The sequence below is a fragment of the Streptomyces sp. NBC_00631 genome (assembly GCF_045206895.1).
GTDB lineage: Bacteria > Actinomycetota > Actinomycetes > Streptomycetales > Streptomycetaceae > Streptomyces.
The window spans coordinates 10,833,586-10,891,256 of the sequence record NZ_CP107734.1 but is presented as its reverse complement, the minus strand read 5'-3'; the positions used below and the strand labels follow the sequence as shown (position 1 = coordinate 10,891,256).

Sequence of the window (57,671 nt, the reverse complement as noted above, 5' to 3'; positions counted from 1 at the left end):
GTCGGCCGTGAGTGAGGTGACCGCGGGTGAGAACTGGTAGTCGTTCAGGTCGCCCAGGACGACCAGGTCGGCCTTCGGGTCCGCCTTCTCCAGTGACTCGATGAAGTCCCGCTCCACCAGGGCCTGTCGGTTGCGCTGTGCCTCCGAGCCGCGCACCGGCGGCTGGAAGCGGCTGTCGATCGCCTGGTCGCCGCCCTTGCTGTTGAAGTGGTTGGCGATGACGAAGAGCGTCTTGCCGCGGAACGTGAACTCGCCGGCGAGGGGCTTGCGCGAGGAGGTCCACGCGTCGTCCGTCGGCGCGATCCGGCCCGGGGACGCGGTCAGGTGGGTGTCGGCGCCCGTACCGGTCACCCCGACGGCCGTCGAGGAGTCGCCGCCCGGACGGTCGGTGAACTGCACACGGTCGGGGTTGAACAGGAACGCCTGGCGGATGTTGCCGCCCGGCTGGCCGCCGTCCTTGTCGTTGACGGGGTCGATCTGCCGCCACTGGTAGCGCGGGCCGCCGGCCGCGGCGATCGCGTCGACCAGCTTGCCCAGCGTCTTGTCGGCGGCGACCGTACCGTCGTCGGTGGCGCCGCTGTTGTCCTGGATTTCTTCCAGGGCGACGATGTCGGGTGAACGGAGGTTGGTCACCAGGCCCTTGGCGAGCGCGTCGAACTTCGACTGCGCGTTGTCCGGCGCCAGGTTCTCCACGTTGTACGTGGCGACGCTCACCTGCGAGGGGCTCTGCTTCGCCGTGACCTCGGGCTTGATGTCGCCGGTGTGGACGGTGCCGATGGCGCGGGCCTGGACCGCGTACGTGCCCGCGAACTGGTTGTAGTCCAGCGGGCCCTCGGTGGTGCCTGCCAGCGTGTCGCCCACGTTCGCGACGGGGAACGCCTGCTGGGCGGTCGGGATGAGCGACTGGACCATGAGACGGCCGGAGTTGGGGTCGTCGTAGCCCTTGTACAGGGTGCCGCCCCGCTTGGTGGGGTTCTGGTCGGGCTGGACCGTCACCCACATCTCGGAGTACGAGTCCGTCGCGCCGACCACCCGGCTGCTGCCGATGCGGACGTTCATGCCCTCCAGCGACTCGTAGGTGTCGAGGGCGTACTCGTCCGGACGCAGCGGCAGGTTCTCGATGCTCGCGCCGCCCGCCTGCGGGGCGAACTGCTCGGGCACCGAGTGCTTGTCGAGGACGACCGGGGCCGGTACGGCGTTGCCGCTGGACACCACGGTCGCCGTGGCCTTGGTCAGCTCGGTGACGGACTGGATGCCGGTGTCCTGGCCGCCCGGGTAGTACTCCTGGACCGTTGCGTCGAGGGAGACGCTGTCGCCGACCTTCACGGTGGGCGTGGTCGAGCCGGTGAAGACGAAGATGCCCTCGCTGGTGCGCGGGTCCGCGTCGGGGTTCGGGTCCTGGACCCAGTAGCCCTGTGAGGAGCCGTACGCGCGGACGCCAGTGACGATGCCGGTGACACCGGAGACGGTCTTGCCGTTGAGCGGTGAGACGCGGGTGTCGCCCTGGATGTCGTGAATCTTCGCCGGGGTGGCCGGCGGGGTGGTGGGAGGCGGCGTGGTCGCCGGGTCGGTGGGAGTGGTGCCGCCGCCGGTGTCCCCGGTGTTCTGCGGGGACGGGTCGCCCGCGGTGAAGTCCGCGGCGTTGTCGTCGGTGTCGGCGAGGGAGGCCGCACGCGACACGGACGCGGTGTTGCTCGCGCCGGCCGCCGCGCCGTTGCCCTCGTGCACCACCGCGGTGCCGAAGCCGACCAGGTCCTTCACCCGCGAGTCCGCCTGGCAGTCGGCGGCGGTGAGGCAGGTCAGCGGGTCACTGCCGGTGACCAGGGCGATGGTGCCGTTGGTGCCCGACATGTTGATGGAGCCGGTGGCGTCGGGCGTCGGCAGGGCCTTGGTGCCGCCCGCGCCCGCGGCCTCCTGGACCAGGTAGCGGCCGCCGCCGGCGAGCGAGCCGGTGAGCGGGGTCGACTGCCACTTCGAGGAAGCGGTCGGCGCGCCCGGCAGGTACTGGACGCTGTAGCCGCTCAGGTCCACCGAGCCGCTGCCGGCGTTGGCCAGCTCGACGAAGTCGTTGGTGTACGTGGCGCCCGAGTTGCCGCCGCCTCCGTAGACCTCGGCGATCAGGGCCTCGTGCGAGGCGGCCATGGCGTTGATGCTCAGACCGGCCGTGGCGAGCACGACGGCGCCCGCTATGCCGTAGGGAAGGGCGCGCTTGCGTCTTGAGCGCTGCGGACGCGGCTCAGCGGCCTCGGATGAGGGGTGCGACACGGAGGATGTCTCCTTCATGCAGACGGCGTGAGGTGGGTACGTGAGCGTGCGGGGCCGCCCCGGCGTACGACCGGCCCAAGATACGCGCGTAGACAACACGACCGCAGCACTTCGGAGATGAACTCTGGGACACAAACGGAGGTCTGGGATTCCAGTTGGCGATCGTGATGTCGCCGGCCTTCAACGGGGGCGCCGCGCGGTCGACTTCGGCGGTTCCGGTCGGACGCGTTTCCGGGTGTCCCGACCCTACGGTCGGGACACCCGGAAACGCGCTTGCGCCGAAGGGCTCGGGCGGGGCTGCCGAGCACCCCGCCAATGCCTCAGCTCGGCAGTTTCCAGTTCTGGGCCGCCGTACCGTTGCAGGTGTATAGCTGGAGCTGGGTGCCGTTCGTGGTCGAGGAGTTGGGGTCGTCGAGGCACAGCTTCGACTCGGGGTTGACCAGCGACCCGCTTGCCCCGGCTGTCCACTGCTGAGCCCCGCTGCCGTTGCAGGTCCACAGCTGGATCAGCGTGCCGTTGGTGGTACCGCTGTGATCGGCGTCCAGGCATTTGCCGAGGGTCCGGATCGTTCCGTCGCCGGCGATGATCCAGTCCTGGGCGTACGTGTTGTCGCATCCCCAGATCTGGACGTGGGTGCCGTCGGCGGTGCCGGAAGACGCGTCGTCCACGCACAGGTCGGAGGCCACCGAGGAGGCGAGCGTACCGATCCGCGGCGAAGCCGGCGCCGTGGTGTCGCCCGCGTACGAGGGCGGGGCGGCGCCGGCCGCGGTCGCCCATGACGTGTTGGCGGCGGTGCCGAGCGTGAAGTCCAGCGTGCCGCCGGACGTGATGGCCGTGGTGGGAGCGTAGGCGTTGTTCCACGCCGTGCCGTTCCACGCCGCGGACTGGACGTAGGGGGCATTGTCGGCGGCGCCGTTGCCGTTGACCGTCAGGGTGCTGCCCGAGGGAAGGGTCACCACGGCCTGTGTGAACAGCGGCGATCCCAGGGCGAGATCGGAGGTTCCCGGCGTCTCGGGGAACATCCCGAGCGCCGACCACACGTACCAGGCGCTCATCGCGCCGAGGTCGTCGTTGCCGTCGGCGAGGCCGCCCGGGGTGTTCGACCAGATCTGGTCCTGGATGGCCCGCACCGTGCCCTGCGTCCTGTAGGGCTGTCCCGTGTAGTCGTACTCCCACGGCAGTTCGATGCTCGGTTCGTTGCCGACCCAGGCGTAGCCGCCCGCGCCGGTGTAGCTGCGCAGCACGGTGTCCAGGTAGTGGTTCATCGCGGTGTTGCCGCCCTTGGCGTGCGTCAGGCCGCCGATGTCGAACGGGACCATTCCGGTGTAGATCCACGAATCGGCCTCGACCATGTCGGTGCCGCTGGTGGGGTCGAAGCCACCGGTCCACGAGCCACTGGCGTTACGGGGTTCCACGAAACCGGAGGCCGGATTGACCACGTTGCGCCAGTCCTGTGCGCGGTTGGCGTACGTCTTCTGGTTCGCGGTGTCGCCCAGTGCCCCGGCCATCGCGGAGAGCGCGAAGTCGGCGGTGTCGTACTCCAGGGTGGTGGCGACCGGACCGTAGAAGTTGCAGCAGCCGTAGCTGCCGTCGTGCGGCATGTATCCCGGCGAGTTCAGGTAACCCAGGCCGGGCCGGTCGTTGTTGGCCGTGCTCGCCTGCCTGACCATGTCGGCCAGGGCGGTCGTGGCGTCGAAGGCGCGGGCGCCGAAGGCGTAGTAGTCGGCGAGGATGGCTGCCGCCGGGTCACCGACCATGACGTACGACTCGCCGTTGTTCTCGGACCACTTGGGGAAGACCCCGGCCTGCGCGTAGTCGTCGACCATCGACTGGGCGGTGTCGGAGGCGACCTGGGGAGCGACCAGGGCTTCGAGCTGGGCCTGCGAACGGTAGATGTCCCAGCCGGAGTAGTTCGCGTACACGGCGCTGTGGCCGGCGTCCACGGTGTGCGTCTTCCCGTCGAAGCCGTAGTACTGGCCGTTGGTGTCGCTGATCACGTTCGGGTGCAGCAGTGAATGGTAGAGCGCGGTGTAGAAGGTCTGCTGCTGCGCGGCCGTGCCGCCGGCGATCTGCACCTTGCCCAGTGCGCCGTTCCACGCGTTCTGCGCGGTGGTGCGGGTCGCGTCGAAGTCCCAGCCGGTGTTCTCCGCCGTCCGGTTGCCGACGGCGTTCGCGACCGACACGTAGGAGATCCCGACCTTGGCCTGTACGACCGGGTTGCTCGTGGTGTTGAAGGTGACGTAGCCGTTCGAGGCGGCGGCGGCTGGGGCGGCGCTGTCTTTGGTGGACGGCGTGGGCTTGGTGGCCTTGGTGGGCTTCGGGTTCGGTGTGCTGGGGTTCTTGCCGTGCAGCACCGGCCTGTTCGGCTTCTCGGCGGCGTTCTTCGACGCCCCGGCCGACGTTGGGGTGGAGGCGGTGGACGCCTTCACGGCCGAGCTGCCCTGCGAGGCGAACGGCTGGTCGAAGACCATGTCGAAGTAGACGGTGTACGTGTTCGCAGCCCCGCAGAAGTGGCCGCTGGTCACCTGACCGCTCACCTCGGTGCTCGACACCTTGGTGAACTGTGTCGAGGTGGCACCGTTCTGACTGCCCGTCAACTTGAAGATCAGGTTGGCCTGGCTGGACGAGGGGAAGGTGAAGCGCGCCATGCCGCTGCGCGTCGTGGTGGTCAGCTCGGTGGTCACCTGGTTGGCGAGCGCGACCTTGTACGATCCGGCGGACGCCGACTCGTTCGCGTGCGAGAACGCGTCCGTGGCGGCGGTGTTCACGGCACCCACCGTGGGCAGGACCGGTATGTCACCCGCCGCGCCGCAGCCGGGGCCTGCGATGTGGGTGAGGCTGAAGCCGGTGATCGACGAGTCGTTGTACTCGTAGCCCCCGCCGTCGGGACGCGAGGGTGTGTCCGGGCTCCACTGCACCATGCCGAAGGGGACGTCGGCCCCGGGGAAGTCGTCGGCCTGGTTCGACGTGCCGATGAACGGGTTCACCAGAGTCGCCGGCGCGGTGACGAGCGCGGCCTTCCCGGCCGCCCACGCGGGCGCGCACAGCCCGGCCGCGGCCAGCGCCGCGGCGGCGAGAAGACCGATCGCCACGGTTCCGGGAGGTCTCAACTTTCGTGTCATCACAGGGGGTTTCTCCTCTCTGAGACGAGGTGGACAACGTTGTCTCCGTGTCGGGCGCGCAACCCGGGGCGGTGAGCCGACTTACCGGATGTCTCGATGCCCATGGGGGGTGACAACGTTGTCCAACCATGAAGACGAGGGGCACGGGAGGAACTCCCGGCGAAGCTAGCTACAAGGCAGGGACATGTCAACGACTGGCGGGCTCTCTTGAACCCAAGTTGACGCCGGAGGCGGGCCCGTCTCGTGGTTGCGGGGCGGATCAACCTCGTTGGCCCGACTGCGCGTTGACAGTCGACGGGATCGGCGCGACGGTGAGGGTTCCTGCTGGGCCCCGAGAGTGGAGGTCGCCCCTTGGCCGGTTCGTCAGTACCTCGCTCGGACACCGATCTCGTCGAACGTGTACGCGCGCTGCAACCGCTCATCCGCTCGCACGCCTTGCGGGCGGAGCAGCAAGGGCGGGTGGCGGCCGAGGTCGTCGAGGCTCTCACCGGCGCCGGGATCCACCGTATGAACGTCCCTCGCCACTACGGGGGTTACGAGAGCTCGTTGCGGACTCAGGTCGACGCGCTGAGCGAGGTCTCCGCCGCCTGTGGGTCGGCCGGGTTCATGGCGTTGATCCAGGCCGGATGCGCGTTCATCGCGGCCCTGTTCCCCGACAAGGCCCAGGACGAGATCTTCGCCCATCCCGATGTACGGGTCGGTGGCACGCTCATCCCGGGCTCGAAAGCCGTCGCGGCGGACGGCGGTTATGTGGTGAGCGGAAACTCTCCCTTCGCGACCGGCTGTCAGGACGCCGACTGGCATCTGCTGACCGCGCTGGCCGACACCGGACAAGGGCCGCCGGAGATGCTGTGGCTGGCGATCCCCATGACCGATCTCAAGGTGCTGGACGACTGGAACGTCTCCGGTCTGGCCGGGAGCGGCAGCAACACCGTGGTCGCGCAGGACGTTCACGTGCCGGCCCATCGCGTGCTGCCGGTGGGGCCGTTGCTGGCGGGCGAGTTCCCTTCGCGGCGCAGCAGCGCCGACCCCTTCTACCGGATGCCGGTGCTGCTGCTGTTCTGCGCGTGGACGGCCGCGAACGCCCTCGGTCTGGCACGGGCGGCAGTGACGGGGTTCGGGGAGCGCATCCATCAGCGGGGCATCACGTACACCTTCTACGAGCGCCAGCACGAGGCCCCGGTGACGCATCTCCAGTTCGCCGAGGCCGCGATGAAGGTCTCCTCGGCGGAACTGCTCGCCGCCGACTTCGTGGGGCTGATCGAATCCAGGGCGGCCGAGGGAAAGCCGTACACGACGCAGGAACGGGCCCGGATCAGGGCGCAGTGCGGGTATCTGGCGCGGTTGTGCAAGGAGGCCGCCGACCTGATCGGGTCCGCTTCGGGCGCCTCGTCCCTGCACCGGGAGGTGCCCGTCCAACGGATCGTGCGGGACCTGAACGCCCTGAGCCTGCACTCGTTCGTCAACCCTGCCGCCAACCTGGAGCTGTACGGCAGGGTGCTGTCGGGGCTCGACGCCGGGACGCCGTTCCTCTAGTACTTCGTTCCGCGCTACCTCGACCTCCGGTTGCGCAAGCGGGTGGCCGGCGGGCCGGCGGCCAGAAGTGGCGCCACTCGCTGTTCCACCTCGCCGAGGACATCGGACTGTTTGTCCCGGGGCCGTCGCGAAATCGGGTAGCTGTTCGGACCCGGCTCTGCATACGTTCGGCCGCATGGCTGACGACTGTTTCGCGCATCCACGACTCGCCGCGATCTACGATCCGCTCGACCCCGACCGCAGCGACCTCAATGCATACCTGCAGATGGCAGACGAGTTCGAGGCTCAACGAGTACTGGACATCGGTTGCGGCACAGGGGTGTTCGCGCTCCTCCTGGCCGACCGTGGGATCGAGGTCGTAGGTGTGGATCCCGCCCAGGCGTCCATCGACGTCGCCCGGACCAAACCGGGAAGTGGACGAGTGCGCTGGATCTGTGGCGATGCGACGAACCTGCCACCGCTGAAGGTCGACCTTGCGACGATGACAGCGAACGTCGCCCAGGCCATCGCCGACCCGCAGACGTGGCAGAGGACCCTGCGAGGAGCCCACGAAGCACTGCGGCCTGGCGGGCGTCTGATCTTCGAGACGCGCGACCCGTCCAGACGCGCCTGGGAAGAGTGGACCCGCGAGAAGTCCTACCGCGTGACCAGGATTCCAGGCGTCGGCTCCGTCGAGACCTGGGGTCAGCTGATTGACGTGAGCAGGCCTCTGGTGACGTTCCGCTGGACCTACAGGTTCGCGGCGGACGGACAGGTGCTGACATCGGATTCGACGCTGCGCTTTCGCCGGCGGGACGAAGTCGAGCAGGACTTGGACGCGCACGGATACGTGGTGGATGGAGTTCGCGACGCGCCCGACCGCCCAGGAAAGGAGTTCGTCTTTCTGGCGCGACGTCCGTGACCTTCCGTGATCCATGCGGCTCGACCTTCGAAGGCGCAGGACACCGGTCCGTCAGCCGAGGACGTCTCGGGGGACCGCGCCCGTCGTGTGATGCCGCTGAGTTTTGAGATCGGGGGGGCGAACACTTCGAGGAGCGGATACTCCTGGCCGACCGGCACGCCCGGGTGCTCGCTCACGACCGCCGAGGCGGCCAGCCTCCCGGCCTGCGGGCGACGACAGGTCCAGTGCCACGACGGATGCTACGACCTGGTGAAGTGCGGGTCGGCCACAATGACCACACGGTCCGCGTCGACGTCGAAGCCGAGCACCGGCCGGCCGGAAGCAGTCTCCGGCGCGAACAGCACGGGCTTGCTCAGTCGACGTCCGATGGCGCGCAGGAAACCGCACAGCACGTTCAGTCGCGCCTGACCCTGGAGCTCCCGAAGGTCGACATCGAAGTCGATCGAGTCGGCCGCACAGGGGCGAAAGATCGCCAACACCCCGGGCACCGGCCAGACCTTCAACATCACGCCGGCCTCGACACCGCGAGCCAACATCACCCCGGCTCGTGGAAGCCGGAGCACGGCACCGTTTTCGGAGTACTCACAAGCCCAGCCCCGTGAGCGCGCCAAGTCCAACACCGCCTGCCAGTCATCGATCGAGGTGCCGGCAACACTCACGTCCGGCAGCGGGCCCATCACATCGGGGTCGAAGAAGTTCTTGACGTCATCCCACAACAGGTCAGGCACCGCGCCATCGTGCCCTCTCGCCATGCTGACCGCAGCACCTTTTCAGGAACCAAATGATCACTTCGGTGGTCGGGGCGCGCGGCCGCCGATGGACACGTACCGACAGCGACCTTGGAACCAGGGCATCGGGCCAGGCCGGCCGTGCACCGGCATGGCGCGCCATGTACGCCGGCACCGTTCGAATCCTGAGCTGGGCACACGCACAGAGGAATTTCGGACCCAGGCGCTCAAAGCGGCGGTGCCGCGCGCGGGCTGAGCGCCGGTCGCCTCGGTGGCTCCGCCGTAGTGGGTGCGTGCGGCTCACGGCTCCGGGTTCAGGCAGGACGGGAGGGGGCCCGTGACAGGCGGCGGGGCGGACAGGCAGGCGGCGGCACGTTCCGGGCCCAGGAACGGGGCGAGTACGGAGAAGGCCAGACCGGGCAGCAGTGCGGGCAGTTCGACGGTCCGCCCGGTGGCTATGCAGCGGTAGATCGCGGAGTACACACCGCCGACCACCGTGTCGACCAGCTCCTCTTCGGGGACGGGAAGCTCCAGGTCGGGGAGGTCGGTGAAGTAGTCCCGGAAGCGGGTCAGCAGGCGTTCGCGGGCCTCTCGGCCGGCGGGGCCGACCGCGTCGATCTCGACGATCGCCATCGCCGCGAACGCGGGCGCCTCGGCGAGGATCACGAGCAGTGCGCCCAGGCCGGCGCGCACCTGTCCCGGCCAGTCGCGAGCCTGGGCACGGGCTTCCTCCATCGCGGCGAAGACCAGGGAGGTGCCGTGGTGGTAGGCGGCGAGGAAGGCGTCCTCCTTCCCCCTGAAGAGCTCGTAGAAGACCGGCCTGGTCACGCCGGCCGCCTGGCAGATGTCGCTGACCCGGGTGCCGGCGTAGCCGACCTGGGCGACGGTACGGACGAACCCGTCCAGCAGCCGGTCCCGCTGGTTGGCGGCGACGGCCTCCGGCGAGGTACGGCGTGGACCCCGCCGCAGCGAGCGCTCAGGGTCGCGACCGGTGCGGGTACCGGGCAGCACCAGCGGAGGCGGCACCGACGAACCTGCTGCCATTCCCGGCCCCTTCTCACGACGTCACGTGCCATGCCTTGACGTTGAATACTCGTCAGGTTTACAACCTTCACAGGTTTTCTTCTCACGCGGACCTGCGGTGGACGACCTGCTGGAGCCGTCAGTGTCACGCACCCGCAAGGCGTCAACAAGTGCACCGGCGTCCCTGACGCCGGGTCAACCACCAGCAACACGCACCGGTCCGGCAGTCCGCCACCCGGGACCGCCATGCCAGGGCCGCCGTCCTTCTCCATGTCCGGGACGGCCGCCCCCTCCTCGCACCACCCGCACGCCCGAAAGAGGACTCCCCCATGCGCAGATTCGGCGTCTCCGCCTTAACCGTCACCGCCGCCCTGTCCGCCCTGACCCTCCTTCCGGCCGCCTCAGTCTCGGCGGCCGGCTCGGTGCTCACCTACGGCAGCGCCGGCGGCAACGCGGTCTCCGTGGGCGACGTACTCACCGCATCGCTGGCGAGCGGCACCAAGGCCTCCCTCGCCACGACCAGCGGCGGCACCACCGGCATCACCTGCACCGGCTCGTCGCTGTCCGCCACGGTGACGTCGAACCCCGCCGCCCCGGGCACCGCGACCGAGTCCGCGACCTCCCAGACCTTCAGCGGCTGCACCAGCAACGTCCTCGGCGTCACCGGTGTGCAGAGCGTCACCGTCAACAACCTGCCCTACACCACGTCCGCCGCCTCGGGCGGCGCCGTGACAGTGACCCCGGCTTCGGGCAGCACCATCCAGACCACGGTGGTCCTCTCCACTCTGCTGGGCACCGTCAACTGTGTCTACCGGGCGTCGGGTCTCTCCGCGGTGAGCTCGAACACCGCCCACAGCCTGACCTTCACCAACCAGGCCTTCACCAAGGCGTCCGGTTCGTCGCTGTGCGCGGCAAGCGGATACTTCACGGCCGCCTACGCGCCGGTCGTCGACAGCAGCGTCAGCGGCTCCCCTGCCGTGTACACCAACTGACCGCTGTCAGAGGGGACTGACGGCCGGCCCGAAGGTCCGGCCCGCCGCCCCGTGGCGGCGGGCCGCTTCCGGCTTGAGGACCTCGCCCACCCCGTCGACCGCGCGAGCTGAGGGAACGCGTCAAGAGCGAAAGGGGGACCGCGATGGCCAAGGACACGAAGCACGCGGACAATACGATGGTCGCGAAGAGCGCGGACTTGGCGGGCAGCGGCCACGGCGAGTTGCCGCCTTTCGTGATCAACCGAGGCCCGGGGCCATACGGTGGACGGTCCTCCTGACGAGCCGCGGTACCACGTGCGCGGCGCCGAGTCCGGCGCGGCGGCCGTCCGTAAGCCGTCCGTGCCGCGCACGAGACGGACCGGTGGCTGATGCAGACGTTCCTGCCCGACCCCGACCCCGACTTCCGGAAGACGGCGCCTCTGCTGGACCCGCGCCGACTGGGCAAGCCGCGCGTCGAGGCACTGCAGGTCCTCCGCGGCCTGACCGTCCCCGGCCACGGATGGCGCCGCCGCCCGGCCGTACGGATGTGGGGCGGACCTCAGCGGCCGTGCGCGCCGGCCGGCCCCTGCGCCTTCCATGCCGACTCCCGCAGCGGCGCGTCGCCGAGGATGTCGGCTGCCGTGCAGGCCAGAGCCTCCGTGGCCGCGAGAAGGACTTCCCGGGCACGTGCGGAGACCGCCGCGGCGGCGAACTCGGGGGTGTGGCCGGAGCCGCCCCCGTCCGCGATCGCCACGAACGGGTGAATGGCCGGAACCCGCCCGCTGACATTGCCGATGTCGGACGAGCCCAGGTACACGCCGGTCTCAGGCGGCGTCAGAGCGATGCCCGACCGCTCCAGGTGCGCCGCGAAGCGGTCGGAGAGCGGCCGGCTGTCGCGGAAGTGCTCGTAGCGGACCGTGGCCCGTTCGGCAGTGACGGTCGTGCCGGTGGCCCGGGCCACGCCGGTGGCGCAGGTGCGCAGCCGCTCGGCCAGGCTGCCCAGCGCCGTGGTCGTGGCGGCGCGGAGACCGAACAGGCCCTCCGCGTAGGCGGGACGAGGTTCGTGGCCGTGCCGCCCTGCGTCACGATGCCCTGGATGTGGGAGGCCTCCGGCAGTCGGCGGCCCAGCGCGGACAGCACGTTGAACAACTCGATGAGAGCCGCCAGGGCGTCGATGCCCTCCGTCGGGTTGCCCGTGGGGTGGGCGGCCCGCCCATGGAAGCCGACCCGGTACTGCTCCTGCGCCGTGAGAGGCGCCCGCACCCAGTCATGGACACCCGGATGGAACATGAGTGCGGCATCGACGTCGTCGAACACTCCCGCCGCGACCTCCAGGGCCTTCCCGCCGCCGCCTTCCTCGGCCGGGGTACCCACGGCCAGCACCGAGCCGGCTTCCCCGGGCAGGACGGCGCGGGCGGCGAGGGCGGCTCCCAGGCCGGCGGCGGCGATCAGGTTGTGGCCGCAGGCATGGCCCAGGCCGGGCAGGGCGTCGTACTCCAGCAGCAGTGCCACCGCCGGCCGGCTCTCCCCCACGCGTGCCACGAAAGCCGTGGGCATGCCTGCCGTGCCCGGCTGGACCTGGAAACCTGCCCGGTGCAGTTAGTTCCCCGCCGAGCAGTGCGGCAGCGCGCCGTTCGGCGACCGCGAGCTCTGGATCGGCGTGCAGCGTTGTCGCCACCCGCCAGAGGTCCTCGGCCCCGTCGGTGACTTCTTCACGGATGCGCCGGTACACGGCGTCACCCGCCTGCGACACATGTCCTCCCCGGTCCGCGGGACGCAGGCCGTCTTCCTCGGCGCCCCCGGACAGCCGGGTTTCACCGGATGCGCGGACGACACCCCGGCCCCGCCGCCAGCCGCTGCGGCGAAAGGCCCGGTACAGCCATCCCGCGCCGACGACGACGTCCGCCACCGCGTGCAGGACGCCGACCGGCCCGAGCCGTGCCATGGCCGGCTGGCCGGCTGGCCGGCGAGCCGTATCCGTGATCGCAGTCGATCCGCCGGCAGGCACCCGTCCGGGTCTGGTGGATCTCGCCCTCCATGCCCTCCTGGGTGCTTCCGTGAGCGCGTTCCATGCCCGTCCGCGTCCGACGTCACCGCCGTCCGGCTCGCCTCGGCGGGTCGGACGGCGCGGCGTTCCGCCCACTCGGCGGCGTGGGAAGGGCGCCGGAGGGTTACCCGGTGTCCATGCAGAGGCTTCGTATTCCATGGCGGACGGCACCCCGGGACGGCGGCGAGGACGCGGGACGCGGGACACTCACGCCCGGGGTACCGACCCCCGAGGAGGCGGGTCCTGGACCCGACGTCGAACGGCGCGCGCCGGACACGCCGACGAAACTCCCGAAGCGGGCCTGGGTCGCCGTCCTCAAGGGCGCCCTGCACGAGTTCAAGGACGATGAGCTGACCGATCGCGCGGCGGCGCTGACGTACTACGGAGTGCTGTCGCTGTTCCCGGCCCTGCTGGTGCTGGTCTCCCTGCTGGGCATCGCCGGCGGGTCGGCCATCGACGCGGTGCTGAGCAACCTCCGGCAGCTGGCGCCGGGGGCAGCCCGGGACATCATCACCCGGGCCGTGGAGCAGTTGCAGGGCAGGGCCGGTGCCGGGTCCGTCATGGCGGTCGTCGGCCTGGTGCTTGCGCTCTGGTCGGCCTCCGGCTACGTCGGGGCGTTCATCCGCGCCGCCAACACGGTGTACGACATGCCGGAGGGCCGCCCGCTGTGGAAGATCCTCCCCCTGCGCGTCCTGCTCACCGCTGCCCTCCTGGTGATGGCGGTGCTCAGCGCGCTGATCGTGGTCTTCACCGGCGGCATCGCCCGTCAGGCCGGCGCCGCGCTCGGGATCGGGGACGGCGCGCTGACGGTGTGGTCGATCGCCAAGTGGCCGGTCCTCGTACTCCTGGTCACGCTGATGATCGCCGTCCTGTACTGGGCCAGCCCGAACGCGAAGGTCAGGGGGTTCCGGTGGATCACTCCAGGCAGTTTCGTCGCCCTGCTGATCTGGCTGATCGCCTCCGCCGGGTTCGCGTTCTACGTGGCCGGCTTCGCCTCCTACAACAAGACCTACGGCACCATGGCCGGCGTCGTCGTGTTTCTCGTCTGGCTGTGGATCACCAACCTGGCCGTCCTGCTGGGCCTGGAGTTCGACGCCGAGACCGCCCGCCAGCGGGCCGTCGCGGGCGGTCTGCCACCCGAGGCGGAGCCCTACACGGAGCCCCGCTCCACCCGGACGTGGGACGAGGAGGACGTACGCCGGCTGGACGACGCATGACCCTCCTGCGGCACGCATGGCTGTCGCACGGCACGTATGCCTGTCGCACGGCGCGCATGGCTGTCGCACGGGACTCGGTGTCCTGAACCCGGCTGTCCGGGGTACTCGCGCTTTCATCGGACCGCCGGCGTGACAGGGCCGGTGGGCAGGAACGGAAATGGACGGGAGGTGAGCGCCGTGCCGAGTACGCAGCCGCCCCATGTCTCATCCGGCCGGAGCACGGACCGCTTGGATCAGGAGCCGGTGGGTGAACTGGTGCAGCGGGCCTCGCAGCAGCTGACCGAGCTGGTGCGCGGCGAGCTGAGGCTGGCGCAGGCGGAGTTCAAGGAGAAGGGCAAGCACTACGGCAAGGGAGGCGGCCTGTTCGGGGGCGCCGGTGTCGTCGGCTTCCTGATGCTCCAGGCGCTGGTGGCCAGTGCGATCGCCGCACTGTCCGTGGTGCTGCCGGTATGGGCGGCGGGGCTGATCATCACCGCGGTGCTCGGTGTGATCGCGGCGGTTCTGGCCAGGAGCGGAAAGAAGCAGGTCGGTCGGGCGGCGCCACCCACGCCCGAGCAGACGGTCGAGAACCTGAAGGCCGACGTGGCCACGATCAAGGAGAGTGTGCACCGATGACCCAGCCGCCCCACGACGAACCCACCGCGGCGAACCCCGCGGAACTGCGCGAACAGGTCGAGCGGACCCGTGCCGAGCTCGGGGAGACGGTCGAGGCCCTCGCGGCGAAGACCGATGTCAAGGCGCGTGCCCGGCAGAAGGGCGCCGAGGTCAAGGAGCAGGTTGCCGTGAAGGGCGGGCAGCTGAAGGAGCAAGCCACCCTCAGGGCGGGGGACCTGACAGCGAGGGCCGCAGACGTCGCCCACCAGGCCCAGGGACTGCTGCCCGAGCCCGTCAGGGACAGGACCGCGCAGGGGGCGCGGCTGGCGCAGGACAACCACAAGGTGCTGTTGGCGGTGGCGGGTGCGGCCGTCGTGGTGTGGGTGGCCTGCCGCCGCATGAAGGGGTGAGCCGGGTGAAGGCAGCGAAGATCGCTTACAGGCCGGTGGGGCTGGCTCTCGGCGTCGTCGGCGGCCTGACCGCGGGAGCGCTGTTCAAACAGACGTGGAAAGTGCTCGGTCACGACGCGGACGCCCCGGACGCCACAGACGAGGACCGGTCCTGGGGCGAGGTCCTGTTCGCCGCCATGGTCCAGGGCGCGATCTTCGCGGTGGTGAAGGCGGCCGTCGATCGCGGGGGCGCCACCGGTGTCCGCAGCCTGACCGGGACGTGGCCCGGCTGACGGGCCGCCCTGGTGTACCCGGCGGCAGGTGGGCGCGGGCGTCACCGGTCAGTCCGCCGGCCGCGTCCGGAGCCGAGGACCTGCTCGTGAGCGACGATACGTGCGCCACCTGGCAGCGGCACGGTGCAGCGCGAGGTGGGTGGTGACCTGCGGGCACAGCGCATCCGCGGGGACGAGCGGGGTGCCCGCCGACGTCGTGCACAGCGTGCCGCTGGTACTCGCCTTCGCCGTGGGACCTGTCCGGTGTCGGGCGACGGCCCGACGGACAGCGAGGCGAGCGGCAGGTTCACCGCCGCGCCAGGGGCGCCGTCTGGATGATTGCCGAGGTCGTCGCCGGCCCGGTCGGGCATACCGGCGGTGCCGCTCTCGTCCGTCAGGCGGCGCCCGGTGGTGGGTTCATGGCCCAGCGGATGGTGCGGGTGAGCAGGTGTCCGGCCGGGCGGACCGTGAGGTCCTCCACGACCGCGAGACGCGGCAGCCGCAGCAGTGTCCGCGCCCAGGAGGGCAGCAGCGTCACGGCGTTGGCGGCCAGGACGCCGTACAGGGGCCGGACCGGCAGGGGCAGCGGCGGTTCGAGGAGCAGGAAGCGTGCTGCGTCCCGGGCCTCGGGGGTGGCTCTGAGTTCGGGCCGGTAGGCCTCCAGCCGGGCGGTCAAGGCGCGGCGGTCGCGTGGCGGATCGTTCCCTCCCAGTGCCTCGGCCACCCGCGCGGTGTCTGCAACGTAGGCGTCGTACCCGGACCGGTCCAGCGAACGGGAACCGTAGCGCTCGTGGGCGCGCAGGAAGCACTCCGTCTCGGCCGCGTGCACCCAGCCGAGCAGCCGGGGATCGGCCGCGTGGTACGTCTCCCCCTCCGGGGTGGTCCCACGCACCTTCTCATGGATGCCCCGCACCTGCTCCACGGCCGCGCGAGCGTCGTCCGCCACACCGTAGGTGGTCACCGCCAGAAAGGCGCTGGTGCGTTGCAGCCGCCCCCAGGGGTCCCCGCGGTATCCGGAGTGCGCGGCGACGGCGGCCATCGCGAGTGGGTGCAGTGACTGGAGGAGGAGGGCGCCGAGTCCGCCGACGAACATCGACGCGTCGCCGTGGACGACGCGGATCGGACGCCCGGGAGCGAACCAGCGTGGGCCAGGGGTGTCGTGGATACGGGCGCGGACCGCCGCTCCGTCGGGGCCCGCCACCCGGCGGAAGAGCATCGCGCCCAGGGACGCACGGACATCCGGCACCACGGCTGGCCACCCTTCGTCGGCTCCTGCATGGTTCCACCGGCCGACAGGGCTGTCACGCCCGCCCCTGCCGGGGCTGGGCGGCTGAGAGGGCGGTACGCCGGTCTCCGGGCCTGTGAAGGGGTGTCGGTGGCCATGGCCGAGGCGTCACGGAAGGCAGCGTCCATGCGGCGCCGCACCCCCGTCGCCGCCACGGCCGCGGCGAAGGACCGGGTGAAGTGGCGCTCCGCACGGACACCGCCGCGCACGGCGGGCGGGCGTCGTCGCCGTGGCCGCGCCCGCGCATCCGGCCGCCTGGGCAAAACTACTGACGTGCCATCATATCCCGAACAGTTGCGTCGCGTTGTCGTGGCACACCGCGCGCAGCCAGTCCTCGCCCAGCCCCAGTCGTTCCAGTGCGCGCAACTGGTGCACGTACGGGTAGGGGATGTTGGGGAAGTCGGAGCCGAGCAGGACGCGGTCGCCGAGGGCGGCGATTCTGGGCAGGGCGCGGTGCGGGAACGGCATGAACCGTTCGGTGAAGTCGGTGAACGCCATCGTGGTGTCCAGCCGCACCTCCTCGTACTGTTCGGCCAGGGCCAGGAACTCCTCGTACTCGGGCATCCCCAGGTGCGCGATGATCAGCCGCAGTCGCGGATGGCGCGCGAGCACCCGGGCGATCGGGCCGGGGCCGGTGTGCTTGCCGGGTGCGGGGCCGGAGCCGCAGTGGATCACCACCGGGATCCCCGCGTCGGCCAGCAACCCCCAGGTACCGTCGAGGAGTTCACCGGCCGGGTCGTACGCGCCCACCTGGACGTGTGCCTTGAACACCCGGGCGCCCGTCTCGACGGCCTCGCGGACGTACGTCTCGACGCCGGGCTCGGGGAAGAAGGTCGCCGTGTGCAGACAGTCCGGGGTACGGCCGGCGAAGTCGGCGGCCCAGCCGTTCAGCCAGGTCGCCATGCCGGGCTTGTGCGGGTAGAGCATCGAGGTGAAGGCACGGACGCCGAACTCCCGGAGAATGGCGGCACGTTCCTCCTCCGCCTTCCGGTAGGTGATCGGCCACTCCAGGCCGCCGAGCAGCGGCCCGTTGGTGTCGAAGTACTCCCAGACCTTGTGCAGGACCCGCTCGGGCATGAAGTGCGTGTGGACGTCGACCAGGGCCGGAAGGCCGAGCCGCTCCTGGAAACGGCGGACCTCGGCGGCCTCCTCCCCCAGGGCCCCGTCGCTCGCGGGAGCGTGCCGGGCAGCGTCGGCCGATGCCGTTCGGTGATCGTTCATACCGCCCACGATCGGTGCCGGCTCGCTACGAGTCCAGCCCTTCCGGTCGCGCTCGGTCCTCAGGACAGGTAGCCCTCCACCTCTGACGCGGGACGGACGTTCGCCGCGCCGGGGTCCTGCCCCGCCTCCATCCTGGCCCGGCGCTGCCGGAGCAGGTCCCAGCACCGGTCGAGCTCGGTCTCCAGACGTGCCAGACGGGCATGCTCGGTCGGCTCGTCGATCTCCTGCCGTGCCAGACGATCACGCAGATCCTTCTCCTGGTTGATCATTTCCGTGATGTGACCGAGGATCTCCTTCTCGGCCTCGGACCCTGTCATGGCTGCCCCTCTCCGGACGACGGGATGGACGACGCGACGGACGGCGGTATCGACGGGAGCGTCCGTCCATCCGCGCCCCGCCCCCTCACCACCTTCTCTCACCCGGGCCTCGAACGCATCGGCCGGGGAGTGCCGGTTCCCGGCCCCTGCCAAAAGTCCCGCGCCCGCGCCCCTCGCCCCGGTGTACGGTAGCCCGCGGACCCCGGGGAAAGCGGTTGCTACAGGTCAGGGGCACGGACAGGGGAGGATCAACGCCGATGGCGTCGACGTCGGAACGGCCGCTCGACCACCGCTACAGGGGCGAACACCCGATCCGGACCCTCGCCTATCTGCTGCGCGCGGACCGCCGGAAGCTGGCGGCGGCGGTCGGCGTGTTCACCGTCAAGCACAGCCCCATCTGGCTGCTGCCCCTGATCACCGCGTCCGTCGTGGACACGGTCGTGCAGCACGGGCCCGTCTCCCGGATGTGGACGTCCGTCGCGGTGATCATGGCGATCCTGCTCGTCAACTATCCGCTGCACGTGCTGTACGTGCGGCTCCTCTACGGCAGTGTCCGCAGGATGGGCACCACGCTGCGCTCCGCGCTGTGCACGCGGATGCAGCAACTGTCCATCGGCTACCACTCCCGGGTCAGCGCGGGCGTGCTCCAGGCCAAGGTCGTACGGGATGTCGAGACCGTCGAGCAGATGGTCCAGCAGACCGCCGAGCAGGGGCTGGGCGCGCTGACCGTGCTGGCCGGAGGACTGGTCATCATCGGCGTGCGCACACCGGAGTTCCTGCCGGTCTTCCTGGTCGTGGTGCCGGCGGCTACGCTGCTCGTGGCCCGGCTGCGGGCGCGGCTGCGGACGCACAACGAGCACTTCCGGCACGAGGTGGAGACGCTGTCCTCGCGGGTGACCGAGATGACGCGGCTCATCCCGGTCACCCGCGCCCACGGCCTGGAGGGCAAGGCGCTGCGCCGGATGAACGGCACCCTGAACCGGCTGCTCACCTCCGGGATGCGCCTGGACCTGGTCAACGGCCGCTTCGGCTCGCTGGCCTGGGTGGTGCTCAACGTGATCGGCGTCGCCGTCCTGGCCGCCGCCGCGCTGGTGTCGTACTACGGCGTGTGGGGCGTCACGCCCGGCGACGTCGTCATGCTGAGCGCGTTCCTGACCACGCTCACCAACTCGACCACGACGCTGACGAGTCTGGCGCCGGTCATCACCAAGGGCCTGGAGTCGGTGCGTTCGGTGGGCGAGGTGCTCCAGGCTCCCGAACTGGAGGACAACGAGGGCCGGGAGGAGGTCACCGCCGTGCGTGGGGCGGTCACGTTCGAGCGGGTCGGCTTCGGCTACGAGGAGGGCGAGCGGCCGGCCGTGGCGGAGTTCAGCCTCGATGTCGTCCCGGGCGAGACGGTCGCTCTGGTGGGTGCCTCGGGGGCCGGCAAGTCCACCGTGCTCAACCTCGTCATCGGGTTCATCCGGCCCACCTCCGGCCGGCTGCTCCTGGACGGCAGCGACATGAGCGCCCTCGACCTGCGCACCTACCGGCGGTTCGTGTCGGTCGTGCCGCAGGAGTCGATCCTCTTCGACGGCACGGTCCGGGAGAACGTCGCCTACGGCATGGAGGACGAGGCCGACGAGGAGGCGGTGCGTGCCGCACTGCGGGACGCCAACGCACTGGAGTTCGTGGACCGGTTGCCGCACGGCCTGGACACCGTGGTCGGCGAGCGGGGCGCCCGGCTCTCCGGTGGCCAGCGTCAGCGCCTCGCCATCGCACGGGCGTTGATCCGCGACCCGCGCGTCCTGGTGCTGGACGAGGCCACTTCGGCGCTGGACACCCGCTCCGAGGCGCTGGTGCAGCAGGCGCTGGCCCGCCTGCTGCACGGCCGTACGACGTTCGTGGTCGCCCACCGGCTGTCCACCGTGAGCGGTGCCGACCGCATCGTGGTCATGGACGACGGGCGTATCCGTGAGATCGGTACACACGAGGACCTGCTCCGCCGCGGTGGCGCCTACGCTGCGCTGCACGGCGGGCAGGTGGCCTGACAACCCACTCCACGACGTCGCGCACGGTCCACCCGCCGGGCGCGGGGCTCCCTGGACCGATGCGGCCCGACGCGAGAACTTGTCACTGGTCGCGCAGCGGCAGGACACACCTCACGCCGGATGCCCCACCGGCCCTGCAATCTTCAGCAGCCTCCGGCACGTTGAATCGTTGTCATACCTCTTGACCTCAGTTCGCAGCCAGGATTACGGTTCCGGCGCCTGCCTGGATTGAAACGATTCAGTCAATGATGTGTCCGTAACCGCCCTTGGGACCACTTGGGGTTGAACCATGCTCGAATCCTCCTCTCGGCGCGGCGGGGCGACCCGCCGGTCGGTGCTCGCGGCCGGCCTGTCGGCCGGTGCTCTCGCCGCTCTCGGGCCGGCGACGGGCGCCTTCGCCGCGCCCGGTGGTGCCGTCGCCACCGGGGCCGTACCCGCCGCCGACTGGTTCGCCCGGCCCGCCGAGGCCGTTCGGCCGAAGTTCCGCTGGTGGTGGCCGGACGGGCTGGTCGATTTGGCCGAGATCGCGCGGGAGATCGACCAGATGGCCGACGCGGGGTTCGGCGAGGCCGAGATCGCTGCCGTCCACCACAGCATCTCCGACACCTCCGTACTGGACACCGCCCACCACGGCTGGGGCAGCCCCGCCTGGCGCGACGGGGTGAAGGCCGCGCTGCGCCAGGCGGCCCGGCGCGGACTGACCGTCGACCTCACCCTCGGCCCGAGCTGGCCGGTCGCCGTACCGGGTGTCACCCCCGACGACGACGCGGCGGTCAAGGAACTCGCCTACGGCAAGCTGACGTTGACGGGCGGCGCCGGGTACGACGGCCCGGTGCCCGCCTCGGTCTACGCGGCCGCCACCGGAGTCACCGTGCAGCAGCTGTTCGCGGTACAGGCCGCCAGGGTCAACACCGCCTACTCCAGCGGCAAGGCGACCGGCCTGGACGCCGACAGCGTCACCGACCTGACCGCGCTGGTGTCCGACGGCCGGCTCACCTGGACCCCGCCGGACTCGGCGACCTGGGTGATCCTGGCGTACTGGCAGCGTGGTTCGGGGCAGCAGCCCGAGGCGGGCCCGCACTCCTCCCCCGCCGCGTACGTCGTCGACCACTTCAGCGCGGCCGGCACCGCGGCCGTCACCCGGTACTGGGACCGCGAGATCCTCGACGCCGGCCTGCGCAGGCTGCTCGGATCGGCGGGCGGCGCCTTCTTCGAGGACTCCGTCGAGCTGGAGACCAAGGGCCTGCAGTGGACACCCGGACTGCCCGACGCGTTCCGCCGGCACACCGGACGCGACCTGCTGCCGTACCTGCCGGCCGTCGTGCTCGACAACGGCAACCAGGTCTTCGCCTTCGATGCCCGGCTCACCCAGGAGATCCGGCACGACTTCTGGGAGACCGTGTCGAACCTGTTCAACGAGCACCACCTCAGGGCGCTGCGGGACTGGGCGCACGGCCACGGCATGAAGCTGCGCTCGCAGCCGTACGGACTCCAGACCGACGCCATCGCCTCGGCGGCCGTCCTGGACATCCCCGAGGGCGAGTCGCTCGGCTTCAAGAACCTCGACGACTACCGCTGCCTCGCCGGCGGCCGGGACATGGCCGGCCACCGCATCCTGTCCTGCGAGGCGGGCGCGTACGCGGGCGGCGCCTACAACACCACCTGGGACAAGTTCCTGCGCACCATGGGCGGCGCGTACGCGGCGGGCGTCAACCAGACCGTGATCCACGGCTTCTCCTACGCGACGGCGCCGGGGGTCGCCTGGCCCGGGTTCGCGGCGTTCAGCCCCTACAACGGCACGGTGGGGTACGGAGAGTCGTGGGGGCCGCGCCAGCCCACCTGGCGGCATGTCCCGGACATCACCGGCTACCTCGGCCGGGTGCACCAGGTGCTCCAGTCCGGCACCGCCCGCGCCGACGTCGCCGTCTTCCGGCAGACCGGGTACAGCGCGACCGGTATCGGCGCGTCCTGGCTCACCTCGACCGGCGTCCCGCTCGGCTGGACCCACCAGTTCCTCAGCGGGCCACTGCTCGACCTGCCCTCGGCCAGGGTGTCCGGAAAGCGGCTCGCGCCGGACGGGCCCGCCTACAAGGCGCTGTTCCTCGAAGGCGACTTCTTCTACGGCTCCAATCCGACGCTGGCCGTCGCCGACGCCCGCAGGCTGCTCACCTTTGCCCGGGCCGGCCTGCCCACCGTGCTGTTCGGCGCCTTCGACCAGGCCCTCACCCCGGGCCTGCCGGACAACGGCGAGACCGACGAACTGCGTGCTCTGACGGCCCAGTTGCTGGCCCTTCCGAACGTCCGCCAGGTCGCCGACAAGACCCTGGTCGGCGCGGCCTTCGCGGACCTCGGCGTGACGCCCGACGTCGCCTACGGCGCGTCCTCGACCCTTCTGAACGCGCACCGGTCGACCGGCGACGCCGATTTCTACTACTTCTGCAACGGCAAGCACGCCGAGACGGTCAAGCCGCCGGTGGCCGCCGTGGACCACGACGTCACGGTGCACAGCACCGGGCGCTCCGGTTCCGGCACGGTGCCGTATCTGCTGGATCCCTGGACGGGGCTGATCACCCGGCTCGCCGAGTACACCCAGGACGGGGACGCGTTCACGTTCCGGGTGGCCCTTCAGCCCGGTGAGACGCTCGTCGTCGCGCTGGCGCGGCCGGCCGCGTTCGGGGACCGTACCGGGGCCCGTCCGCACGCGGTGGCGACCGAGGCGGACAGTGTGCTGTTCGCGGACGGGTCGCTGGCCGTGCGCGCCGCGACGGCGGGCACGTACGCCACCACCCTGTCGAACGGCCGCACGGTCAGCGCGCAGATCGCCGAGGTGCCCGCGCCGGTCACCCTCGACCAGTGGACCCTCACCGTCGATGACTGGCGGCCCGGCGCCGACGCCACCAGCACCGAGGTCGTCGACCACACTCTCGCGCTCGACGCGCTGCTGCCCTGGTCGCAGATCCCGGAGCTGGCGGACGTGGGCGGTGTCGGCCGCTACCGGACCACCGTCACACTGCCGAGGACCTGGCCCTCCTCGACGGGCGCCGTGCTACGGCTCGGCAGCGTCGGCGACACCTGCCGGGTCACCGTCAACGGCACCCGGGTCGGTCCCGTCGACCGCCTCAACCCCGAGGTGGACCTCGGCGGCCTGCTCCGCCCGGGCGCCAACACGGTCGAAGTGGAGGTCGCCACCCCGCTGTTCAACCGGCTGCGGGTCAGCAACCCCGCAGTGTTCGGGACGGCGACACGCCAGGCGTACGGTCTCGTCGGCCCGGTCCGGCTCGTCCCCTATGCCCAGCGGACGGTGGCCTGAACCGGGGCGGGCAAGCCGGCGTCCCGCGCCGGCGGACCGGTGCGGAACAGCGCGAAGGGCCCGTCCGCTTGCGGACGGGCCCTTTCACCGAGCGCCGGGCAGGCCTTGCACCTGCATCTCCCCACAGGAAGCGGGGCGTCTTTCCTTGGACCACCAACGCGACACCGGGCGCCGGGACTTCACGGCGACCAGCTCGTGACCAACAGTACCTCATCCGCTCGGCCTTTCATTCCGGCCCCTCATTCCGCATCTGCGGGTCGGCTGTGCCCTTTCGGGCGGTGACCCGCTCTCTGAATCGGCAGGGCAGGAGCCCTGTCGTCGGTGGTGTCGTGACCGTCCGGTCCCGCCGTCAGCACCAGGATCTGGTCCCCGGCACCCCATACGCGCCGTTCCGCGTTGTCGGGGCAGAGCAGGACGCCGTCGTGCGGGCGGGTCCGGTGCGGGTCGTGCGCGTGGTAGCCGATCGCACACTCGCCACGTCTGAGCGCCGCGGCGACCACCGTGGCGAACGCCGCCTCGTGACCGGGCAGTACGTAGTGGGCGGCCGGGCGCAGGGCGAGTGCTCCGCCGCGCGTGGCGAAGATCTCCTCGTAGACGGCGGCCAGTTCGGGGTGGTGCACGACCTGCGCCATGAGCAGGGCGGTGAGTTCACCCCGGACGACGGCGTGGGAGGCGGGGCCGAGCGGAGCGACGGTGCGGCTGCGGTGATCGCGCAGTTCGGCCACCACGGGCAGCACGCGGCCTGTCCGCTCCTCCCAGGAGCACAGGGTCAGCAGCGCCAAGAGGGTTCGCTCGTCGGGCTGTTCGGGCCCCGCCGCCCGGTCGGCACCCAGGGCGATGACACTGTCGTAGGCGGTGAGATCGAGGCCGTCCAGTGCCTCGGGGGCGGCCAGGTCGCGGGCGTGGTGGGTGATGGCCAGCGGCGCGTTCCGGGGACAGGGGGTGCTGGATCCTGCGGGATCGGCCGCCGTGTCGCTGACCACGTCGAGGACCGAGCCCGGCCGCGCGGTCCGGCGCAGGGTCTCCACGACGATCGGGGCGCGGCGGTTCCACCCGAGCAACAGCAGCCGTGCCGGCGCGTCCGGGAGGGGTGCGGGCGGTGCGAGGGCCGTGGCCTCGACTTGTGCCCGGCGGTCCGTGAGGGTGGTGGGGCGGTCGTCGTGGGCGACGGTGACCAGCCTGTCCCCCGGTGCCAGCACGGTGTGCGGCGCGGGCGTGAGCAGCGGCCGGCCGTCCGGGCGCAGCAGCCCGACGGCGCAGGACGTCTGCAGGCGCAGCGCCACCTCCTCGAAGGAGAGTCCCACCGCCTCCGGGACTTCGGCCACGTGGAACTCGGCTCCGGAGAAGTCGAGCAGGTCCCGCAGTGCCGTGGACATCCCGGGGCACCGCGCCGCCTGGACGAGGAGTCGTGCCGCCGTCCGGTCGGTCTCCAGGACGGTTCCGCGCGGTCCGGCGGCGAGCCGTGCGGCCGGCAGGTAGCGGTCGTCGTGCACGGCGGCGACGACACGCGGAGCGTTCGGTCCGTCGTCGGCGCCGAGCAGGGCACGTAGCGCCAGCAGGGTTCGTACGACCGTGAGATCGCCGTCGGAGTCGTCGGCGGGCAGCACCACCACCGCTCTGGCCGCACCCGGGGTGACCAGGGCCAGGGCGTCGGGGTCGGTGGGGGTGCCGGTGCGGCAGACAAGCCGGACGCGGTCGGTGCCTCCCAGGGCGGCCGTGAGCGCGGTGTCCATGTGGGCGGGGTCCCGGTCGGCGAGCACGGTGATGACATGCCGTCCGCCTGCGGACCGCTCGTCTCCGGCGCGACCGGCCCGGCCGGCGATCAGTTCGCGGACCACGGTGAAGATCTGGTCGGTCCAGCCCAGCACCACGTCGTGATCGCGTTCCAGGACCCGCGAACGGCCGCGCCGGAGTTCGGTGAGCCGGTCGCCGAGCCCGGTGGTGACGACTCCGACGAGCGTGGACACGCACAGCAGGGCGATGAGGCCGAGCAGGACCGACAGCAGCATCCGGGCCGGGGTGCCCGCCACCGCGCCGAGCCGGAGCGTCTGCGCGCTGGTGCGCCACACCTGGCTGAGCCGGCCGGAGAAGGAGCGCGGCGCGGCGGGGTCCGTCCACACCAGGAGGGTGCTGACGGGCACGACGACCGCCAGACAGCACACGGCGAGCCAGCCGAGCAGTGTTCCCGTGCTGCGGGCGAGCGTCCTGTCGAACAGGTACCGCGCCCGGTGCCGTAACGGGGTCCGCGCCTGCCCTCGTTCCATGTCTGCCCCCTCATGTCCGCATATGCCTCGGCAACTTGAGAGTGCCGGGTGCGCAGGGTGCGACACGCCGTCCGACCGGGACGTTCATCCTTTCGGGCAGCGGACCCGTCGGCCGACACCGCGCGGGGGGGACCGGGGGTCAGGTGGCGTCGGTGGACAGGCGCGGGTCGGCGGCGACGATGGCGCGCACCGTCTCGGTGACCAGCCGGCGGTCCAGGGGTGCGTCGGCGAAGGCCCGGTGCATCGGCCAGCCCTCGATGAGCGCGTCCAGGGCGCGCGACACTCCGGGCGTGAAGTGCAGGGCGAGGCTTTCCCTGCTGCGTTCGAGCCAGGTGCGGGTCGTTGCGGAGACCGCCTCGTTGTGGTTGGCGTAGGCGTACATCTCGAAGATGAGGGTCATGTCGCGTTCCGTGGCGTAGGCCGGGCCGCAGATCAGCTCGACGACGGCCGCCTCGGCCTGGGCCGTGGAGGCGGCGGACTGCAGTGTCCGCCGGTAGAGCCCGGACATGGTGTCCGACAGCCGGGCGAAGGCCTGGGCGAGCAGGTCGGCCATGCCGTCGAAGTAGTAGGTGAGCGAGCCCAGCGGGACCTCCGCCCGTGCCGCGATCTTCCGGTGGGTGGTTCTGTGCACGCCGCTCTCGGAGATCACGTCCAGGGCTGCATCGAGGATCCGCTCCTTGCGTCCGGGGTCGTTCGGGATCTCGCGTCGTGTGCCGCTCACGCCCTCAATGTGCCATGGGTTGCCCGCCCCGAAGTGTGTACAGACGTACAAACCAGTGTGTACGCTCGTACAGACTCGTGTACGGACCCAGTTGGAGCCACCGCCCATGCCCCTCGACCTCTCCCGGCGCCGCACCGCGGTCTTCGTGCTGTTCTTCGCGCCCGGGCTGACCATCTCCTCCTGGGTCACCCGCACCCCGGACGTGCGCGACCGGCTCGGCGCCTCCACGGCGCAGATGGGTCTGATCCTGTTCGGGCTCTCGGTCGGCTCCATGCTCGGCATCCTGTGCTCGGGCACGGTGGTGGCGCGCTGGGGTGCCCGGCTGGTCATCCTGGTCGGCACGTCGGCCGTCGCCGCCGGTGCCGCGGTGGTCGGGGTGGGGGCCGCCGTCGGTTCGGGGGCCTGTGTCGCGCTGGGCCTCGGGCTGTTCGGCCTCGGCATGGGCGGCGGCGAGGTGGCCCTCAACGTCGAGGGCGCCGAGGTGGAGCGGCTGCTCGGCCGCTCCACGCTCCCCGCCATGCACGGATTCTTCAGTCTGGGCACCGTGCTCGGGGCGGTCGCCGGCATGTGCCTGACCGCGGCCGACTTCCCGGTCCTCGTCCATCTGCTCGTCGTCGCCGCCTTGGTGCTGGGGGCGCTCGCCGTGGTCATCCGGCGTGTTCCCGCCGAAGTGGGCCGGCAGACCACTGTCGGGCGGCGCTCGGCCGACGCGCCGCGCGCCGCGGTGTGGAAGGATCCCGCGCTGCTGCTCATCGGCTGCGTCATCCTCGCGCTCGCCATGGCCGAGGGCACCGCGAACGACTGGCTGCCGCTGGTCATGGTGGACGGTCACGGGTTCGACGCCGCGCTGGGCTCGGCCGTGTACGCGGTGTTCGCAGCCGCCATGACCGTGGGACGCTTCGTCGGCGGACGGTTCGTCGACCGGTTCGGGCGGGCGGCGGCGCTGTGCGGGAGCGCGCTCGTCGGGGCGGCCGGCCTGGCCCTCGTGATTTTCGTCGACAACCAGGTGGTCGCGGCGGCGGCCGCCGTCCTGTGGGGCCTCGGCGCGTCGCTCGGGTTTCCCGTCGCGCTCTCCGCGGCGGGCGACTCCGGTGCCGACTCCGCGGCCCGCGTCGCGATCGCCGCGGTTGTCGGCTACGTCGCCTTCCTGGTGGGGCCGCCCTCCCTCGGTTACCTCGGTGACCACTTCGGGCTGCGGAACGCCCTGATCCTGGTGCTCGTGCTGGTGGTGGCGGCCGCCTTCGCCACCCCTGCCGCCCGCTCGCCCCGGCAGGCGGTCGACCCCGGACCGGCGGGCACCTGAGACCGGTGCCCGTCAGTCCGCCGGATGGGAGCCCGGGTGCCACCGAACGGCCGAGCGGCGGCACGGCCCGGTTACGACGCAGCGCGGTTCGAGATCGCCGTGGGCCCCATGCCGGGGGCGGTGCGGGCCGTCGGCGAGTGGCTCACGCTCACGTCACCCGTCAGGCGGTCCAGACCCGGTCTGCGTAGTCGAGGAAGTTGCGGCCGAGGATCTTCTCGATGCGCTCGGAGCGGTAGCCGCGCTTCTCCAGGAGACGGATCAGGTCGCGGAACTGGTCGACGCCGCGCAGGTCGACGACGAAGGGGTAGGTGTCGGCCCGTTCACCGGCCGCCCCGACGCCGGCCGCCTGCCGGGCGGCCACGTGTTCGGCGAGGGCGACGCGGTAGGCGTCGAGGTCGTCGACGGCGGTGACGGTGCCGTCGGTGCCGATGCCGACGTGGTCCTCTCCGCAGACGCCGACCGCGTGCACGATGTGGTCCACGACGTCGGCGGCGGTGGCCTGCCCGGTGAGGTTGAGGAAGGGCATGAAGTAGATCCCGACGAACCCGCCCCGGTCCGCGACCAGGCGGAGCTCTTCGTCGGTCTTGTTGCGCGGCAGGTCGGCCAGGGCACGGCAGCCGGTGTGGTTGACGGAGACGGGCTGCCGCGAGTGCCGGGCCGCGTCCAGGCAGGTGCGCTCACCACTGTGGGAGAGGTCGACCATCAGGTGATGGTCGTTGAGGACCTCGACGACCTGCTGGCCGAAGGGGGTCAGGCCGCGGTTGGCGGGGGCCATGGAGCCGTCGCCGAGGTGGTTGGCCTGGTTGTAGGTGAGTTGTACGACGCGCACGCCCGCGTCCGCGAAGGTCGCGACCCGGGTGTCGACGAGAGCGGGGTCCTCGCCGACGGCGACGGCGTTCTGGAAACCGTAGACGACCCCGATCCGCCGCTCACGGTGGGCGCGGTGGATGTCGGCGGTGGTGCGGACCTTGAGGAGGTCGGCAGGGTGCGCCTCGATGATCCGGTCCCAGACGGCGATCTCCTCAAGCGTGTGCTCGTACGGTGGCAGGTCGCCCATGGTGTAGCCGAGGGTGATGTTCACGGCGGTCAGGCCGCAGGCATGGGCGTCGGCGATCGCACGTGCGTCGACGGCGAGTTGGTCGCTGGACGGGTTGAGCTGGGTGGCGGCGGCCCGGGCGGCCGGGGCGTTGGGGTTGTCGAGCTGGCCCAGGGCGTTGACGATCACGGGGCGGCCGGCGGCGGTGTCGGTCACTGGGTGTCCTTCTCGAACTCGGCGCGGTCGAGTCGGCGTCCGCGTCTGACGGTGAACGTGATGGTGCGCAGATTGCCGATGTCGTGGAGGGGGTTCTCGTCCAGGACGGCGAAGTTGGCGAGCTTGCCCGGTTCGACGCTGCCCATGTCCGCCTCGGTGCCGGCGGCGCGGGCGCCGACGAGGGTGGCCGAGCGCAGGACGTCGGCGGCGGGGATGCCGCAGCGGCCGGCGAGGAAGGCGAGTTCGCCGTAGAGGGCGGGAAAGGGGTCGTCGGGGGCGGTCTCGTGGTCGGTGCCGGTGCAGACGTCGACTCCGGCGCGGTGCGCCTGGGCGGTGACGGCGGCGGCCAACTCGGCGTTGCGGGCGGCCCGTTCTGTGGACTCGGCGGTGTCGCCCCGGAGTTCGTCGCTGGTCCACATGGACGCGGTGGCGTCCAGGACCGTGCCGCGGCGGCGCATCTCGGCGAAGAGGGCGGCCAGTTCCGGGGCGTCGCCGGCGGCGAGCCGGTCGTGGTCGACCGGTGGTTTGGTCTTGTAGCTGCTCAGCGGCTCGGTGGGGTTCTCGAAGGCGAGCAGGGTGACGTGGGAGACGCTGTCGACGCCCGCGGCGACGACCTCGCCGGGCGCGGCCGGGAAGACGGTGGCGTGCGCCCAGACGGCGATGCCCTGGCGGTGTGCCTCGGCGGTGACGGCGGCGACGGTCGCGGCGTCCAGGTCGGCGTAGACCTTGATCGCGGCGGCGTGGGTGCCGCGGGCGAGGGCGACAGCGATCGTCAGGTCGGTGTCGGGGGTGACGGCCTGCATCCAGGGGACGGCGCCGGGTACCGCGCCGCGGGAGACCTCGTGGGTGCGGGGATCGTCGAAGAAGGAGGGCCCCGCCATGAGGGCGGCGTAGCGGATGTCGGGTCCTGGGATCTCGCCGACCAGGGTGGCCCTGGCGAGGTCGCCGATGTGGCGCAGGTCGTCGGCCATGTCACGGACGGCGGTCACGCCGCTGAACACCAGACGCCGGAGCACCGCTTCGGCGACGGGCCGGTCGGGCGGGGTGGCCAGGTGCTGGTGGGTGTCGACGAGGCCGGGGACGACGAACCGTCCGTCGAGGTCGACCTGGGGGGCGTCGGCGGCGTGCGGGGGCAGCGGGTCGCCGTCGCCGGTGACGGTGTGCAGGCGGGCGCCGTCGGTGACGATCGTGGTGTTCGGGCGGAGCGGGGCGCCGGTGCCGTCGAAGAGGGTGGCGCCGCGGTAGACCGTGACGGTTCCGGCGGGCGGAGCGGCCCAGGGGGTCGGGGCGCCTGGGGGCAGGTCGGTCATGGTCACCTTCGGTCCGCCGCTTTGTTACGCTGTATGTAACAGTTGTATCGTGTGTTGAAACGCAGGCAACTGTACTCTGCAGCCGGCGGACCGCCGCAAGGGCCCGTACCGGACAGGACGCACCGGGCCGCGGCGTCGCCGCACCGGGGACGAGAGGGAAGAACCGCCGTCATGCCCGACGCACCCGTCGCCCCGGGGCCACCCCGGTCGGCCGTGGACAAGGCCCTCGACCTCGTCGAGGCCGTCTCGCGCGCGCCGCACCCGGTGCGGCTGACCGAGCTCGCCGCCGAGGTCGGACTGTACCGCGCCACCGCGTACCGGATCCTGCTGGACCTGGTCCGGCGGGGCTGGGTACTGCGGGCCGGTGACCGTTATCTGCCGGGCGCCGCCGTGCTGCGGATGTCCGCGTCGGCCGCGGGCAACTCGCTGACCGCGCTGGCCCGTCCGGTGCTGGAGCGGTTGTCCGCGGCGACCTCGATGATGGTCAACCTCCAGGTGCTGGAGGAGGGTGGCGGCCGGGTGATCGACGTGGTCAGGCCCGAACGGCTCGCCATGATCAGTCACTTGCGGGGAGAGCTGCTGCCGGTAGGGCGGTTCGCCGGACCGCTGGCTCTGGTCGCCGCGCTCGAACCAGAGGCGCAGCAGCGGTGGTTGGGAAGGCTGTCCGAGGACGACGGCGCCGACATCGCGCGCGAGCTGGCCGAGGTGGCACGGACCGGTGTCGCCGTGGAGCACGGCCGTAACGACAAATTGGTGGCCTCCGTCAGCCGGGCGGTCGTGCCCGCCCCGGGGGCGCCGGTGTGCGCACTGACCGTCGTGGGGCCGGAGACCGAGCTCGACGGCCCGAAACTGGCCTTCTTGGGGCGGGAGTTGCGCGCGGCCGCCGACGAACTGGTGAGGGCGCTGACCGTCGACGGAGCGGAGGCGGGCCGGTGAGCGGTGTTCTGGTGCTGGACCGCCGGCAGACGGCCGCCGCGCTGGAGCCGGCCGGCCTGCTCGACGCGGTGGGCCGGGCGCTCGTCGCCGTCGCCCGTGGCGAGGTCTCCGTCCCGCCGCGGATCGCCGCCCTGACACCGGCCGGCCTGCTCGGTGCGATGCCCGGGTACGTCGCCGGGCTCGGGGCGGCCGCGAAGCTGGTGAGCGTCACCGCCGATCCGGAGCACCCCGGACGGAGTTTCCACCGAGGGCTCGTGGTGCTGTTCGACGAGCACGACGGGCGGGCTCTCGCGCTGGTGGACGCCGAGTCGCTGACCGGGGTCCGGACGGCGGCGTCCGCCACGCACAGCGCGTTGGCCCTGGCCGCCCGGCCCGGCCTCGGAAGGGTGGCGGTGGTGGGTACGGGGGCTCAGGCGCGGGCCCAGTTGGCACTGCTCGCCGCCGTCCGGCCGAAGGCGGAGGTCACCGTGGCCGGCCGTGACCCCCTGCGGGCGGCCGAGGCGGCCGCGCTGTTCCCGGGTGCGCGGGTCGCCACCGGCGTCGAGGACGCGGTACGCACGGCCGACGTGGTGTTCTGCTGCACCGGCGCCACCGCCCCGGTGATCCGCCGGGAGTGGCTCTCCCCCGGTGTCCATGTCTCCTCGGTCGGCGGATCACAGGGGCCCGAGCTGGATGCCGACACGGTCCGGGACGCCGTCCTGTTCGCCGAGTGGTCCGGCGCGGCCACCTCACCGCCGCCTGCGGGCGCCCACGAACTCCAGGACCTGTCCCCGGGGCGGCCCGTCACTCTCCTCGGCTCCGTCCTCGCCGGCGACCATCCGGGGCGGGCCGGTGACACCGAGGCCCTCACGGTCTTCAAGTCGACCGGGCACGCCGCCCTGGACGTCGCGGCCGTCCGGGTGGCCTACGACGCGGCACGGGCGCGGGGGTTGGGGGTGCGCGTGGACCTGTGACGGCCGGCGAGGCGATCGGCTCGGGCCGGGCACCAGTACCGGCGCTTGCGATCACCGGGATCGCCTGCTTCGCCAGGGCTCCTTGTTTCACCACACAGCTGGACACCGTGCGGTTCGGCAGCCTCGCAGGCCTCGCCGCAGTCATCACCGTCAGCGCCGCACTGTCGGGAATCCGAACGGGGCGAGTGCTTTTGAAGACTCCACGTGCGCAGGCCTTTGATGGTTCGCCGGTACCCGAGCGAGTCGCCTCCTCCCGCCTCGGCTCGCGAGTCGCCTACAGGACCGGCGGTTGTCGACCGAGAGGGCGGTCGGACCGAGGGCGTCGTGCTGCTCGACGGTGTGGCGATGGCCTCGTGGACGACGTCGCAGTCGCAGTCGCAGTCGCAGTCGCAGTCGCAGTCGCAGTCGCCGATTATAACCTCGGCCGGAGCCCTTCGAGCGCGCGATGAACCGGAGCCGCACCCCCGGTGTCCAGTCTCCCGAACAGCTCCTCGCCGAATGGGTTGGAGTCTGCGATATGGAACGGGCACTTGGCGCTCACGGGCCCGCGGCAGCAGAACCAAGGAGATACCACCCGACCAGGCCATGGGCGAGGTGGGCATCCTCCCCTACGCTCACGAAATGCGGTGGGCCACGATCATCGCAACAGCGCTAGGTGCCTTGTCGGCGTGCTCAGCTCAGTGACATCTGATCATTTGCGGTGGCGTCGGGATGCTTTCGACCGGAATCGCGAAAAACTCCAGGCCACCTGTGCAGAATTCCTCGACGTCTTCACACAGGCCGGCAATGCGATCAGTAACGCGGCCCATAGCGATGCGGACGCCCCTCACGTCCGAGCGCTGGCAGCTCGAAATGCACCAAGGGCCTCCGGTTTGTGCGAGAAGCAGTTCAGGGTCGAACTGAACGCCCCTCCTGACGTTCTATCGCCCACTCTGAGCTGCCGTGAGAACGCTCCTCGATCTGCGGGACCTTGTCGCAGACGGGGCCCGCCCTGGCACGCGTCCCGACGGGTCCGGTTGGAGCAACCTTCACGCGGCACGCGACGAATTGCGCGACATCATGCGTCACAGTCTCAAGATCTTGTGATGCCGCGGCACCTGACCTTGTCGGAGAGCGGCCAGCACGAGGGACCAGCAATCTTGAACCGGTCCGCCAATATCAGTGGCTTGAACGCACAGCCGTGCCGGTGGTGGCGAGGGCCAGCCGTCGCGGCCGCTGACTGAGCCTTTTCCAACCGGCTGTCTCATCGTCAGTCCGTCTGGATCGATTGGAAGTCATCACTGGAATCGGGGACTGGAGCGAACCAGCGCAGGTACGGGTCGGCCAGGCCGAGTAACTGATCATGGTGTTGATCGGCATCGCGTAGACTGGCTCCGACCAGGTACCTGGAATTGTGCTGAGCGAGGGGGCCGCGCAGAGCAGGGACGTCGAGTGTGGTGGTCGCCAGCAGGCCGGGGGCCTCTGCGAAGACCCATGCCACCGGGCGCCGGCGGGCGGCTTCTTGGAGCTGGGCGATGAAGGCGTTACGAGCCTGGCCGGTGAGGTAGCTGAGCAGCGAAGCGGTGAACACGACCACCGGCTCGCTGCCTGGCAACTCACTGAGTATCCGAGCGGTGTCCGTCATCGCATCGCCCGTCACCACGCTCGCCGCCGCAGTGGCAGACGCGAGGTCGATGGCGCCCCGCAGAGTCGCGAGTTCCTCGATCTGCTCAGGCCAGATGAACGCCTCCAGCCAGGCTCGGGCATCAGGATCGGACAAGTCGATCGGATGTCGGTCGATGCCGAGCCGCCGCGTGATCGTCGGCGGTGTCCGGAGGATGCCCGTGCCGGACGAGCACCGGACTTCGCAGGACACCACGACCGAGGAGGCGTGGGCTGGGCACGATGCTTCGCCGTCGAGGCGATAGTCGTAGCGGTCGAACAGCAGGTTGAGCCCGGCGCTGGCGCCGACTTCGACCAGGGCCACGGGACCCGGCCAATGGCGCTGGACGTGATCGATCCCGATGCGCAGGGCGACGCATCGGCGGATCTCGTTCGTCTGGGTGGATCGCTGCGACAGAAGGCGAGCCAGGTCGTCGTGATGCTGGCCGCAGAAGGCGGAGAACGCCGGCACCAACTGGTCGTCGACCGCTCGGTGTCCACCGTGGATCGGGTAGTAGGCAGCCAGATCCGAGTCTCGGCGTGAGGCGAGAAGCAAGTTCACCGCGGCGAACAGAAGGCTGGGGCGGCGCTGCTGATCCGGGACGTCTAAGAGAAGAGCAAGAAGGTTGTCGTCACCGGCGACGCCTTCGCTGAGGGTCTTGTACACCGGGGAGCGGCCCGCACCATGTGCCGCACTGAAGAACCGGAACAGCAGCCTGAGCCGTTCGGCTTCGGCTGCGCGGCCGAGCCGCTCATCTCGCGCCTCGGCCACAGCGTGCCCCTTCGCTGGCCGGGGACCTACTTCGTATGCGTCGGCAGAAGCGGCTCGCGCAACCCCGATCGTCATCGCTCAGTCCGCCTGCCGTCACAAGAGCGTTCTATCACCCCGGAGCACTCGCAAACGTGCGATCGAACCATATTGATAAGGACCTTCAACCAGCAGCCGACACACCGATCTCACCTGACGTGCTCATCGGCCCTCTTCCGGCGCTGACCGCCGGTCGGCGAGGCGATCCTGATCGGCGGCGTTACCGGTACGAGCCTCGGTGCGGTGACCCCGCGCCAGGTAGTCTCGGACGATCAACTCGACAGCGTCCTGCGGGCTCCTGGTACCGGCCAGCAACATGACCTCGATGGCCAGATCGCTGTCCAGGCTGATGGTGACCTTCGCCATGACACCCCCTCAAGTGTTCCCCCACGAAGCCTATCCAAGCGGCCGACGGTCGGCGATGGCAGAGCCGGCCGCACCTGGGAAATAGGACCGGCCAGAAACCCGGCCACGGCCAGCCGACACGTTGGCTCAAGCAGTGGCGCGGCCTGGCCCTGCGAACGGACAAGCTCGCCATCACCTACCAGGCCGCACTGGGCCTTGCCGCCACCGATTCGCGCGTGCTACGAGTCCTCGGTGAATGGGGCCATCCGCCCACCACAGAGAGGGCTTGTGGCGGCGCCGATGTCCTCGATGACTTGCCGTTCCACGGCGTCACGGATCCAGCACCCTTCCTGCGCTTCCTCGATGGCGGCTCCCCATCACTTCCACCCGCCGTCGAATCGGTCCGCGAATGTGTCCATGCATGCGGGCTTCCGTGCACGATGCCGCAAGCATTCAAGGGGGCGTCGATCAGCGGGCCGGCTCATCAAAGAGACAGGCCCTGGTAGGACTCCGTTAGGTCTGTCCGCGTGCCGTGTTCAGGGGCATGAGGACTGCGTGGACGCACGGCGGTGATCAGAGGTAGACGGACTGCAGTTGGAGGTATCCGGCAAGCCCCTCGGGGCCGAACTCGCGGCCCAGGCCACTGGCCTTGACGCCGCCGAACGGTGCGGCGGGGTCGGGGAGGTAGTGGTTGACGCCGATGGTGCCGGTCTGGATGCGGCGGGCGACGGCCGCGCCGCGCTCCGGGTCGGAGGTCCAGACGGTGCCGCCGAGACCGTAGTCGGAGTCGTTGGCGATGCTGACGGCGTGATCGACGTCGTCGTAGGCGATGACGGAGAGCACCGGCCCGAAGATCTCCTCCCGAGCGATGGTGTCCTTGTTGTCGACGCCGGCGAAGACGGTCGGCTGGAGGAACCAGCCCTTGTCCAGGCCCGCGGGTCGTCCGCCGCCCGTCGTGACGCGGCCTCCGTCATTGCGCCCCTTGGCGATGTACGACTCGACACGGTCGCGCTGGACTGCCGTGGCCATCGGACCGATCCGGGTGGTCTCCGAGAGCGCGTCGCCGATGGTGAGGGACTCGGCGAGCGCGGTGAAGGCGTCCACGACTTCGCCGTAACGGCTGCGCGGTGCGAGGACGCGGGTGCCGAGGAAGCAGGTCTGGCCGTTGTTGAGGAGGGTGGCGGAGAACAGGTCCTGGCCGATCTTCGCCAGGTCCAGGTCGGCGTCGTCCAAGACGATCGCCGCCGACTTACCGCCGAGTTCCAGGGTGACCGGGCGCAGCAGGCGTCCGCAGGTCTCGGCGATGGCGCGGCCCGCGGCGGTGGAGCCGGTGAAGGCCACCTTGTCCACCCCGGGATGGGCCACCAGGTAGGCGCCGACCTCCCGGCCCGCCGGGACGATATTGAGGACGCCCGCCGGCACTTCCGCCTCCTCCGCGGCCTCGGCCAGCAGGAAGGCGTCGAGCACGGTCTCCGGAGACGGCTTGAGGACGAGCGTGCAGCCGGCCGCCATCGCGGGCGCGATCTTGAGCATCGACAGGGTCTGCGGGAAGTTCCAGGGTGCGATGGCGGCCACCACCCCGACGGGGTTCTTGCGGACCTCCACCGATCCGCCGAGCAGCGCCGTGCGCGTCTCACTCGTCTCCAGGCCGCGAGCCAACTGCGCGTAGTAGCGCAGGATGGCGGTCGGGAAACCGGCCTCCAGCTGCCGCGAGACGATGACCGGCATGCCGTTCTGACTGCTGACACGCTCGACGAAACCGTCCGCGCGCCGGTCCATCGCGTCGGCCAGTCGCTCCATGACCCCGGCACGCCGGGCGGTTTCCCACCTCGCCCAGCCGCCGGGCTCGTCGAACGCGCACCGGGCGGCGGCCACGGCAGCGTCGATGTCCGCCTCGGCGCCCTCGGGCACCCGACCCAGCGGCTCCTCGGTGCTGGCGTTGACCGGCACGATCGTGCGGTCCGTACTGGGCGTCGCCCAGATCCCGCCCATGTAGAGGGTGTCGTAACGCAGGTCCATCGTCTGTCTCTTTCGCCGTGAAGGGATCCGCTCGGCCCGGCTCGCAGGGCGATGTGCAATGGGAGAACCCCACAATGGAGCGGGGCCGCGACGAGGGGACCGGGCTCGTCGTCCAAACATCCCGCGACCCGTTGTACGGCGGGTACAGAATTCCGCCGATCTCTCTTCGAGATGTTCCCAGGGGTTGACCTGCTGGTGACTCAGCCGACCAATAGTCGTAACGGCACGAACCGTCATGTCGCGGATTCGTGACCGTGCCACGCCGACGACTCACGGCAGGGAGAGGCACCATGTCCCGTACCGCACCACTGCAAGCCCAGGCGGTCGACTCGTTTGCCGACCCCGGCTGGTACGTCAACGGCTGGTACGCCGCGGCGCGCAGCGGGGAACTGGGGCCGCGGACGATCGCCCGGACGATCTGCGGCCACAACCTGGTGCTGTTCCGGTTGGAGAGCGGTTCAGCCACCGCACTGGCGGACGCCTGCTGGCACAAGCTCGCGCCGCTGTCGAAGGGCACCGTGCAAGGCGACACCCTCGTGTGCCCGTACCACGGGCTGCGTTACGACGGCCACGGACGCTGCGTGCACATGCCCGCGCAGGAGACGGTCCACCCGGGCGCCGCGGTCCGTTCGTTCCCGCTGGTGGAACGGTACGGCCTGTGTTGGGTGTGGATGGGCGACCCCTCACTCGCCGACCCGGCCGAAGTCCCCGACTACCACTGGAACAGCGACCCGGAGTACGTGAGCGGTGGCTCCTACATGCGCCTGGACTGCAATTACAAGCTCCTGATCGACAACCTCATGGACCTGACCCACGAGGAGTTCGTGCACTCCTCCAGCATCGGGAGCGAGGCGCTGTCCGTCGCCCCGTTCGATGTGACCCACGGCGAGCGCACCGCGACCGTGACCCGCTGGATGACCGGCATCGAGGCGCCCCCGTTCTGGACCGGGCAGCTACAGAGGAACGTGCCGGTCGACCGCTGGCAGATCGTCCGCTTCGAGGCGCCGTCCGTGGTGAGCATCAACGTCGGTGTCGCCCCCACGGGCACCGGCGCCCCCGAGGGCGACAGGTCCCAGGGCGTCGACGCCTACGTCCTGAACGCCATCACGCCCGAGACCGAGCACTCCACCCACTACTTCTGGGGCTACGCACGCAGTTACCGCATGGCGGAGGCGGAGCTGACCGAGCAGCTCGTCAAGGGCATCACGGGCATCTTCACCGAGGACAAGACCATCCTCGAAGCCCAGCAGCGGGCCATGTTCGACAACCCCGACAAGATCTTCTACAACCTCAACCTCGACGGCGGCGGCATGTGGGCCCGCCGCATCATCGACGCCCGCGTCGCCCACGAGAAGCGCGCCACGCAGCTGAACGGGACTGGCCAGGCATGAGCATCGCGATCTCTCTGGGCCCGGCCCGCGTCAGGAGCACCACGGCGGCCGCCGACGGCGTCGCGCTGATCGAGGTCGTGCCCGAGACCGGCACCGTCGCCCACCCGGCCGGTGCCCACCTGGTGGTGGAGGTCCTGGTCGGCGGCCGGCTGCAGATCCGCCGCTATTCCCTGGTCGGTGAGCACCCAGAGGACGGGGTCTACCGGATCGCGGTGCGTCTGCAGCCGGGCGGCCGTGGCGGCTCCGCGTACATGCACCAACTGGCCCCGGGCGCCGAGGTGCGGATCAGCCGGCCGGTCAGCGGCTTCGAACTCGCCTGGGGGCAGCCCGGGTACCTGCTGCTGGCCGGCGGCATAGGCATCACACCCCTGATCGGCATGGCCGAGGCGCTGCGCCGCCGGCACGTGCCGGTGCGGCTGGTGTACGCGGGCCGGTCGCGATCCGCGATGCCCTTCCTGAAGCCGCTGGTGGAACTGCTCGGTGACCACCTGAGCGTGGTCGCCGACGACGAGGGGACCGGCGCCGACCTGGCCGCGGAACTGGCCCGGCTGCCCGAGCAGGGCGCGGCCTACATGTGCGGTCCGCCAGGGTTCATGAACGCCGTACGGAGTGCCTGGGAGGACCAGGGGCGGCCGCCGGGGCTGCTGCGTTTCGAGTCCTTCGCCTCGGGGGGCGAGCACCCGGCGGAGGCGTTCACCATGGAGGTCGCCGAGACCGGGGCACGCGTCACCGTACCCGCGGACACCTCTGCGCTGGACGCCCTGCGCGAGGCCGGCGTAGAGATGATGTACGACTGCCGACGCGGGGAGTGCGGATTGTGCTCCGTGCGCGTGGTCCGCTGCGACGGCGCCCTCGACCACCGGGACGTCTTCCTCAGCGACCGCCAGAAGGCGGACGGCGAACGGATGTGCGTGTGCGTGTCCCGGGCCGTCGGCGGCGTTGTCACGGTCGACACCGGTATGCGGCCCGACCCTGACCGTCGTACGGCACGGGCGGTCACGCCGTGACAGGGTCGGCCGCCCGGCTTTCCCGGCGGTCCGCCCGCTACCCTTCCGCGTACGTGGGCGGCGTGCGCGACGAGCGCCCAACGAAGGGGTGCGGTGAGGTGGTACGCGGCACGGCGGGTGCGATCCCGGACGAGGCGGTGTTCGCCACGGGCGCCCTGCTGCGCACGGTCCAACAGGTCCACGACCGGCTCTGGCAGGAGTTGGTGCCCGGCGGGTACACCTCGCCGCAGTTCGCCGTGCTGCACCGGTTGCGGATGCGGCCGGGCATCGACCAGCGCACCCTCGGCGCGGCGCTGAGCCTGGACAAGGCCACCGTCGCGGAACTCTTGGCCCGGATGGACCGGGCGGGTCTGGTCGCCCGCGAGCGGGCCGCCGACGACGCGCGCCGCAACGCTCTGCGGCTCACCGGAGAAGGCAGGGCCGCGTTCCTGAACCTGGCCCCGTGGGCCGCCCAGGTGCAGCTGCGGCTGACCACGGCGCTGAGCCCGGACGAGACCGGCCGGTTCCTGCACCTGATGCGGACGGTCGCCGGTGTCGCGCCCGGCGCCTGGACCTCCACGGCACCCACGGTCATACTGATCGGCCTTCCCCCCGACCCCGCGCACATTCCCGGGCACCTGATCCGGGTCGCCCAGCAACAGCACACCCGGTACTGGACGGACGCCGTGGGAACACGGCTGACCTCTCCGCAGTACGGCGTGCTCTACCGGCTCGCCCGCGAACCGGACATCGACCAGACGACACTCGCAGAACGCGTGGCCCTGGCCAAGGCGCCCACCGGCGAGATCGTCAAACGCCTCATCGCCCGCGGCGAGGTGCGGCGCACAACCGACCCGCACGACGCTCGCCGCAAGCTGCTCGCCCTGACCAGCGACGGGCTCCAAGTGCTGTACGAAGTGATGCCCGCCGTTCTGGACGTCCAGCGCAGGCTGACGCACGATCTCACAGCGCACGAACGCGACGACCTGCTCGGCCTGCTGGGACGGATGTGCAGGGCGTAGCACCCTGAGCTGGAGTGGCCTGCGGCCACACTCGCTCAATTAGTCACTGCACGAACTTTCTGGTGTGCACCTTCGTTCTCCTGTACGAACCGCAAGACATAGAAAAAGGAGCGAAGATGGCGACACGTCGTTTCGACGCACCCGACGACGCCGTCCTGAACGCGTTGTACGAGGACCTCGCCGACAGGGACCTCCAGCCTCTGTGGGAGCTGAGCGGCCTGCTCACCCCGACCCCGGAAGCTCGCGCAGTTCCCTACCGCTGGCGCGGCAAGGTACTGCGCGAGCTGGGCGAGCGGGCCGGAGAGCTGGTCCCCGTCGACCGGGGCGGCGACCGCCGGGTGCTGTCACTGAGCAACCCGGGCCTCGACGGCACCCCCCGTGCCACCGCCACGCTGTGGGGCGCCGTGCAGTACCTGGGCCCCGGCGAGACAGCCCCCGCCCACCGCCACACACCTGCCGCGCTGCGCTTCGTACTGGACGGCGAAGGCGTGTGGACACTGGTGGACGGCGACCCGCTGCACATGTCCGCCGGAGACCTGATCCTCACTCCGAGTTGGACCTGGCACGAGCACCACAACCCCGGTGACACGCCGATGACCTGGTTCGACGCACTCGACCTGCCGCTCGTCGCGGCGCTGGACGCGGTGTTCTTCGAGCCGAGCGACCGGCGTGAGACCCCCTCGGCAACGCCGGAACGCTCCGCCTCGGAGCGCCGGTTCGGCGGCGGACCTGGCCTCCTGCCCGGTGGCACTGCAGCGCCCGCCCCCGCGCACTCCCCGCTGCTGAGGTACCGGTGGGCGGACACCGACCGCGCCCTCGGAGACCAACTCGCCGAGGCGGGATCCGAGGCCGAGCGGACCGGGCACGCCCACGTCCGTTTCGCCGACCCGACCAACGGGCGGGACGTGATGCCCACGATGCGCTGCGAGATGCACCGCTATCTGCCCGGGCACACCGCCGCGGCCGAGCGGCACACCGGTTCGGCACTGATGGCGGTCTTCCGCGGCGCGGGCGCCGTCGAGCTCGACGGCGCCCTGCACTCCCTCTCCCCCGGCGATCTGATCGCGATCCCGTCGTGGACGTCCGCACGTCTGCTCGCGGACGAGCCGCTGGACCTCTTCTCGGTCAGTGACGCCCCCGTCCTGGAGGCTCTGGCGCTGTACCGGGCCGAGACCGCTTCCGGCTGAGCCGCCCCCGCCCACGACGTCCCTCACCGCCCCAGCCAGGAGACCCCATGCGCATCGCCCGCTTCGACGACGACCGTGTCGGCGTCGTCGTCCACGACCGCATCCTCGATGTCACCGACCGGATCACCGCTCAGCTCGCCGCGTCCCCCTACCGGGCCCCCCACAGCCTCATCCGCCGGCTGATCACCCACTTCACCGCAGTACGGCCGCTGCTGGAGAAGCTGGTGGCCGAGATGGGCCCGGGCGGGGGCCGTCCGCTGGACGAGGTGCGGCTGCTGGCGCCGGTGACCGAACCGACGAAGATCGTCGCGGCTCCGGTGAACTATCGCGACCACCAGTCCGAGATGAACGAGGCGTCCCACATCAGCACGCTCGGCTTTTTCCTCAAGTCACCGGCCTCGATCCTCGATCCGGGCGGCACGGTCCGCCTCCCCTACACGGACCGGCGCTTCGACCACGAAGCGGAGTTCGCGCTCGTCGTCGGCCGCCGGGCCAGCCACATCACGCCGGAGGTGGCCCTGGACCACGTCTTCGGCTACACGGGGCTGATGGACATCACCATGCGCGGCGGGGAGGACCGTTCCACCCGTAAGTCCTTCGACACCTTCACCCCGCTGGGGCCGTGGATCGTCACTCCGGACGAGTTCGGCTCGCCCGAGGACGTGCATCTGGAGCTGACCGTCAACGGCGAGCTCCGGCAGAAGGCGAACACCCGGGACCTGATCTGGTCTGCGGCGCGCTTCCTCGCCTACGCCTCCACCGTCACCGTGCTGGAGCCCGGGGACGTGGTCACGACGGGCACTCCCGCCGGCGTCGCCCCGATCGAGGACGGCGACAGCGTCGCGCTGACGGTGGACCGCATCGGTCGCTTGCAGGTGGACGTGACCGCCGAGGGGGCCGTGCCCTGCCCGACGGGAGGGGCCGGCCACGGTCCCGTACCACCGTCCGCCCCGAGCGCAGCAAGTGACGCGTCACGCCTACCACTTAGGGAGACACCATGACCCAAACCGAGCGCACCGGGCTGCTCGTCATCGGCGGCGGCATCGGCGGCATGGCCACCGCGCTGGCCGTCGCACGCGCCGGACATCCGGTCCACTTGCTGGAACGCGCCCCCGTCTTCGCCGAGATCGGCGCAGGCCTCCAGGTCGGTCCCAACGCCGTCCGGGTCCTCATGAACCTGGGCCTGTATGAGCGCGTCGAGGAGGTGGCCGTCTTCCCCGAACGCGGCGTCTTCATGGACGCCCTCACCGGCGCGTTCCTGACCTCCCTCGACCTCGGCCCCGCCTTCCGGGAGCGCTATCGGGCGCCCTACGCAGTGATGCACCGCAGCGACCTGCTCGACATCCTGCTCGACGCCTGCCGGGCCAACGACCTCATCTCCTTGGAGAACGGCAAGCAGGCCATTGACGTACGGGAACTCGACGGCGGCAGCGTGCGCGTCGAGTGCGCCGACGGAAGTACCTACGAGGCGGACGCCGTCATCGGCGCCGACGGCCTCAACTCCACTGTGCGGAGGCTGATCTGCGACGACGAGCCGGTGTGCTCCGGGTATGTCGCCTATCGCGGCACCATGCCTCTGGGAGACGCCGGCGCGGCGATCGACGGCGACAGCGTGGTGCTGTGGATCGGACCCGGCATGCACCTGATCCAGTACCCGATCCGGCGCGGCGAGCTGTACAACACCGTCGCGGTCTTCCGCAGCGACGCCTTCGAGCGCGGCGCACCTGACTGGGGCGGCCCCGACGAACTGGACGCCCGTTTCGCCGCCGCGTGCGACGAAGTGCGCCGCGGCGTGGCCCTCGTCGACCGCAGCCGGGGCTCGAAGACCTACGACCGTGAGCCGCTCGGCCACTGGGCCACCGGCCGGGTGGCCCTTCTCGGCGACGCGGCCCACCCCATGCTCCAGTACCTGGGGCAGGGGGCCTGTCAGGCTCTGGAGGATGCAGAGGCACTCGGCCGCAAGTTCGTCGAGCACGGTGACGACTACGCCAAGGTCCTCGCGGCGTACGAGCAGGAGCGCATACCACGGGCCTCCCGGTGCCAGACCACCGCCCGCACCTGGGGCGAGATCTGGCACGCCGACGGCGTCGGCAGGATGCTGTGCAACCACATCCTCACCAGCCGCGCCCACGATGACTACACCCACACAGATTGGCTGTACCAGCCGGCCGCCCTCTGACATCGCCACTGATCGGATCAAGGTCACAGCGTGCCTGACCTGGAAGAACAGGGAAACGCCGTGCGGAAGCCAGCTGCCACGGCCATCGCCGCGGCCGTCGCGTCGCTCAGCCCCGAGCCACGGCCGAGGACTGCCCCGGCACGCGCCGGCGTGGACACACGGGTCGTCGAGGAGGCCTCCCTCATTCTGGGCCCGGGAGCCGCGGCCTGGGCCGTCGAATGGGGTGCCCGTGCCCTTGAGTCGACGGTTGCGCAGGAGCCGGAACACAGCGACCTGCCGGTCCGGGCCATCCAGCGCTCCTGCGAGGCACTGCTGCTGGAAATCCTGGCGAGGCTCGCCGGTCACGACTTCCGGACGGACCTCACCGACTGCTTTCAGGAGATCGCGGCCTCAGCCGCCGAGCGGGACGTGCCCTTCGACTGGGTCGTGCGTCGCATGCGGGAAGCCCAGCAGCTCTGGCTGGAACAGCTGCTGGACGGTCTGCGGCCCGCTCTGCCGATCGAGGCGCTGGCGGCAGTACCGCTGACGGTCGCGAAGGTCATGGACGGCGCGATCACCCTGGTGATCGGGGACTATCTGGCGGAGCGGGAACGCCTCGCCGAGGGGAGGGCGGCCTGGCAGCGCGACATCGTCAACACTCTCCTGGACCGCCAGCCCGTCGACACCGTCCGCGCCGAACGGGACCTGGGCCTCACCCTCGCCCACCATCACACCGCCGTCGTGCTGTGGCGGCCGGGCGGAGCCTCCGGCCTCCGGCTGACCCGGGTGGCAGCCCAGTTCGCCGACCGTCTGCCGGGCGCCACCCTGCTCACCGTCGCCGCGGACAGGGACCGGCTGTGGGCCTGGCTGAGCCGCGACCGCCGCCCCAGGGATCGGGAGCAGGAAGCCCTGGCCTCCGTACGGCCCGCGCTGCCGGGTACCCGCGCCGCCATCGGCCCGTCCGCACCGGGCACAGATGGTTTCCGCCGCACTCACCTGCAGGCGCTCGACACCGCACGCGTCGCCGTGTCCATGCCGACGCCTGGGGACGTCACCGACTGGCACACCGTCAGCCTGCCGACCGTGGTCTCCGCGGATCTGGAACGCGTCCGCTGGTACGTCCAGGAGACCCTCGGCCCGCTCGCCCAGGACAACCCGGCCGCCGCCGAACATCGCGCCACCCTGCTCAGTTACCTGGAAACCGGCCTGAGTCTGGTGCGCGCCGCCGAGGAGCAGCACGTGCATCGCAACACGATCGTCTACCGGATGCGCCGCATCGAGGAGCTGCTGCCCACGCCGATCACCGGGGGATGCCTGCAGATCCACACCGCGCTCAGCCTCGCCGCCCAGTACGGCGCCCGAGTGCTCCATCACCTCCCCGGCTGACCGCCGCCGAACGGGCCTCTCGACCTCGCCTTGGAACGAGGACTGGACGCGGTTCACATCAACGAGGTCACGGCGCGTGCCGGGGTATCCCCCCGCACCTTCTTCGACTACTTCGAGGCGAAGGAGGACGCCGCGGTCATCGATCCGCCCAGCATCGAGAAGCAGGAGCTGCAGAGGCTCCCCGCCGCATCCTCGGACGAGGAGCTGTGGGCCGAGCTCGGGAAGATGTTCGCCGACGCCGCGGAACGCAATACCCAGGAGATCACCGAGCTGGGGGCCCGGTGGGCGTGCACGTCGAAGAGGCCTTCGCGCTGCTCGAACGCACCCTGATCGGCGGCGTGCAGCGAGAAGAGGCACGGCGAAGCTGATCTGCCCGAGGCACGCTCACCCACGAGGGGCCCGCTCCACCGACACGTCGGCAAGTGTCAGCAGGTCAGGGGGACCTGGCACCACCGGGCTCGGGGTCGACGTCAGCCTCAGAGTGCCTCGCCCTGGACAGAAAACGGTTCGAAAGCGCAGGCGACAGTCCCGAACCTTGACCAGCTGGCATTTTGCAGTTGATGCAAATCTGTAGCCGTGCGGACTCGCACGCAGTCATCGAACGGGCGTGAGCGCACGCATTTGGCCGCTGCGCCCTGGAGAAGACATCGAAGTGCTCGGACCCAGCTCAGGTAGCTGTTCGCCGCATTCAAGGAGCCGGCCGTACACGCCACCGACGCAGGACAGGAAGGCGAGTCAGACGTGGGACACCGACAACATGTTCCACAACGGCCCCTACGCGCCCTGGCGCCAGGAAGGCGCGGCGTTCGACCTGGAGGTCGAGGGTGAACTGCCCACCGAGCTGAGCGGCGCGCTGTTCCAGACGAGCGCCAACCCGTATTACCGGCCGATCGAGCCGGACCGCCACTTCTGGTTCGAGGGCGACGGCATGGTGTACGGCACATACCTGCGCGACGGGCGCGCACACCTCCGCAACAAACGCGTGGCCACGGCCGGGCTGAAGCTGGAGATGCAGGAAGGCCGGGCCGTCTTCGGAGGCTTCGCGAACGGCAGGTCGAACCCTGCGGCGATGCGGCCCGGCCTCCCGATGGTTCGCCTGGCCGAAAGCTCATCTGCCAGGAGTTTCGCTGCGCTGTCAAGCTAACTGCCATCACATGCACGAGGTTGGAAGCTCAACCGCCCGGTTGCGGCCTGGCGCCGGTGGAGTTCGTGTCACGCACATCAGCCCGGTTGAAGGTCGCACGTCACAGGTCTGCTCCGTGGAAGGGCGCGTCTGTGACATCTGCGTCGGTGGGCTGTTCCATAACCGCTCGGTCCGTGTCGAGCAAGGCCAGCCGGTCGTCCTCCAGGCAGTCCGGTACGTTCTCGCCGTCGGGCAAGCCATCGACACCTCGGCATCACCCGAATGGACGCACCCGAATGGTGGTATTACACCCGGCGAATCTACGGTCGGTTCAGATCTCGCTTCCGAGACAGGGGGCTAGCCAGGGAGGTCAACCATGAACCGACTCCGTACCCTCGCCATCGCAGCCGCGCCCGCGGCATTGCTGATCGGTCTGGCGATTCCGGCTCCCGCCGCACCCGCGCCGAAGGCGCCGACAACGCCGAACGCCAGCTGCTACATGCCGCGGGCCGACCAAGTTCTCACTGCCCAGGAAGGCATCAAGCTCGCCAACGCCTGCAAGACTCAGAAGTCTGACCCCTCGTGGCACTGGATGGGCAACTACGGATCGGTCTACGACGTGGTCAACGTCGCGAACAGCAGGGGCGTCGGCGCCGGCGGGCTGGTAACGATACCGAATGCCAGCGGCGGCGGCCTGATCCCGACGTTCATGTACTACTGAAAAGCCGGCCAAGAGCGTCCGCCGACAGGTCACGAACGCGTTGGAGCGGCGGCACGACGGGCCGTCTGCTCCCGATCATGGATTTGCCTACGGTCCGTGATCCTGGGAGCGATCCGTGCCCGTCGTGCCTGCGTCCAGCCGCCCAGCAAGGTCCGGCGACGTCGGCACCGCGATCGTCGTCGCCGTGCCTGGGGTTCGTCGCACAACGGGGCTGAGGCAGCGGCAACATGGGCCAAGAGGGCGACTGCACATCAGCAATGCCTGGCTCACGGGGAACCCTGGGCCTCCCCGCCGGCCCAGAAGGCTGTCAGCCCCTGGCCGTCATCTTGCCGAGTTCGTGCAGCAGGTCGTGCATCAGCGGTGCCATGTCGGTCTCCTCCGCCGCCGTGATCCACCGCTCGAAGCCGACCTTGAACACGGCCACCCCGGTCTCCGCGGCCAGGGTCGCGGTCGGCTCCGGCACGCCGCGATCCCGGAGGGCGTCCGCGAGGGCGCTCGCGAGCGAGGCGAGCTTGATCAGCTCACGCTCCTGGAGCTCCGGATGGGCGGCCACCACGGCCTGCCGGAGCAGGGCGTGTTCGTGGCGGCCGGCGAACATCTCGGAGGCCGCGTCGAGTCCGGCGCCGAGCACGTCGACGAGCGGCGCGGACGGCGGGGCCGTGGCGACGGCGGTCACGAACAGCTCCTGGAGCGGGGAGCCCGCGAAGAGCACCTCGCGTTTGTCGGCGTAGTGCCGGAAGAAGGTGCGTTCGGTCAGGCCCGCCTGCCGGGCGATCTGCGCCACGGTCGTCCGCTCGTACCCCTGCTCGCTGTAGAGCTGCAACGCCGCTGCCGCCAGGCGCTCGCGCGCGTTCGGCTCCCATCTACCCATGGCCGAATCCTACGCGATGACAGTGACTGACTTCGAGTGCTACTGTCGACGTCAGTCACTGTCATCGATAGTCAGGGATTCCCCCATGCGTGTTTTCGTGACCGGCGCGTCCGGCTGGCTCGGCTCCGCTGTCGTTCCCGAACTTCTCGACTCCGGCCATCAGGTGGTCGGGCTTGCCCGGTCGGACGCCTCCGCCGCCACGCTCACCGCGGCAGGGGCTGACGTGGTGCGCGGCAGCGTCGACGACCTGGACGTGCTGCGCGAGGCGGCCGCCTCGTCGGACGGCGTGATCCACCTCGCCTTCAAGCACGACATAGCTTTCAGCGGCGGCTTCCGCGGCGCCGCCGAGGCGGACCGCCGTGCCGTGGACGCGTTCGGCGAGGTGCTGGCCGGTTCCGACCGGCCCTTCGTTCTCGCCTCCGGCCTGCTCGGCATCGCCCCCGGCCGGACGGCCACCGAGCGGGACATGCCCGCGATCGACGACTCGGCGTTCTCGCTGCGCCAGGCCACCGCCCTGGCAACGCTGCACCTGGCCTCGCGCGGTGTGCGCTCCTCGGTGGTACGGCTCGCCCCCACCTGTCACGGCGAGGGGGACAAAGGGTTCATGGCGACGCTGGTCGACATCGCCCGGGAGCGCGGTGTCTCCGGGTACGTCGGCGACGGCGCCAACCGCTGGCCCGCCGCGCACCGGCTCGACGTCGGACGGCTGTTCCGGCTGGCCGTGGAGAAGGCCCCGGCCGGCTCGGTACTGCACGGAGCGGGCGAGGACGGCGTCGCGATCCGTGCCGTCGCCGAGGTGATCGGCCGCCACCTGGGGGTGCCGGTCGTCTCCGTGGCGCCCGCTGACGCCGCCGAGCACTTCACCTGGCTCGGCGGCTTCATCGGCCTGGACAGCCCGGCTTCCAGCACGGCCACCCGTGAGCTGCTGGACTGGCGTCCGTCACACCCGGGCCTGGTGGAGGACCTGGACAAGGGCCACTACTTCGGCCCGGCCGCCTGACAGCGCGGGACTTCGGGAAGTCCCGCGCTGAGCTCCGCCTCGCCGTCGGCCGGTCTCAGCCGTGGTTCCGGTCGGCTGCCCCGGCCACGGGGGACCCGGGCCCTGAGACCGGTGCGGTGTCCGGGGTGCCCTGGGAGGTGACCACCTGTGAGGGGCGGTTGCCCCGGTCCAGGATGCCGCCGGTGACGGCCAGGGCGAGACCGGCCATGGCGAGTGCGGCGCCGACCAGGTTGGGGGCGGCCCAGCCCCAGCCCGCCGAGATGACCAGGCCGCCGAGCCAGGCGCCGGCCGCGTTGGCCATGTTGAACGCGGAGTGGTTGGAGGCCGCCGCCATCGTGGGGGCGGCCTTCGCGTTGATCATCAGGAGCATCTGGACGGGCGTGGTGATGAGCGCGCCCATCGCCCCGATGAGAGTGACCGTCACCAGGGCCGGGACCGTGCTGTGCACGGTGAAGTAGAAGGTGACCAGCGCGGCCGCCAGCAGGACGATCCCGGCGTAGAGCGTCGGGCGCAGGGCGCGGTCGGTGAGGGGACCCGCCACCAGGGTGCCGACGGTCATGCCGACGCCGTAGAGGGCGAGGACCAGGGTGGTGGAGGAGTCGGAGATACCGGTCAGGTGGGTCAGCATCGGAACGAGGTAGCTGTAGACGGCGAAGAAGCCGCCGAAGCCGACGACGGCGGTGGCCAGTCCGATGAAGACCTGGCGGTTGCCCATCGCCCGCAGCTCCTGCCGGATGCCCGCCTGCGGGCCGCGCGGCTGGTGCGGGACGAGGAGGGCGAGCGCGGCGAGTGCGACCAGGCCGATGACGGCGACCGCGCAGTAGGCGTACCGCCAGCCCAGATGCTGGCCGAGGGCCGTACCCGCGGGGACTCCGACGATGTTCGCGATGGTGAGGCCCAGGAAGACCCGGGAGACGGCCCGTGCGGCGCGGTCCGGGGCCACCAGCCTGGAGGCGACGACCGCGCCCACGCCGAAGAGCGCGCCGTGCGGGAGTCCGGCCAGGAAGCGGGCGGCGAAGAGCAGGCCGAAGTTCGGGGCGAGCGCGGACGCCGTGTTCCCGACCACGAACAGCCCGGTCAGCAGGAGCAGCAGCCGCTTGTGGGGGACGCGCGCACCGATGCCGGTCAGAACAGGGGCGCCCACGACGACGCCGAGAGCGTAGGCCGACACGAGGTTGCCGGCGTGCGGCACCGACACCCCGACGCCGTCCGCGATCTGGGGCAGCAGCCCCATGGTGGCGAACTCGGTGGTGCCGATGCCGAACGTGACGACGGCGAGGGCCAGCAGAGCCAAAGGCATGGTGAGCGGGGGCCTTTCGAGGACGGTGGTCCGGGGACGGAAAGCGGGGGCGGGGGCGGGTCGCCGGGGGCTCCTCCGCCTCCGGGGCCGACCGCGCCGAGCACCCTTGCCCAGCACACCCCAAGAACGTTGCAGCGGGATGACGCGGGCCCGCATTCCTGGATCGCCGCTCACAACGCGGTGACATGTGTCACCCCGGACCGGTTTCACGACGTCGCCGAGGTTGACGAGGCTACGAGAGGTACCGGTCAGGATCGACTGGGAGTCGGTCGACTTCTACCGGGACGAGGACGAGCCGCAGAGACTGCCATGACGAGTATCCGGCCTGGCTCGACCACCACTTCGGCCTGCCGCCGGCCGAGGACCCCGCCGCCGTCCTCGCAGCGGTGCAGGCGGAGCTGGACGTCCGGTTCGCGGACTGGGTGAGCCCCTTCCTCCGCTGAACCCACACACGTCCGCGTCTGAATGACGGGTCGTCACATGCCGCTGAGTGAAAAGGAATTCAGCCTGAACGACTGGCGCGCCACACGTGTCAGCAGGTATCTCATGCCTCTGACAGCGTGGGCACTCCGTGCCTGCCAGAGTGAAGGGAATTCCCGTGCGTGTGCGCCCCCTGCGCGTCCTGTGCTGTTCCGCCGTCCTCGCCCTGTCGGCGCCCGTGCTGCTCCCGGGTACCGCCTCGGCGGCGGTGCCCACCTCCTCGGTCTACCTCCAGAACTACGTCACCGGTCTCGACGCGGCTGACAGCGGCGGCACCGTCGCTGCCCACAACCCCAAGGGCAACGAGGACCACCAGCAGTGGACGCCCGTCGCGGTCAGCGGCGGCTACCAGCTGCGGAACGCCGACGAGTCCGGCACCTGCCTGGGCCGCAGCGGCACCGCCGCGGTGACCGCAGCCTGCGGCGCCGACGGCACCACCTGGACCGTCACCGCCGGCGCCGACAGCACCTACACCGTCACGGTCCCCGGCACCACGCAGTACCTCACCGGTTCGTCGTCGGACACCGCCGCCGTACAGGTCGGCTCCGCGGGTGACCTCGCCCGCTGGTACCTCACCCCGGTCTCCTACGCCACCTCGGCGATGCCCTCCGCGGACACCCGCACCCTCGACCAGGTCACCTTCCTCACCGCGCACAACGCCTTCGCCAACGGCACCGACGGGAACTTCGCCTCGTTCCCCGTCAGCCTTTTCCCCAACCAGAACTACGGCATCAGCCGGCAGCTGAGCGACGGCGTGCGCGGCTTCATGCTGGACGACTACACCGTCTCCGGCCAGGCCGTCCTCTGCCACAACAGCTGCGACGGTGTCAGCAGCCCCGTGCCGCTCGCCACCGACCTCCAGCGCATCGTCGACTTCCTCAAGGCCAACCCCGGGCAGTTCGCCACGGTCTTCCTGGAGGACTACGCCTCCTCCGACGTACTGAAGTCGTCCCTCGCGTCCGTCAGCGGCCTCTCCGACGTGCTGTACCGGCCGGACCAGGAGGGGGTGGCCGCCAAGGGCTGGCCCACGATGGCCGATCTCGCCGCCCGCGGCAAACAGCTCCTGATCTTCAGCGACCGAACCCGGGCGAGCGACACCGCGAACGGCTGGACCACGCGCGACACCTTCGGCGTCATGTACCAGCGCGAATGGACCGTGGAGAACTACTGGTCCATGGGCGGCGGACTCGGTGACTCAGACTGGTCCTGCTACAGCCGCTGGGGCACCGACAGACCCCTCACCACCGACTCGTCCGCCTTCCACCCGCTGTTCGTCATGAACCACTTCCGCGACTACCCCATCGCCTCCACCGCCGCCACCGACAACGGCAAACTCCTCAACCGCGCCCAGAACTTCTGCACTCCCGCCGCCCGCAAGAAGCCCAACTACCTGGCAGTGGACCGCTACGACACCGGCTCCCCCACTCCGCTCTCGGCCGTGGGCACCCTCAACACCTACATCCTCACTCCGGGTCAGTGAACCCACCGGGCGCTGCTCTCCGGCGCCTTGGCGCGGATTTCACCGGCCTCCTCTGACCTGGCCCGCCAGGAAAAGGGCCGCCGCCTGCACATCCGACCTGCCAGCATGTGCGCATGCTGACAACATCACACGGCCGTTTCGTCCCCGGGACGGTGAGGGCGCGATGAGAGCGGTCCGGTTCCACGGTTACGGCGGGATCGAGGTGCTGCGGGTCGAGGAGGTGGCGCGGCCGACGCCGGGCCCCGGGCAGGTGCTGGTCGAGGTCCGGGCCGCCGGGATCCAGCCCGGTGAGGTGATGATCCGCGAGGGGGCCCGGCACGGGCGATGGCCGGCGACGTTTCCCTCCGGTCAGGGAAGCGATCTGGCCGGCGTCGTGGTCGAGGCCGGCCCCGAGGTGCGTGGTTTCGCGGTGGGCGACGAGGTTCTCGGCTTCACCCACAACCGGGCGAGCCACGCGGAACTCGTCGTGGTGGAGGACGTGAACCTGGTCTCCCGCCCGCAGGAACTCGCCTGGGACGTGGCGGGATCACTGTACGTGGCCGGCACTACCGCCTACGCCACGGTGTTCGCCGTGGATCCGCAGCCAGGCGACACCGTCGTGGTGTCCGGCGCGGCCGGCGGAGTCGGGTCGCTCGCCGTGCAGCTCGCGCGCCGGCGCGGTGCCACCGTCATCGGGCTGGCGAGCGAGCGGAACCACGCCTGGCTGGCGGAACACGGAATCGTCCCGGTCGCCTACGGGCCCGACGCGGCCGAGCGGGTCCGGCAGGCCGCGGGCGGGAGCGTCGACGCGTTCATCGACACCTTCGGTGACGGCTATGTGGAGATGGCCGTGGAACTCGGGGTACGGCCCGAGCGGATCAACACCATCCGCGACTGGTCCGCCGCGGCCGGAGTGGGCGCACGGACCTACGGGGAGGGCTCCGCCGCGTGCGCGGTCGTACTCGGCGAGCTCGCCCGGCTCGCCGCACGCGGCGAACTGGACGTGCCGATCGCCGGTACCTATCCGCTGGAACGCGTGCAGGACGCGTTCCGTGACCTCGAAGGGCAGCATGCCCAAGGGAAGATAGTCCTCAGGCCGTAACGGTGGGCGGGGCGCCGGCAACGGCGGTGAACTGCGCGTTCGCCCGTTGGCTGCGGGCGTCGCGGCGCAGCGGGCGGGCTGCTCGGGGCATGCTGGAACCATGATGGTGCTCGCCGTGGTCTTCGCCGCCCTGGGTGCCGTCAGCAATGCGGCGGGTACGGCCTTCCAGCGCAAGGCCGCGTCCACCCTGCCGGGCCGCACCGGACTGCGCCTGCTGCTCGCGCTGGCCCGGCGGCCCGCCTGGGCCATCGGGATCGCGGGAGTCACGGGAGCAGCGGTCTTCCAGGCACTCGCCCTGATCAACGGCCCGATGGCGCTGGTGCAGCCCCTGTTCATGCTGGAGCTGCCGTTCGCCCTGCTGATCGCCGTGCCGTTGCTGCACCGTCAGCCGAACCCGGCGGGCTGGTGGGCGATCGCGGGCGTGGTGGCCGGGCTCGCCCTGCTGCTGGCATCGGCCGCACCGCACGGCGGCCGGCAGCAGGCCTCGATGATGCGCTGGATCCCGGTCCTCGCCTTCGCTCTGGGCGCCATCGCCGTCACCGTGCTGCTCGTACGGTCCTCCTCGTCACCGTTGTTCCGCGCGGCAGCCCTGGCCGCGGGGGCCGCGATCGGCAACGCGCTGGCCGCCGCGTTCATGAAGTCGGCCACCGGCCGCCTCGCCGACGCGGGCCTGGTCGCCTTCCTCACCACCTGGCAGACCTACGCCTGCGCGCTCACCGGGATCGCGGCGCTGATGTTCCTGGAGAACGCGCTGCAGGCCGGTCCGCTGGTCGCCTCCCAGCCGGCGCTGACGATCGGCGACGCGGCGGTGAGTCTGACCCTGGGCGTCATCCTGTTCGGTGAGTCGGTCCGTACCGGCTGGTGGCTGCTGCCCGAGGCGACCGGGGCCGCTCTGATCCTGTGGGGCGTCGTCCGGTTGACCCGGGTCGTACCGCACCTCAAGGACGTCACGGGGTAAGGCTGCCCCAAGGCCGATGCCGTCCGGTTTCCAGCAGTTCAGTGGGTGTTACACAGACCCGCCGCTCGCCGGTCCCGGGGGCGGTGAGATGATCACCGGGTGGGGTGGAAGAACTCGTTCGGCGCCGGACGCGCCGACCCGACACGCCGTGATCCGGCGTCCCTGATCACCGAGTTCCCCTTCCGCTCCCCCGGAAGGGGAACAACCGTGTCCGTGTTTCAGCGCATCCTGGTAGCCGTCGATCCCGGCCCCGCCCGCCGGTCCGCCGTGCGTCTGGCCGGTGAGCTGGCGCAGGTGACCAACGCCGAGGTCCGCGTCGTACACGTCATCACGTCGGCCGTCTCCGTGGCCACGGTGGTCGCGCTGGAGGACGACGCCGAGGCGAAGGCTGTCCTGGACGACGCGCTGGCGGTTCTGCGCGACCAGGGGATCAAGGCCGAGGGGACGCTTGTCCGTGGGCTCACGACGCAGGTCGCGGAGGTCATCTCGGAGACGGCGGAGGAGTTCGGCGCCGATCTGATCGTGCTCAGCCCCCACCACCGCGGCGCTGTCGAGGCCCTGTTCGACCCGCGGGTCAGCGACGCCGTCGCGCACCGCACCAACACGGCGGTCCTGCTCGCCCCGGAGGGCGGCACCAAGGCCTGACCGGCAGGGTCATCGCTCCCGGGCCCGCCGCGGACACTGCCCGTCCGGCGGGCGCGCCGGTCTGCTACCGCCGCCGCCAGGGCAGCGCTTCCTGTTCGTCACCGTCGGCGTCCATCCGCTGGAGGGCGGCGTTGATCGCCTCGCCGATCACGGCGAACTGGGTCACCTGCTCGGGGGTGAGGGCGTCGAAGACGGCTCGGCGGACCGCCGCGACATGGCCCGGGGCCTCGCGCTCCAGGAGGCCCAGGCCTTCCGGGGTCAGGACGGCCAGCTGGTTGCGGCGGCTCGCGGGGTCCTCGCGGCGGTCGACGTAACCGGCCTCCTGGAGGCGGGTCACGGCGTGGGTGAGGCGACTTCGGGTGATCTTCAGGCGTTCGGCCAGCTCGGACATGGTCAGGCTGTGGTCCCTGACCGAGGACAGGTGGGCGAGCAGGGTGTAGTCGGCGTGTGTCATCCCCGCGTCGCGCCGCAACTGGCGGTTCAGGTGGTCGGACAGATGCGTGGAGAACTGGACGTACGCCAGCCACGCCCGTCGTTCCTCGGGATTCAGCCAGCGTGGCGTCGCGGTCATGCGCGTACCTTAACGACCCGCGTTTGACTATTCAAACTTTCCTTCGATGCTCTACCGAGTCCGTCAGGCGTCCTCGGCGCCCTTCACGTCGGATGGGATACCGCTCGTCGAGGATTCCAGGGTGACGAACAGCGGCATCTTGTGCAGCGGTGGAGGTTCACCCTCCAGGCCGAGTCGCTGCCAGGCCAGCCGAGCCGAGATCTTCAGCACCCGACGCGCGCGCATGATGAGCAGGAAGGCGAGCGGCAGTTCCACCAGCACGGCCGAGGCCATGCTCCCCCAGACATCGCCTCGTCCCCAGCTCAAGGACACGTCGAACCAGGCGTCGCAGACCAGGAGCGTGGCCGCCACGAAAGACATCGGAATCAGGGCCTGCCGCCCCCGCCAGACGGCCACCCCGGCACCGGCCAGCGACACGAGCAGCAGTACGTCGAAGCCCACCCACACCATGGGCCAGTACCGAGCCTCGAAGCGATCGGGCAGCGAGACGGCCAGGTAGACGGTCCAAGGGACGAGCACGAACACGCACAGGGCCAGTTGCCCCACCGCCCGTCGCCGGCGGCGGCGCACCGTGGGACCGTCCAGTGAGAACGCCTCGACCGTCGTAGCTGCCGAAGCGCTGGGACTGCTCTGTTCGCTCATCCTTGCCTGTCCGTGATTCCAGTTCCCCGCCGGAGCCGACTCCGCCGGTGACCGCACCGCTGATCGCTCTTCGATGGTACGGCGGGCTCCGGTCCCGCCCGCAGGCGGAGTCACCGCTGCAGACGTGCTGTTCCGACAGGGTGGCGACGGCGCCGGGAATCCCGGCGGGCGCCGCGCCCGGCGCCGGCCCTACGACAGCGGCATCACCTTGCGGTAGGCGAACACGGCGATCACCGCGACGGCGACATGCATGAGCAGCAGCGCACCGACGCCGATCGCACCGCCGGAACCGAAGAGCAGGAAGTCTGGGACGAACGACACCACTACGACGGCGGGAACCAGCCGGCGGGTCAGCGCCTCGGGGTCCTTCGACACCTTGCGCACGATGATCCAGCCCAGGGCGCCGATCACGGTCCCGACCGCCGTCAGGAAGATGTACGACCCGGCCTTCAGCGGCTGGAAGTCGTCCGGCGCGCCGGCGGCGAGGGCGATCAGCGAGATCACCGTGTCGGCGAGCGAGGCCACCACGATCGCGGCCAGGACACCTCCCGCCACGACGAGCGGACGACGGCGGACGGCGACTGCCTCAGAGGTAACGGACACGACAACTCCAGGGGAGGACGACTGCGCGAGCAACCAGGAAGGGTGTGTTTGAAGGATCAAACAGATGCCAGTGTCGTCCGATGCATTTGAGGTTTCAAGCTCTGGATCCTGTCAGTCACCTACCAAGTGCCGGGCATGGCAGACGGCGGTGCGCAGGGACCTCCGCGAAGGCGTTCCCGCGCACCGCCTCGCACCGCACTCGCTCAGGCGCCGACGTACTCCGCGAGGTGCTTGGCGGTGAGGGTCGAGCGGGCGGCCACCAGGTCGGCCGGGGTGCCCTCGAAGACGAGGCGGCCGCCGTCGTGGCCGGCGCCGGGGCCGAGGTCGATGATCCAGTCGGCGTGGGCCATGACCGCCTGGTGGTGCTCGACGACGATGACCGACTTGCCGGAGTCGACCAGCCGGTCCAGCAGGCCGAGCAGCTGCTCGACGTCGGCGAGGTGCAGACCCGCGGTCGGCTCGTCGAGGACGTAGACGCCGCCCTTGTCGGCCATGTGGGTGGCCAGCTTGAGGCGCTGGCGCTCGCCGCCGGACAGGGTGGTGAGCGGCTGCCCGATGGTGAGGTAGCCGAGGCCGACGTCCTTGAGCCGCTGGAGGATGCGGTGGGCCGCCGGGGTGTGCGCCTCGCCCGCGGCGAAGAACTCCTCGGCCTCGGTGACCGGCATCGCCAGTACCTCGCTGATGTCGCGGCCGCCGAGGTGGTAGTCGAGGACCGACGCCTCGAACCGCTTCCCGTCGCACTCCTCACAGGTGGTGGCGACGCCCGCCATCATCGCCAGGTCGGTGTAGATCACGCCGGCGCCGTTGCAGGTGGGGCAGGCACCCTCGGAGTTGGGACTGAACAGGGTGGGCTTGACGCCGTTCTGCTTGGCGAAGGCCTTGCGGATCGGGTCGAGCAGTCCGGTGTACGTCGCCGGGTTGCTGCGCCGGGAGCCGCGGATGGCGCCCTGGTCGACGGAGATCACCCCGGCGCCGGCCGGGATCGAACCGTGCACCAGGGAGCTCTTGCCGGATCCGGCGACACCGGTCACCACGGCGAGGACGCCGAGCGGGATGTCGACGTCGACGCCCTGCAGGTTGTGGGTGGACGCGCCGCGGATCTCCAGGGTGCCGCTGGGCTTGCGGACGGTGTCCTTGAGGGCGGCCCGGTCGTCGAAGTGGCGGCCGGTGATGGTGCCGCCGGTCCGCAGGCCCTCGACGGTGCCCTCGAAGCAGACCGTGCCGCCGCCGGCCCCGGCGCTGGGGCCGAGGTCGACGACGTGGTCGGCGATGGCGATCACCTCCGG

The 57,671-nt window shown here is 70.8% G+C and carries 47 protein-coding genes and 3 pseudogenes (2 of these 50 only partly in view); 29 read left to right on the top strand and 21 right to left on the bottom strand.

The window, feature by feature from the left end; genetic code table 11:
- Together OHB00_RS49150 and OHB00_RS49145 are read right to left on the bottom strand one after the other, a co-directional pair.
- Positions 1-2,190 carry the 5' portion of an endonuclease/exonuclease/phosphatase family protein gene (locus tag OHB00_RS49150; protein WP_406446338.1) on the bottom strand. The gene continues 207 nt to the left of window position 1, outside the view, so the window shows 2,190 of its 2,397 coding nt (coding positions 1-2,190); its start codon is at positions 2,188-2,190; the stop codon falls past the left edge of the window.
- 395 nt (positions 2,191-2,585) lie between these two features.
- Positions 2,586-5,387: a lectin gene (locus tag OHB00_RS49145; protein WP_406445320.1), complete on the bottom strand. Its 2,802-nt coding sequence runs from the start codon at positions 5,385-5,387 to the stop codon at positions 2,586-2,588.
- A gap of 351 nt (positions 5,388-5,738) precedes the next feature.
- On the opposite strand from OHB00_RS49145, the gene OHB00_RS49140 reads away from it, so the two are divergent.
- Positions 5,739-6,923 carry an acyl-CoA dehydrogenase family protein gene (locus OHB00_RS49140; protein WP_406445319.1) on the top strand — a complete coding sequence of 395 codons (1,185 nt, stop codon included), beginning with the start codon at positions 5,739-5,741 and terminating at the stop codon, positions 6,921-6,923.
- A gap of 175 nt (positions 6,924-7,098) precedes the next feature.
- Positions 7,099-7,824: a class I SAM-dependent methyltransferase gene (locus tag OHB00_RS49135; protein WP_406445317.1), complete on the top strand. Its 726-nt coding sequence runs from the start codon at positions 7,099-7,101 to the stop codon at positions 7,822-7,824.
- Positions 7,825-8,063: 239 nt separating this feature from the next.
- Here the strand turns inward: OHB00_RS49135 and OHB00_RS49130 are convergent, their stop codons facing one another.
- Positions 8,064-8,552, bottom strand: coding sequence for a hypothetical protein (locus tag OHB00_RS49130; RefSeq protein ID WP_406445315.1), 489 nt, complete (start codon positions 8,550-8,552; stop codon positions 8,064-8,066).
- A gap of 300 nt (positions 8,553-8,852) precedes the next feature.
- A complete protein-coding gene (locus OHB00_RS49125) occupies positions 8,853-9,596 on the bottom strand; it encodes a TetR/AcrR family transcriptional regulator (protein ID WP_406445313.1) in 744 nt (247 codons plus the stop codon).
- 308 nt (positions 9,597-9,904) lie between these two features.
- Here OHB00_RS49125 and OHB00_RS49120 point away from each other — a divergent pair, with 308 nt between their 5' ends.
- From OHB00_RS49120 to OHB00_RS49110, 3 genes and pseudogenes are all read left to right on the top strand, one after another.
- Complete coding sequence (locus OHB00_RS49120; protein ID WP_406445311.1) at positions 9,905-10,567, top strand: Tat pathway signal sequence domain protein; 663 nt, start codon at positions 9,905-9,907, stop codon at positions 10,565-10,567.
- A 252-nt stretch (positions 10,568-10,819) separates the two neighbouring features.
- Positions 10,820-10,936: pseudogene (locus OHB00_RS49115) on the top strand (hypothetical protein); the annotation flags it as partial.
- Positions 10,936-11,104 (top strand): annotated as a pseudogene (locus OHB00_RS49110) (pyrimidine dimer DNA glycosylase/endonuclease V); the annotation flags it as partial. The pseudogenes OHB00_RS49115 and OHB00_RS49110, both read left to right, overlap by 1 nt.
- A gap of 1 nt (position 11,105) precedes the next feature.
- On the opposite strand, the pseudogene OHB00_RS49105 reads toward OHB00_RS49110, so the two are convergent.
- A pseudogene (locus OHB00_RS49105) lies at positions 11,106-12,299 on the bottom strand (amidohydrolase).
- Between the two features lie 431 nt (positions 12,300-12,730).
- Between OHB00_RS49105 and OHB00_RS49100 the strand changes: the two are divergent.
- The 4 genes from OHB00_RS49100 (at position 12,731) to OHB00_RS49085 (ending at position 15,086) form a co-directional block, all read left to right on the top strand.
- Positions 12,731-13,810, top strand: a complete 1,080-nt coding sequence (locus OHB00_RS49100) for a YihY/virulence factor BrkB family protein (protein ID WP_406445309.1) — start codon at positions 12,731-12,733, stop codon at positions 13,808-13,810.
- A 228-nt stretch (positions 13,811-14,038) separates the two neighbouring features.
- Positions 14,039-14,425 carry a phage holin family protein gene (locus tag OHB00_RS49095; protein WP_406445307.1) on the top strand — a complete coding sequence of 129 codons (387 nt, stop codon included), beginning with the start codon at positions 14,039-14,041 and terminating at the stop codon, positions 14,423-14,425.
- Complete coding sequence (locus OHB00_RS49090) at positions 14,422-14,814, top strand: DUF3618 domain-containing protein (protein ID WP_406445306.1); 393 nt, start codon at positions 14,422-14,424, stop codon at positions 14,812-14,814. The genes OHB00_RS49095 and OHB00_RS49090 overlap by 4 nt, the downstream gene beginning before the upstream one ends.
- Positions 14,815-14,819: 5 nt before the next feature.
- The gene (locus OHB00_RS49085) at positions 14,820-15,086 is read left to right on the top strand and encodes a DUF4235 domain-containing protein (RefSeq protein WP_406445304.1); all 267 of its coding nucleotides are present in this window, start codon (positions 14,820-14,822) and stop codon (positions 15,084-15,086) included.
- A gap of 373 nt (positions 15,087-15,459) precedes the next feature.
- On the opposite strand, the gene OHB00_RS49080 is transcribed toward OHB00_RS49085, so the two are convergent.
- The 3 genes from OHB00_RS49080 to OHB00_RS49070 all read right to left on the bottom strand — a co-directional run bounded on the left by OHB00_RS49080 (position 15,460) and on the right by OHB00_RS49070 (position 17,888).
- Entirely contained in the window at positions 15,460-16,281 is an 822-nt protein-coding gene (locus OHB00_RS49080) for an oxygenase MpaB family protein (RefSeq protein WP_406446336.1), read from the bottom strand.
- Positions 16,282-16,629: 348 nt separating this feature from the next.
- Positions 16,630-17,571, bottom strand: coding sequence for an amidohydrolase family protein (locus OHB00_RS49075; RefSeq protein ID WP_406445302.1), 942 nt, complete (start codon positions 17,569-17,571; stop codon positions 16,630-16,632).
- 59 nt (positions 17,572-17,630) lie between these two features.
- Entirely contained in the window at positions 17,631-17,888 is a 258-nt protein-coding gene (locus OHB00_RS49070) for a DUF2630 family protein (RefSeq protein WP_406445300.1), read from the bottom strand.
- A 257-nt stretch (positions 17,889-18,145) separates the two neighbouring features.
- Between OHB00_RS49070 and OHB00_RS49065 the strand changes: the two genes are divergently transcribed.
- A complete protein-coding gene (locus tag OHB00_RS49065) occupies positions 18,146-19,918 on the top strand; it encodes an ABC transporter ATP-binding protein (RefSeq protein ID WP_406445298.1) in 1,773 nt (590 codons plus the stop codon).
- A gap of 289 nt (positions 19,919-20,207) precedes the next feature.
- Entirely contained in the window at positions 20,208-23,228 is a 3,021-nt protein-coding gene (locus OHB00_RS49060; RefSeq protein WP_406445296.1) for a glycosyl hydrolase, read from the top strand.
- 239 nt (positions 23,229-23,467) lie between these two features.
- Here OHB00_RS49060 and OHB00_RS49055 read toward each other — a convergent pair whose 3' ends face one another.
- Together OHB00_RS49055 and OHB00_RS49050 are read right to left on the bottom strand one after the other, a co-directional pair.
- Positions 23,468-25,492: a CASTOR/POLLUX-related putative ion channel gene (locus OHB00_RS49055; protein WP_406445295.1), complete on the bottom strand. Its 2,025-nt coding sequence runs from the start codon at positions 25,490-25,492 to the stop codon at positions 23,468-23,470.
- Between the two features lie 139 nt (positions 25,493-25,631).
- Positions 25,632-26,213: a TetR/AcrR family transcriptional regulator gene (locus OHB00_RS49050; RefSeq protein WP_406445293.1), complete on the bottom strand. Its 582-nt coding sequence runs from the start codon at positions 26,211-26,213 to the stop codon at positions 25,632-25,634.
- Between the two features lie 106 nt (positions 26,214-26,319).
- Between OHB00_RS49050 and OHB00_RS49045 the strand changes: the two genes are divergently transcribed.
- Positions 26,320-27,516 (top strand): MFS transporter, encoded by a 1,197-nt coding sequence (locus OHB00_RS49045; protein WP_406445292.1) that lies wholly within the window; start codon positions 26,320-26,322, stop codon positions 27,514-27,516.
- 160 nt (positions 27,517-27,676) lie between these two features.
- On the opposite strand, the gene OHB00_RS49040 is transcribed toward OHB00_RS49045, so the two are convergent.
- Positions 27,677-28,768, bottom strand: a complete 1,092-nt coding sequence (locus OHB00_RS49040) for a dipeptidase (protein ID WP_406445290.1) — start codon at positions 28,766-28,768, stop codon at positions 27,677-27,679.
- Complete coding sequence (locus OHB00_RS49035) at positions 28,765-30,078, bottom strand: amidohydrolase family protein (protein WP_406445288.1); 1,314 nt, start codon at positions 30,076-30,078, stop codon at positions 28,765-28,767. The genes OHB00_RS49040 and OHB00_RS49035 overlap by 4 nt, the downstream gene beginning before the upstream one ends.
- A 171-nt stretch (positions 30,079-30,249) precedes the next feature.
- Between OHB00_RS49035 and OHB00_RS49030 the strand changes: the two genes are divergently transcribed.
- Both OHB00_RS49030 and OHB00_RS49025 read left to right on the top strand, forming a co-directional pair.
- The gene (locus OHB00_RS49030; protein WP_406445286.1) at positions 30,250-31,014 is read left to right on the top strand and encodes an IclR family transcriptional regulator; all 765 of its coding nucleotides are present in this window, start codon (positions 30,250-30,252) and stop codon (positions 31,012-31,014) included.
- On the top strand, positions 31,011-31,967 hold the full coding sequence (locus tag OHB00_RS49025; RefSeq protein ID WP_406445284.1) for an ornithine cyclodeaminase family protein: 957 nt from the start codon (positions 31,011-31,013) through the stop codon (positions 31,965-31,967). The genes OHB00_RS49030 and OHB00_RS49025 overlap by 4 nt, the downstream gene beginning before the upstream one ends.
- A 1,249-nt stretch (positions 31,968-33,216) precedes the next feature.
- On the opposite strand, the gene OHB00_RS49020 is transcribed toward OHB00_RS49025, so the two are convergent.
- The 3 genes from OHB00_RS49020 to OHB00_RS49010 all read right to left on the bottom strand — a co-directional run bounded on the left by OHB00_RS49020 (position 33,217) and on the right by OHB00_RS49010 (position 36,780).
- Positions 33,217-34,380: a DUF2332 domain-containing protein gene (locus tag OHB00_RS49020; protein ID WP_406445282.1), complete on the bottom strand. Its 1,164-nt coding sequence runs from the start codon at positions 34,378-34,380 to the stop codon at positions 33,217-33,219.
- A 198-nt stretch (positions 34,381-34,578) separates the two neighbouring features.
- Positions 34,579-34,782 carry a hypothetical protein gene (locus OHB00_RS49015; RefSeq protein ID WP_406445280.1) on the bottom strand — a complete coding sequence of 68 codons (204 nt, stop codon included), beginning with the start codon at positions 34,780-34,782 and terminating at the stop codon, positions 34,579-34,581.
- Between the two features lie 552 nt (positions 34,783-35,334).
- Positions 35,335-36,780 (bottom strand): aldehyde dehydrogenase, encoded by a 1,446-nt coding sequence (locus tag OHB00_RS49010; RefSeq protein WP_406445278.1) that lies wholly within the window; start codon positions 36,778-36,780, stop codon positions 35,335-35,337.
- A 290-nt stretch (positions 36,781-37,070) separates the two neighbouring features.
- Here OHB00_RS49010 and OHB00_RS49005 point away from each other — a divergent pair, with 290 nt between their 5' ends.
- The 10 genes from OHB00_RS49005 (at position 37,071) to OHB00_RS48960 (ending at position 46,754) form a co-directional block, all read left to right on the top strand.
- Positions 37,071-38,171: a Rieske 2Fe-2S domain-containing protein gene (locus OHB00_RS49005; protein WP_406445276.1), complete on the top strand. Its 1,101-nt coding sequence runs from the start codon at positions 37,071-37,073 to the stop codon at positions 38,169-38,171.
- Complete coding sequence (locus OHB00_RS49000) at positions 38,168-39,178, top strand: PDR/VanB family oxidoreductase (protein WP_406445275.1); 1,011 nt, start codon at positions 38,168-38,170, stop codon at positions 39,176-39,178. Before OHB00_RS49005 ends, OHB00_RS49000 begins: the two co-directional genes overlap by 4 nt.
- Before the next feature lie 98 nt (positions 39,179-39,276).
- A complete protein-coding gene (locus tag OHB00_RS48995) occupies positions 39,277-40,179 on the top strand; it encodes a MarR family winged helix-turn-helix transcriptional regulator (RefSeq protein WP_406445273.1) in 903 nt (300 codons plus the stop codon).
- Between the two features lie 116 nt (positions 40,180-40,295).
- Positions 40,296-41,366, top strand: a complete 1,071-nt coding sequence (locus tag OHB00_RS48990; protein ID WP_406445271.1) for a cupin domain-containing protein — start codon at positions 40,296-40,298, stop codon at positions 41,364-41,366.
- A gap of 47 nt (positions 41,367-41,413) precedes the next feature.
- The gene (locus tag OHB00_RS48985) at positions 41,414-42,367 is read left to right on the top strand and encodes a fumarylacetoacetate hydrolase family protein (protein ID WP_406445269.1); all 954 of its coding nucleotides are present in this window, start codon (positions 41,414-41,416) and stop codon (positions 42,365-42,367) included.
- Positions 42,364-43,545: an FAD-dependent monooxygenase gene (locus OHB00_RS48980; RefSeq protein WP_406445268.1), complete on the top strand. Its 1,182-nt coding sequence runs from the start codon at positions 42,364-42,366 to the stop codon at positions 43,543-43,545. The genes OHB00_RS48985 and OHB00_RS48980 overlap by 4 nt, the downstream gene beginning before the upstream one ends.
- A 60-nt stretch (positions 43,546-43,605) precedes the next feature.
- Positions 43,606-44,910, top strand: coding sequence for a PucR family transcriptional regulator (locus tag OHB00_RS48975; protein WP_406445267.1), 1,305 nt, complete (start codon positions 43,606-43,608; stop codon positions 44,908-44,910).
- A gap of 30 nt (positions 44,911-44,940) precedes the next feature.
- Positions 44,941-45,240, top strand: a complete 300-nt coding sequence (locus OHB00_RS48970; protein WP_406445265.1) for a helix-turn-helix domain-containing protein — start codon at positions 44,941-44,943, stop codon at positions 45,238-45,240.
- Between the two features lie 427 nt (positions 45,241-45,667).
- The gene (locus tag OHB00_RS48965; protein ID WP_406445263.1) at positions 45,668-46,054 is read left to right on the top strand and encodes a carotenoid oxygenase family protein; all 387 of its coding nucleotides are present in this window, start codon (positions 45,668-45,670) and stop codon (positions 46,052-46,054) included.
- Between the two features lie 355 nt (positions 46,055-46,409).
- Positions 46,410-46,754, top strand: coding sequence for a hypothetical protein (locus OHB00_RS48960; RefSeq protein ID WP_406445261.1), 345 nt, complete (start codon positions 46,410-46,412; stop codon positions 46,752-46,754).
- A 307-nt stretch (positions 46,755-47,061) separates the two neighbouring features.
- On the opposite strand, the gene OHB00_RS48955 is transcribed toward OHB00_RS48960, so the two are convergent.
- Entirely contained in the window at positions 47,062-47,625 is a 564-nt protein-coding gene (locus tag OHB00_RS48955) for a TetR/AcrR family transcriptional regulator (RefSeq protein ID WP_406445259.1), read from the bottom strand.
- Positions 47,626-47,710: 85 nt separating this feature from the next.
- Between OHB00_RS48955 and OHB00_RS48950 the strand changes: the two genes are divergently transcribed.
- On the top strand, positions 47,711-48,625 hold the full coding sequence (locus OHB00_RS48950) for an SDR family oxidoreductase (protein WP_406445258.1): 915 nt from the start codon (positions 47,711-47,713) through the stop codon (positions 48,623-48,625).
- A 55-nt stretch (positions 48,626-48,680) separates the two neighbouring features.
- Here the strand turns inward: OHB00_RS48950 and OHB00_RS48945 are convergent, their stop codons facing one another.
- On the bottom strand, positions 48,681-49,925 hold the full coding sequence (locus tag OHB00_RS48945; RefSeq protein WP_406445256.1) for an MFS transporter: 1,245 nt from the start codon (positions 49,923-49,925) through the stop codon (positions 48,681-48,683).
- 592 nt (positions 49,926-50,517) lie between these two features.
- Between OHB00_RS48945 and OHB00_RS48940 the strand changes: the two genes are divergently transcribed.
- The 4 genes from OHB00_RS48940 (at position 50,518) to OHB00_RS48925 (ending at position 54,569) form a co-directional block, all read left to right on the top strand.
- Entirely contained in the window at positions 50,518-51,885 is a 1,368-nt protein-coding gene (locus OHB00_RS48940; protein ID WP_406446334.1) for an RICIN domain-containing protein, read from the top strand.
- A 163-nt stretch (positions 51,886-52,048) separates the two neighbouring features.
- A complete protein-coding gene (locus OHB00_RS48935; protein WP_406445254.1) occupies positions 52,049-52,966 on the top strand; it encodes an NADP-dependent oxidoreductase in 918 nt (305 codons plus the stop codon).
- Positions 52,967-53,066: 100 nt separating this feature from the next.
- On the top strand, positions 53,067-53,924 hold the full coding sequence (locus tag OHB00_RS48930) for a DMT family transporter (protein WP_406445252.1): 858 nt from the start codon (positions 53,067-53,069) through the stop codon (positions 53,922-53,924).
- Between the two features lie 207 nt (positions 53,925-54,131).
- Positions 54,132-54,569, top strand: coding sequence for a universal stress protein (locus OHB00_RS48925; protein WP_406445251.1), 438 nt, complete (start codon positions 54,132-54,134; stop codon positions 54,567-54,569).
- Between the two features lie 64 nt (positions 54,570-54,633).
- Here the strand turns inward: OHB00_RS48925 and OHB00_RS48920 are convergent, their stop codons facing one another.
- The 4 genes from OHB00_RS48920 to OHB00_RS48905 form a co-directional block, all read right to left on the bottom strand.
- Positions 54,634-55,140 (bottom strand): MarR family winged helix-turn-helix transcriptional regulator, encoded by a 507-nt coding sequence (locus OHB00_RS48920; RefSeq protein WP_406445249.1) that lies wholly within the window; start codon positions 55,138-55,140, stop codon positions 54,634-54,636.
- Between the two features lie 63 nt (positions 55,141-55,203).
- A complete protein-coding gene (locus OHB00_RS48915) occupies positions 55,204-55,782 on the bottom strand; it encodes a hypothetical protein (protein WP_406445247.1) in 579 nt (192 codons plus the stop codon).
- A 189-nt stretch (positions 55,783-55,971) separates the two neighbouring features.
- Positions 55,972-56,385, bottom strand: coding sequence for a DUF6069 family protein (locus OHB00_RS48910; protein ID WP_406445245.1), 414 nt, complete (start codon positions 56,383-56,385; stop codon positions 55,972-55,974).
- Positions 56,386-56,588: 203 nt separating this feature from the next.
- Positions 56,589-57,671 carry the 3' portion of an ATP-binding cassette domain-containing protein gene (locus OHB00_RS48905; protein ID WP_406445243.1) on the bottom strand. It continues 1,302 nt past the right edge of the window, so only the last 1,083 of its 2,385 coding nucleotides appear in the window; the start codon falls outside the window, past its right edge; the stop codon is at positions 56,589-56,591.

Coding starts and splice junctions, on each gene's coding strand:
- OHB00_RS49145 (WP_406445320.1), bottom strand. CDS start 5,387: ATGACACGAAAGTTGAGACCTCCCGGAACCGTGGCGATCGGTCTTCTC.
- OHB00_RS49135 (WP_406445317.1), top strand. CDS start 7,099: ATGGCTGACGACTGTTTCGCGCATCCACGACTCGCCGCGATCTACGAT.
- OHB00_RS49125 (WP_406445313.1), bottom strand. CDS start 9,596: ATGGCAGCAGGTTCGTCGGTGCCGCCTCCGCTGGTGCTGCCCGGTACC.
- OHB00_RS49120 (WP_406445311.1), top strand. CDS start 9,905: ATGCGCAGATTCGGCGTCTCCGCCTTAACCGTCACCGCCGCCCTGTCC.
- OHB00_RS49100 (WP_406445309.1), top strand. CDS start 12,731: ATGCAGAGGCTTCGTATTCCATGGCGGACGGCACCCCGGGACGGCGGC.
- OHB00_RS49090 (WP_406445306.1), top strand. CDS start 14,422: ATGACCCAGCCGCCCCACGACGAACCCACCGCGGCGAACCCCGCGGAA.
- OHB00_RS49080 (WP_406446336.1), bottom strand. CDS start 16,281: ATGCTCTTCCGCCGGGTGGCGGGCCCCGACGGAGCGGCGGTCCGCGCC.
- OHB00_RS49075 (WP_406445302.1), bottom strand. CDS start 17,571: ATGAACGATCACCGAACGGCATCGGCCGACGCTGCCCGGCACGCTCCC.
- OHB00_RS49070 (WP_406445300.1), bottom strand. CDS start 17,888: ATGACAGGGTCCGAGGCCGAGAAGGAGATCCTCGGTCACATCACGGAA.
- OHB00_RS49065 (WP_406445298.1), top strand. CDS start 18,146: ATGGCGTCGACGTCGGAACGGCCGCTCGACCACCGCTACAGGGGCGAA.
- OHB00_RS49060 (WP_406445296.1), top strand. CDS start 20,208: ATGCTCGAATCCTCCTCTCGGCGCGGCGGGGCGACCCGCCGGTCGGTG.
- OHB00_RS49055 (WP_406445295.1), bottom strand. CDS start 25,492: ATGGAACGAGGGCAGGCGCGGACCCCGTTACGGCACCGGGCGCGGTAC.
- OHB00_RS49045 (WP_406445292.1), top strand. CDS start 26,320: ATGCCCCTCGACCTCTCCCGGCGCCGCACCGCGGTCTTCGTGCTGTTC.
- OHB00_RS49035 (WP_406445288.1), bottom strand. CDS start 30,078: ATGACCGACCTGCCCCCAGGCGCCCCGACCCCCTGGGCCGCTCCGCCC.
- OHB00_RS49030 (WP_406445286.1), top strand. CDS start 30,250: ATGCCCGACGCACCCGTCGCCCCGGGGCCACCCCGGTCGGCCGTGGAC.
- OHB00_RS49015 (WP_406445280.1), bottom strand. CDS start 34,782: ATGGCGAAGGTCACCATCAGCCTGGACAGCGATCTGGCCATCGAGGTC.
- OHB00_RS49010 (WP_406445278.1), bottom strand. CDS start 36,780: ATGGACCTGCGTTACGACACCCTCTACATGGGCGGGATCTGGGCGACG.
- OHB00_RS49005 (WP_406445276.1), top strand. CDS start 37,071: ATGTCCCGTACCGCACCACTGCAAGCCCAGGCGGTCGACTCGTTTGCC.
- OHB00_RS49000 (WP_406445275.1), top strand. CDS start 38,168: ATGAGCATCGCGATCTCTCTGGGCCCGGCCCGCGTCAGGAGCACCACG.
- OHB00_RS48990 (WP_406445271.1), top strand. CDS start 40,296: ATGGCGACACGTCGTTTCGACGCACCCGACGACGCCGTCCTGAACGCG.
- OHB00_RS48985 (WP_406445269.1), top strand. CDS start 41,414: ATGCGCATCGCCCGCTTCGACGACGACCGTGTCGGCGTCGTCGTCCAC.
- OHB00_RS48980 (WP_406445268.1), top strand. CDS start 42,364: ATGACCCAAACCGAGCGCACCGGGCTGCTCGTCATCGGCGGCGGCATC.
- OHB00_RS48965 (WP_406445263.1), top strand. CDS start 45,668: ATGTTCCACAACGGCCCCTACGCGCCCTGGCGCCAGGAAGGCGCGGCG.
- OHB00_RS48960 (WP_406445261.1), top strand. CDS start 46,410: ATGAACCGACTCCGTACCCTCGCCATCGCAGCCGCGCCCGCGGCATTG.
- OHB00_RS48955 (WP_406445259.1), bottom strand. CDS start 47,625: ATGGGTAGATGGGAGCCGAACGCGCGCGAGCGCCTGGCGGCAGCGGCG.
- OHB00_RS48950 (WP_406445258.1), top strand. CDS start 47,711: ATGCGTGTTTTCGTGACCGGCGCGTCCGGCTGGCTCGGCTCCGCTGTC.
- OHB00_RS48945 (WP_406445256.1), bottom strand. CDS start 49,925: ATGCCTTTGGCTCTGCTGGCCCTCGCCGTCGTCACGTTCGGCATCGGC.
- OHB00_RS48935 (WP_406445254.1), top strand. CDS start 52,049: ATGAGAGCGGTCCGGTTCCACGGTTACGGCGGGATCGAGGTGCTGCGG.
- OHB00_RS48930 (WP_406445252.1), top strand. CDS start 53,067: ATGATGGTGCTCGCCGTGGTCTTCGCCGCCCTGGGTGCCGTCAGCAAT.
- OHB00_RS48920 (WP_406445249.1), bottom strand. CDS start 55,140: ATGACCGCGACGCCACGCTGGCTGAATCCCGAGGAACGACGGGCGTGG.
- OHB00_RS48915 (WP_406445247.1), bottom strand. CDS start 55,782: ATGAGCGAACAGAGCAGTCCCAGCGCTTCGGCAGCTACGACGGTCGAG.